59 protein-coding genes and 1 other annotated feature (1 of these 60 only partly in view) are annotated in these 55,866 nt (G+C 57.4%); of the genes, 21 read left to right on the plus strand and 38 right to left on the minus strand.

The window, feature by feature from the left end; all coding sequences use genetic code 11:
• The 5 genes from AC0TNG_RS00715 to AC0TNG_RS00735 form a co-directional block, all read right to left on the minus strand.
• Positions 1–774, minus strand: a 774-nt coding sequence (locus AC0TNG_RS00715; RefSeq protein ID WP_473712627.1) for a ShlB/FhaC/HecB family hemolysin secretion/activation protein, incomplete at its 3' end; no start/stop codon positions are given.
• Positions 775–956: 182 nt separating this feature from the next.
• Entirely contained in the window at positions 957–1,910 is a 954-nt protein-coding gene (locus AC0TNG_RS00720) for a GlxA family transcriptional regulator (protein ID WP_473701919.1), read from the minus strand.
• Positions 1,911–1,936: 26 nt separating this feature from the next.
• Positions 1,937–2,716: an MBL fold metallo-hydrolase gene (locus tag AC0TNG_RS00725; protein WP_157188410.1), complete on the minus strand. Its 780-nt coding sequence runs from the start codon at positions 2,714–2,716 to the stop codon at positions 1,937–1,939.
• A 122-nt stretch (positions 2,717–2,838) separates the two neighbouring features.
• On the minus strand, positions 2,839–3,639 hold the full coding sequence (nlpA, locus tag AC0TNG_RS00730) for a lipoprotein NlpA (RefSeq protein ID WP_267217689.1): 801 nt from the start codon (positions 3,637–3,639) through the stop codon (positions 2,839–2,841).
• Positions 3,640–3,786: 147 nt separating this feature from the next.
• The gene (locus tag AC0TNG_RS00735) at positions 3,787–4,206 is read right to left on the minus strand and encodes a GNAT family N-acetyltransferase (protein WP_473712612.1); all 420 of its coding nucleotides are present in this window, start codon (positions 4,204–4,206) and stop codon (positions 3,787–3,789) included.
• 141 nt (positions 4,207–4,347) lie between these two features.
• Here AC0TNG_RS00735 and AC0TNG_RS00740 point away from each other — a divergent pair, with 141 nt between their 5' ends.
• Complete coding sequence (locus tag AC0TNG_RS00740) at positions 4,348–4,644, plus strand: YicS family protein (RefSeq protein ID WP_023326396.1); 297 nt, start codon at positions 4,348–4,350, stop codon at positions 4,642–4,644.
• Positions 4,645–4,705: 61 nt separating this feature from the next.
• On the opposite strand, the gene AC0TNG_RS00745 is transcribed toward AC0TNG_RS00740, so the two are convergent.
• The gene (locus AC0TNG_RS00745; RefSeq protein ID WP_023293714.1) at positions 4,706–5,656 is read right to left on the minus strand and encodes a LacI family DNA-binding transcriptional regulator; all 951 of its coding nucleotides are present in this window, start codon (positions 5,654–5,656) and stop codon (positions 4,706–4,708) included.
• Positions 5,657–5,949: 293 nt separating this feature from the next.
• Here AC0TNG_RS00745 and AC0TNG_RS00750 point away from each other — a divergent pair, with 293 nt between their 5' ends.
• The 6 genes from AC0TNG_RS00750 to AC0TNG_RS00775 all read left to right on the plus strand — a co-directional run bounded on the left by AC0TNG_RS00750 (position 5,950) and on the right by AC0TNG_RS00775 (position 11,864).
• A complete protein-coding gene (locus tag AC0TNG_RS00750; RefSeq protein ID WP_021242703.1) occupies positions 5,950–6,264 on the plus strand; it encodes a PTS sugar transporter subunit IIB in 315 nt (104 codons plus the stop codon).
• Between the two features lie 11 nt (positions 6,265–6,275).
• Complete coding sequence (locus tag AC0TNG_RS00755; RefSeq protein ID WP_267217687.1) at positions 6,276–7,604, plus strand: PTS sugar transporter subunit IIC; 1,329 nt, start codon at positions 6,276–6,278, stop codon at positions 7,602–7,604.
• Positions 7,605–7,621: 17 nt separating this feature from the next.
• A complete protein-coding gene (locus AC0TNG_RS00760) occupies positions 7,622–8,998 on the plus strand; it encodes a glycoside hydrolase family 1 protein (RefSeq protein WP_267217686.1) in 1,377 nt (458 codons plus the stop codon).
• Between the two features lie 5 nt (positions 8,999–9,003).
• Positions 9,004–9,306, plus strand: coding sequence for a PTS lactose/cellobiose transporter subunit IIA (locus AC0TNG_RS00765; RefSeq protein WP_262815544.1), 303 nt, complete (start codon positions 9,004–9,006; stop codon positions 9,304–9,306).
• Positions 9,307–9,444: 138 nt separating this feature from the next.
• Positions 9,445–10,824: a carbohydrate porin gene (locus AC0TNG_RS00770; RefSeq protein ID WP_023326394.1), complete on the plus strand. Its 1,380-nt coding sequence runs from the start codon at positions 9,445–9,447 to the stop codon at positions 10,822–10,824.
• A 134-nt stretch (positions 10,825–10,958) separates the two neighbouring features.
• Positions 10,959–11,864, plus strand: a complete 906-nt coding sequence (locus AC0TNG_RS00775) for a DMT family transporter (protein WP_023333969.1) — start codon at positions 10,959–10,961, stop codon at positions 11,862–11,864.
• A 48-nt stretch (positions 11,865–11,912) separates the two neighbouring features.
• On the opposite strand, the gene nepI is transcribed toward AC0TNG_RS00775, so the two are convergent.
• Complete coding sequence (gene nepI, locus AC0TNG_RS00780; RefSeq protein ID WP_473712613.1) at positions 11,913–13,103, minus strand: purine ribonucleoside efflux pump NepI; 1,191 nt, start codon at positions 13,101–13,103, stop codon at positions 11,913–11,915.
• A 102-nt stretch (positions 13,104–13,205) separates the two neighbouring features.
• Positions 13,206–13,658 carry a DUF1198 domain-containing protein gene (locus tag AC0TNG_RS00785; RefSeq protein ID WP_024907368.1) on the minus strand — a complete coding sequence of 151 codons (453 nt, stop codon included), beginning with the start codon at positions 13,656–13,658 and terminating at the stop codon, positions 13,206–13,208.
• A 197-nt stretch (positions 13,659–13,855) separates the two neighbouring features.
• Here AC0TNG_RS00785 and AC0TNG_RS00790 point away from each other — a divergent pair, with 197 nt between their 5' ends.
• Positions 13,856–14,656 (plus strand): MBL fold metallo-hydrolase, encoded by an 801-nt coding sequence (locus AC0TNG_RS00790; RefSeq protein ID WP_463727245.1) that lies wholly within the window; start codon positions 13,856–13,858, stop codon positions 14,654–14,656.
• 63 nt (positions 14,657–14,719) lie between these two features.
• Here the strand turns inward: AC0TNG_RS00790 and uhpT are convergent, their stop codons facing one another.
• From uhpT to AC0TNG_RS00835, 9 genes are all read right to left on the minus strand, one after another.
• Entirely contained in the window at positions 14,720–16,111 is a 1,392-nt protein-coding gene (uhpT, locus tag AC0TNG_RS00795; RefSeq protein ID WP_023309834.1) for a hexose-6-phosphate:phosphate antiporter, read from the minus strand.
• A gap of 132 nt (positions 16,112–16,243) precedes the next feature.
• Positions 16,244–17,554 carry an MFS transporter family glucose-6-phosphate receptor UhpC gene (uhpC, locus tag AC0TNG_RS00800; protein ID WP_473712614.1) on the minus strand — a complete coding sequence of 437 codons (1,311 nt, stop codon included), beginning with the start codon at positions 17,552–17,554 and terminating at the stop codon, positions 16,244–16,246.
• The gene (gene uhpB, locus AC0TNG_RS00805; RefSeq protein WP_061716250.1) at positions 17,547–19,052 is read right to left on the minus strand and encodes a signal transduction histidine-protein kinase/phosphatase UhpB; all 1,506 of its coding nucleotides are present in this window, start codon (positions 19,050–19,052) and stop codon (positions 17,547–17,549) included. Before uhpB ends, uhpC begins: the two co-directional genes overlap by 8 nt.
• Positions 19,049–19,642, minus strand: a complete 594-nt coding sequence (gene uhpA / locus AC0TNG_RS00810; RefSeq protein WP_024907372.1) for a transcriptional regulator UhpA — start codon at positions 19,640–19,642, stop codon at positions 19,049–19,051. The genes uhpB and uhpA overlap by 4 nt, the downstream gene beginning before the upstream one ends.
• 82 nt (positions 19,643–19,724) lie before the next feature.
• On the minus strand, positions 19,725–20,012 hold the full coding sequence (gene ilvN, locus AC0TNG_RS00815) for an acetolactate synthase small subunit (RefSeq protein ID WP_008500144.1): 288 nt from the start codon (positions 20,010–20,012) through the stop codon (positions 19,725–19,727).
• 3 nt (positions 20,013–20,015) lie between these two features.
• Complete coding sequence (ilvB, locus tag AC0TNG_RS00820) at positions 20,016–21,704, minus strand: acetolactate synthase large subunit (RefSeq protein ID WP_370884583.1); 1,689 nt, start codon at positions 21,702–21,704, stop codon at positions 20,016–20,018.
• Between the two features lie 106 nt (positions 21,705–21,810).
• The gene (gene ivbL, locus AC0TNG_RS00825) at positions 21,811–21,909 is read right to left on the minus strand and encodes an ilvB operon leader peptide IvbL (RefSeq protein WP_057979964.1); all 99 of its coding nucleotides are present in this window, start codon (positions 21,907–21,909) and stop codon (positions 21,811–21,813) included.
• A gap of 147 nt (positions 21,910–22,056) precedes the next feature.
• The gene (locus tag AC0TNG_RS00830; protein WP_148769206.1) at positions 22,057–22,476 is read right to left on the minus strand and encodes a helix-turn-helix domain-containing protein; all 420 of its coding nucleotides are present in this window, start codon (positions 22,474–22,476) and stop codon (positions 22,057–22,059) included.
• Entirely contained in the window at positions 22,473–22,787 is a 315-nt protein-coding gene (locus AC0TNG_RS00835) for a type II toxin-antitoxin system HigB family toxin (protein ID WP_024907375.1), read from the minus strand. Before AC0TNG_RS00835 ends, AC0TNG_RS00830 begins: the two co-directional genes overlap by 4 nt.
• Positions 22,788–23,275: 488 nt before the next feature.
• Between AC0TNG_RS00835 and tisB the strand changes: the two genes are divergently transcribed.
• From tisB to emrD, 4 genes are all read left to right on the plus strand, one after another.
• Positions 23,276–23,365: a type I toxin-antitoxin system toxin TisB gene (tisB, locus tag AC0TNG_RS00840; RefSeq protein WP_023309830.1), complete on the plus strand. Its 90-nt coding sequence runs from the start codon at positions 23,276–23,278 to the stop codon at positions 23,363–23,365.
• Between the two features lie 64 nt (positions 23,366–23,429).
• Positions 23,430–23,876: a GNAT family N-acetyltransferase gene (locus AC0TNG_RS00845; protein ID WP_025910712.1), complete on the plus strand. Its 447-nt coding sequence runs from the start codon at positions 23,430–23,432 to the stop codon at positions 23,874–23,876.
• Positions 23,877–23,938: 62 nt separating this feature from the next.
• On the plus strand, positions 23,939–24,772 hold the full coding sequence (locus AC0TNG_RS00850; RefSeq protein ID WP_024907377.1) for an EamA family transporter: 834 nt from the start codon (positions 23,939–23,941) through the stop codon (positions 24,770–24,772).
• 175 nt (positions 24,773–24,947) lie between these two features.
• Entirely contained in the window at positions 24,948–26,132 is a 1,185-nt protein-coding gene (gene emrD / locus AC0TNG_RS00855; RefSeq protein WP_032648550.1) for a multidrug efflux MFS transporter EmrD, read from the plus strand.
• Here the strand turns inward: emrD and AC0TNG_RS00860 are convergent.
• Positions 26,035–27,123, minus strand: coding sequence for a cellulase family glycosylhydrolase (locus AC0TNG_RS00860; RefSeq protein ID WP_473712615.1), 1,089 nt, complete (start codon positions 27,121–27,123; stop codon positions 26,035–26,037). The two genes, emrD and AC0TNG_RS00860, sit on opposite strands and share 98 nt — an antisense overlap.
• Before the next feature lie 84 nt (positions 27,124–27,207).
• A complete protein-coding gene (gene dsdC / locus AC0TNG_RS00865) occupies positions 27,208–28,134 on the minus strand; it encodes a DNA-binding transcriptional regulator DsdC (RefSeq protein ID WP_473712616.1) in 927 nt (308 codons plus the stop codon).
• A gap of 204 nt (positions 28,135–28,338) precedes the next feature.
• Between dsdC and dsdX the strand changes: the two genes are divergently transcribed.
• Together dsdX and dsdA are read left to right on the plus strand one after the other, a co-directional pair.
• Positions 28,339–29,676: a D-serine transporter DsdX gene (gene dsdX / locus AC0TNG_RS00870; protein WP_473712617.1), complete on the plus strand. Its 1,338-nt coding sequence runs from the start codon at positions 28,339–28,341 to the stop codon at positions 29,674–29,676.
• A 17-nt stretch (positions 29,677–29,693) separates the two neighbouring features.
• Positions 29,694–30,980, plus strand: coding sequence for a D-serine ammonia-lyase (gene dsdA, locus AC0TNG_RS00875; protein WP_473712618.1), 1,287 nt, complete (start codon positions 29,694–29,696; stop codon positions 30,978–30,980).
• A gap of 35 nt (positions 30,981–31,015) precedes the next feature.
• Here dsdA and AC0TNG_RS00880 read toward each other — a convergent pair whose 3' ends face one another.
• From AC0TNG_RS00880 to AC0TNG_RS00895, 4 genes are all read right to left on the minus strand, one after another.
• Positions 31,016–31,363, minus strand: a complete 348-nt coding sequence (locus tag AC0TNG_RS00880; protein ID WP_024907383.1) for a DUF202 domain-containing protein — start codon at positions 31,361–31,363, stop codon at positions 31,016–31,018.
• Positions 31,353–31,700 (minus strand): YidH family protein, encoded by a 348-nt coding sequence (locus AC0TNG_RS00885; protein ID WP_024907384.1) that lies wholly within the window; start codon positions 31,698–31,700, stop codon positions 31,353–31,355. The genes AC0TNG_RS00880 and AC0TNG_RS00885 overlap by 11 nt, the downstream gene beginning before the upstream one ends.
• 92 nt (positions 31,701–31,792) lie before the next feature.
• The gene (locus AC0TNG_RS00890; protein WP_024907385.1) at positions 31,793–33,115 is read right to left on the minus strand and encodes a 6-phospho-alpha-glucosidase; all 1,323 of its coding nucleotides are present in this window, start codon (positions 33,113–33,115) and stop codon (positions 31,793–31,795) included.
• Positions 33,112–34,734 (minus strand): alpha-glucoside-specific PTS transporter subunit IIBC, encoded by a 1,623-nt coding sequence (locus tag AC0TNG_RS00895; protein WP_024907386.1) that lies wholly within the window; start codon positions 34,732–34,734, stop codon positions 33,112–33,114. Before AC0TNG_RS00895 ends, AC0TNG_RS00890 begins: the two co-directional genes overlap by 4 nt.
• A gap of 221 nt (positions 34,735–34,955) precedes the next feature.
• Between AC0TNG_RS00895 and AC0TNG_RS00900 the strand changes: the two genes are divergently transcribed.
• Positions 34,956–35,702: a GntR family transcriptional regulator gene (locus tag AC0TNG_RS00900; RefSeq protein ID WP_024907387.1), complete on the plus strand. Its 747-nt coding sequence runs from the start codon at positions 34,956–34,958 to the stop codon at positions 35,700–35,702.
• Here the strand turns inward: AC0TNG_RS00900 and AC0TNG_RS00905 are convergent.
• The 3 genes from AC0TNG_RS00905 to ibpA all read right to left on the minus strand — a co-directional run bounded on the left by AC0TNG_RS00905 (position 35,670) and on the right by ibpA (position 38,472).
• Positions 35,670–37,331, minus strand: coding sequence for a putative transporter (locus tag AC0TNG_RS00905; RefSeq protein WP_473712619.1), 1,662 nt, complete (start codon positions 37,329–37,331; stop codon positions 35,670–35,672). The two genes, AC0TNG_RS00900 and AC0TNG_RS00905, sit on opposite strands and share 33 nt — an antisense overlap.
• Before the next feature lie 165 nt (positions 37,332–37,496).
• The gene (gene ibpB, locus AC0TNG_RS00910) at positions 37,497–37,925 is read right to left on the minus strand and encodes a small heat shock chaperone IbpB (protein ID WP_024907389.1); all 429 of its coding nucleotides are present in this window, start codon (positions 37,923–37,925) and stop codon (positions 37,497–37,499) included.
• 136 nt (positions 37,926–38,061) lie between these two features.
• Positions 38,062–38,472, minus strand: coding sequence for a small heat shock chaperone IbpA (ibpA, locus tag AC0TNG_RS00915; protein WP_008500162.1), 411 nt, complete (start codon positions 38,470–38,472; stop codon positions 38,062–38,064).
• Positions 38,466–38,537, minus strand: a sequence feature (ROSE (Repression Of Heat Shock gene Expression) occurs in the 5'-region of heat shock genes and acts as an RNA thermometer to modulate expression.). (Overlaps the previous gene by 7 nt.)
• A gap of 249 nt (positions 38,538–38,786) precedes the next feature.
• Here ibpA and AC0TNG_RS00920 point away from each other — a divergent pair.
• Complete coding sequence (locus tag AC0TNG_RS00920) at positions 38,787–39,119, plus strand: YceK/YidQ family lipoprotein (protein WP_024907391.1); 333 nt, start codon at positions 38,787–38,789, stop codon at positions 39,117–39,119.
• Here AC0TNG_RS00920 and AC0TNG_RS00925 read toward each other — a convergent pair.
• From AC0TNG_RS00925 to AC0TNG_RS00960, 8 genes are all read right to left on the minus strand, one after another.
• A complete protein-coding gene (locus AC0TNG_RS00925; RefSeq protein WP_473712620.1) occupies positions 39,116–40,345 on the minus strand; it encodes a DUF3748 domain-containing protein in 1,230 nt (409 codons plus the stop codon). The two genes, AC0TNG_RS00920 and AC0TNG_RS00925, sit on opposite strands and share 4 nt — an antisense overlap.
• A 51-nt stretch (positions 40,346–40,396) precedes the next feature.
• On the minus strand, positions 40,397–41,734 hold the full coding sequence (locus tag AC0TNG_RS00930; RefSeq protein WP_080350511.1) for an MFS transporter: 1,338 nt from the start codon (positions 41,732–41,734) through the stop codon (positions 40,397–40,399).
• Positions 41,735–41,808: 74 nt separating this feature from the next.
• Positions 41,809–42,957: a galactonate dehydratase gene (dgoD, locus tag AC0TNG_RS00935; protein ID WP_473712621.1), complete on the minus strand. Its 1,149-nt coding sequence runs from the start codon at positions 42,955–42,957 to the stop codon at positions 41,809–41,811.
• On the minus strand, positions 42,954–43,571 hold the full coding sequence (locus tag AC0TNG_RS00940) for a 2-dehydro-3-deoxy-6-phosphogalactonate aldolase (RefSeq protein WP_032648565.1): 618 nt from the start codon (positions 43,569–43,571) through the stop codon (positions 42,954–42,956). Before AC0TNG_RS00940 ends, dgoD begins: the two co-directional genes overlap by 4 nt.
• Positions 43,555–44,433 (minus strand): 2-dehydro-3-deoxygalactonokinase, encoded by an 879-nt coding sequence (locus AC0TNG_RS00945; protein WP_417927967.1) that lies wholly within the window; start codon positions 44,431–44,433, stop codon positions 43,555–43,557. The genes AC0TNG_RS00940 and AC0TNG_RS00945 overlap by 17 nt, the downstream gene beginning before the upstream one ends.
• Entirely contained in the window at positions 44,430–45,119 is a 690-nt protein-coding gene (dgoR, locus tag AC0TNG_RS00950) for a D-galactonate utilization transcriptional regulator DgoR (protein WP_003861109.1), read from the minus strand. Before dgoR ends, AC0TNG_RS00945 begins: the two co-directional genes overlap by 4 nt.
• 225 nt (positions 45,120–45,344) lie before the next feature.
• Positions 45,345–46,157, minus strand: coding sequence for a sugar-phosphatase (gene yidA, locus AC0TNG_RS00955; RefSeq protein ID WP_047347427.1), 813 nt, complete (start codon positions 46,155–46,157; stop codon positions 45,345–45,347).
• A 114-nt stretch (positions 46,158–46,271) separates the two neighbouring features.
• The gene (locus AC0TNG_RS00960) at positions 46,272–47,297 is read right to left on the minus strand and encodes a zinc-dependent alcohol dehydrogenase family protein (RefSeq protein ID WP_473712622.1); all 1,026 of its coding nucleotides are present in this window, start codon (positions 47,295–47,297) and stop codon (positions 46,272–46,274) included.
• A gap of 110 nt (positions 47,298–47,407) precedes the next feature.
• Between AC0TNG_RS00960 and AC0TNG_RS00965 the strand changes: the two genes are divergently transcribed.
• The gene (locus AC0TNG_RS00965; protein WP_473712623.1) at positions 47,408–48,343 is read left to right on the plus strand and encodes a LysR family transcriptional regulator; all 936 of its coding nucleotides are present in this window, start codon (positions 47,408–47,410) and stop codon (positions 48,341–48,343) included.
• Positions 48,344–48,377: 34 nt separating this feature from the next.
• Here the strand turns inward: AC0TNG_RS00965 and gyrB are convergent, their stop codons facing one another.
• From gyrB to dnaA, 4 genes are read right to left on the minus strand one after another with little or no spacing between them, the layout of a single operon-like run.
• Entirely contained in the window at positions 48,378–50,789 is a 2,412-nt protein-coding gene (gyrB, locus tag AC0TNG_RS00970) for a DNA topoisomerase (ATP-hydrolyzing) subunit B (RefSeq protein ID WP_024907871.1), read from the minus strand.
• Positions 50,790–50,817: 28 nt separating this feature from the next.
• Positions 50,818–51,891: a DNA replication/repair protein RecF gene (gene recF / locus AC0TNG_RS00975; protein WP_024907872.1), complete on the minus strand. Its 1,074-nt coding sequence runs from the start codon at positions 51,889–51,891 to the stop codon at positions 50,818–50,820.
• A complete protein-coding gene (gene dnaN / locus AC0TNG_RS00980) occupies positions 51,891–52,991 on the minus strand; it encodes a DNA polymerase III subunit beta (protein ID WP_008500170.1) in 1,101 nt (366 codons plus the stop codon). Before dnaN ends, recF begins: the two co-directional genes overlap by 1 nt.
• A 4-nt stretch (positions 52,992–52,995) precedes the next feature.
• Positions 52,996–54,390, minus strand: a complete 1,395-nt coding sequence (dnaA, locus tag AC0TNG_RS00985; RefSeq protein WP_010426558.1) for a chromosomal replication initiator protein DnaA — start codon at positions 54,388–54,390, stop codon at positions 52,996–52,998.
• A 599-nt stretch (positions 54,391–54,989) separates the two neighbouring features.
• Here dnaA and rpmH point away from each other — a divergent pair.
• The 4 genes in view from rpmH to yidC are tightly spaced (at most 16 nt apart) and all read left to right on the plus strand, a layout consistent with a single transcriptional unit that may run on beyond the window.
• Positions 54,990–55,130 (plus strand): 50S ribosomal protein L34, encoded by a 141-nt coding sequence (gene rpmH / locus AC0TNG_RS00990; protein WP_000831330.1) that lies wholly within the window; start codon positions 54,990–54,992, stop codon positions 55,128–55,130.
• A 16-nt stretch (positions 55,131–55,146) separates the two neighbouring features.
• On the plus strand, positions 55,147–55,506 hold the full coding sequence (rnpA, locus tag AC0TNG_RS00995; RefSeq protein WP_032640303.1) for a ribonuclease P protein component: 360 nt from the start codon (positions 55,147–55,149) through the stop codon (positions 55,504–55,506).
• On the plus strand, positions 55,470–55,727 hold the full coding sequence (gene yidD, locus AC0TNG_RS01000; protein ID WP_001307474.1) for a membrane protein insertion efficiency factor YidD: 258 nt from the start codon (positions 55,470–55,472) through the stop codon (positions 55,725–55,727). The genes rnpA and yidD overlap by 37 nt, the downstream gene beginning before the upstream one ends.
• A gap of 2 nt (positions 55,728–55,729) precedes the next feature.
• Positions 55,730–55,866, plus strand: partial view of a membrane protein insertase YidC gene (gene yidC / locus AC0TNG_RS01005; protein WP_090420285.1) — the beginning only. 1,507 nt of this gene lie beyond the right edge of the window; only the first 137 of its 1,644 coding nucleotides appear in the window; it begins with the start codon at positions 55,730–55,732; its stop codon lies beyond the right edge, outside the window.

Raw genomic sequence — 55,866 nt, forward strand, 5'->3', positions numbered from 1 at the left:
CATATTATTGGCGGTGAGCACGCCACTCAGCTGATCTTCCCCGGTACTCTTCTGCCCGCTATTATCCAGGCTTACGGATGCACTTAAGGGAAATTCCGGTTTTGCCGTGAGATTAACGATGGAATATCCGGCCTGCGTCCCCGGAAGAATTTCAATCTGAACCGGGTCGGTACGCAAACGGTTAATTTGCTCCATGCCCTGTTCGATATCGCGTAAATTAAGAATGCCGCCCACCCGTCCCGGAAACGCCATTTTCAGCATGCGCGGCGTTTCGCCTTCCAGACGGATCGCTTCCAGCCTGCCTTCCAGCACAACTATATTCAGCTGGCCGCCGGAGAGATCCTGCTCGGTAAGAAAAGCGCGGCTGGTGATATATCCCCGGCTGATATACCAGTCAGAAATATGGGCGAGAAGCTCCGTTATTTTCGCCATATCCAGACAGCGGCCCTGCCACGGCGCGATAAGGGTCTGCCGGGTTTTCGGGGAGATTAAGGTCGCACCGGAAAGGGTAATGGTATGAATGGTGAAACAGGGCCCGGAGCCGGTAACAGGCAGCGGTCTGGCGGGCGCAGGGCGAGGAATACTGCGCTCCAGCTCTTCACGCTGTTGCTGGTTCTGTAATAAAAGCTGCTGCTGTTGCTGTTGAATGGAATCGCGATCGGCCGGCGACAGCGGCGCAGCATTGGCGCGCGCTAAAAAAAAGACAGCCAATAAGATAGCAGCAGCATAATTTACTAACGAAATTATTCTATTTTTTATTTTGGAGCTATTCATCCATGCCACAAAAACGTCCGCAATGATTATTTTTGTAATATAAGAGCATTCTTAAGGCGAGTATATCTAATTTGCATTAGGGCACCTAAAATTAATAGTTCTTTCAGAAAAGTGAAAAGGATATTAAGAGAAAATAAGAAATTGTTTAACTCACTCTTAAATCTTGAGTTAGCCGTAATACATTAGGTATGAAGACGAAACGTTTTTCGCCATTCTGCGGGGCTCACCCCAAAACGTGCTTTAAACTGTTGTCGCCAGGTGACGGCGGAATTAAATCCCACCAGCTCGGCCACGCGCTCAATCGGCATATTTCCGGCTTCAAGCAAAATCTGGCTGCGCCGCAGGCGTTCGGCGGTAAGCCAGTCGGCGACGCTCAATCCCGTGGCTTTAATAAAATGACGGGTCAGGGTGCGGCGGCTCATCGAAACCACCTCCGCCAGGGAGTCCAGGCTATGCGGTTCGGTGATATGCTGCTGCAGGTAGTCGATCAGGCAGTTAATGCGTCCGTCGCGGGTATCTTTGGGTACCGGCTGGGCGATGAACTGCGCCTGCCCGCCCTCGCGGTGGGGCGGAACAATCATCCGACGGGCAATCTGGTTAGCAACCACGCTGCCAAAGCGCTGGCGAATGATATACAGGCAGCAGTCCAGTGCAGCGGCAGTACCGGCAGAGGTGATGATATTGCCGTCATCCACGTAAAGGGCATTAATATCCAGCTGGACGTTCGGGAAGAGCGACTGAAACTGACGTTCGAACTCCCAGTGGGTGGCCGCACGTTTGCCGTCGAGGATCCCCGCCCAGGCCAGCACAAACGATCCCAGACACAGCCCGACGATTTCTGCACCGTGGTCTCTCGCCTGCACCAGGCTGTCGAGCAGCACCTGCGGCGGGCGTTCCAGAACGTGCTGCCAGTAGGGAACGACAACAATATCGGCCTGCCCAATGGCGGTAAAATCCTGCGTGGCGTTGAGAGCAAATCCGTCTTTTGAGGTAAGGAACCCCGGCGTTTCGGCGCAAATCGTTACGTTAAAGCGCTTTTCGCCGGAGACCGAGTCGCCAAACAGAATGCAGGGAACGGAGTAGTGAAACGGGCTGAACCCGTCTACCGCGACAATCGCGACGTTGATTAGCGACATCTGTCTCTCCTTTCCCTTTAACGCACTCAGAAAATAACGGTTTCGCCATCCTGGGGAATGCTCACTGCGTCACTCACCTGATTAGCTTCAACGTACTCACGCAGCGCGCTGCGGGTCAACAGGCAGTGGTTAATGGCCTCCATATGGCTCGCCACAATTTTAGCCTGCGGCAGCAGGAAATGAACGTTAAGCACGTCCTCCTGCCCCATAATAATGGGCCCAAAACCAATGACGTGGGCATAGCCGGCGTTCAGTACCACCACGTCCGGCTGGTGTTTTTGCAGATCGGCCGCTACCTCGTCACGCCAGACGGTATCCCCTGCAATATAGAGCGTCTTCTCATCAGGATGACGCAGCACCACGCCACAGGCCTCGCCCAGCCGTTCCGCCAGCTCCGGCACGGCATAAGCGCGATCGGTACCGTGCTGTCCGCCCTGGGTTTTTGTAATCTGAATATCGCCGAAGGTGGTCGCGTCGGTCATGACCGTCAGGTTGTTAAATCCCTGACTGCGCAGCAGCGCGGCGTCACGGTCGTTTTGCACGTAGATCGGTTTGTCTTTGGCGATCAGCTCCGCCGCGGCGCGATCCCAGTGATCGTCATGGGTGTGGGTGACGATCACTGCGTCGGCGTCCAGCAGCGTGTTGACGTCAACGGGGAGTTCAACCGTCGGGTTACGGCGTTCGGCATACGCCGTGCCGGGGAAGCCCGGATAAGCACCCTTTGGGGCCAGCATCGGGTCGATCAAAAGACGTTTTCCGGCATAGGAAATCAGCTGGGTGGCGTTGCGAATGTGGGTAATGTTCATGGGCTATCCTCCTGTTGGTGTGATAAGGAGGATAGCCAGCCGTCGCAATTGACGCTGTGGGCTAAAGGGCGATTACCGATGGAATCGGGCCAAGAGAAGCAACCCGTTTTCTGTCACATCGTTTACCAGCCCGGCACTGCCCCGCCGTTAAAGATCGTCTCAGCCGCTTTTGCCACTTCAGGTGACTGATACGACTGGATAAACGCCTTCACATTCTCCGCGTCCTTGTTGTCTTCGCGCGTCACCACGATGTTCACGTACGGCGAGTTTTTGTCTTCAATAAAGACGCTGTCATGCACCGGTGACAGCCCGGTTTGCTGGATATAGGTGGTGCTGATGATGGCGACATCCACTTTCGGGTCGTCCAGCACGCGCGGCAGCTGCGCCCCTTCCAGCTCCATGACTTTCAGCTGCTTAGGGTTGGCGGTAATATCCAGCGCGGTCGGCAGCAGCCCGGTATCCGGCTTCAGGGTAATGAGTTTCTCTTTTTGCAACAGCAACAGCGCGCGGCCAAGGTTGGTCGGGTCGTTTGGAATGGCAATGGTCGCGCCGTCCTTCAGGTCAGACACGGATTTGATTTTGCGGGAATAGCCGGCCATCGGGAAAACAAAGGTGTTCGCTACGGCCACCAGCTTATAGCCATGCGCCTTGTTATCTTCTTCAAGGAACGGGCGATGCTGGAAGACGTTGGCATCCAGTTCCCCCTGGTTGGTGGCATCGTTAGGCAACAGCGAGCCGCTGAAGCCCACCAGCTCCACGTCCAGGCCATATTTCTCTTTTGCCACCTTTTTGGCGACTTCCGCCACGTCCTGTTCGGCGCCGTTGATGACGCCGACTTTAATGTGTTTGGCATCGCTGCCACTTTGATCGCACCCTGCCAGCAGCAGGCCAGCCAGTACCAGAGCACCCAATCGACGTTTCACAAGACAGTTCCTTTTGCTGAATGTTGTAGTGACTATATCGACAACGAGGCGGGGAAATAAAAACCGAAAAAGAATCAATAAGAAGGATCGGTTATATGCGGGTATGGCCGGGTGGCGCTGCGCTTACCCGGCCTACGGATTCAGGGCTTAAAGGGCTTTCGCCAGATAATGCCGCTGCATGCCCGGATAAGGATAATCCTGCAAAGACATCTGCAGCTGATACCCCTGCTTTTCATAGAACGGACGCGCCTGGAAGCTGGCGGTATCGACCAGCGCGTGCTTGCAGCCTTTGCGCCTGGCTTCTTCTTCGGCCGTCCTGATGAGCTGGCTGCCCACGCCGGATCCGCGCACGGCATCGCTCACCCAGAGAAAGTCGATATTCAACCAGTCGCCTTTGCGCACCCCAATGAGCCCGCCGAGCATGGTGCCGTTTTCGTCCCGCACGTAAACGCCAACGTCGCCGCTAAAATTTGTCAGATCGAGAAACTGTCCGTTATACGCTCTCAGGCCAACCAGTAACTCTTCTTTTTCCTGCGCCGTAACCGCATGAGTAATGCTCAGGTGCATATTTTTTCTCCTTGTTATCTGTGCCGTTTCACTATCTCACACACGCATCGTGGAGAAAATTCATACTTTCGACTGGAGTCGCTACACTGAATGTAACGATATATTTCATGGGAAGCCTGTGACTTCTAAAGGGGGTTGTTGATGAAAGCTGCGCACCTGGTCTGCCTGCTGGTTTGTCTGCTCTTCGCCGCGTTTGTCCATGCTCAGGAAAAGGAGGATCCGGCGAAAGAGGCGCAAATAAAGCAGCAGGTCCTGAAAGATATTAAGAAAACCTGTACGCCACAGAAAAAGCAGAGCGATAAGGCCTGGCAGGCGATGATTTTGTCCTCCGAGGCCAATCAGTTGCTGATCAAAAATGCCGTTACCGCCGTGAAGCGTGACAACCTGGACGCCTACTGGGCGGCGATTGGTCAGGTGGATTGTATGGAAGATTACTGAGGGCTGGAAACGTGCTTCTCGCCGGGTGGCGGCTGCGCCTTTCCCGGCCTACACAACATGTTTAACGCTTACGCACGTCTGGAATGATCAAATCCCCGCGCAGCACATACGAACCCAGCATCTGCGTTTTCTCCGTCAGCCAGCTCACGATACGCGCCGCCATGGCATCCATAGAATATTCAATCGCCGGGATCACCGGAATACCCGGCAGGTGCAGCGATCCGGCCAGGCTAAAGACCATAATGTCGTCCGGCACGGATTTATTAAACGCCTGCAGCTGCGGGATCACCCGCTGGGCTTCCTGCTCGTCCGCCACCAGCAGCGCGTTGAAGTTCAGCGTGCTGGCGTTATTCAGCAGCTCCTGTAGCGCAACGGACGACGAGGTCGCGTCCATGAACACAAGGTTGCGATTAAAGGGCAGGAAATTTTTCTCCAGCGCGTGCTTGTAGCCGAGCAGCACCTGGTCAGCAAAACCGCTGCCGTGCGGATGGATCAGGGCAATCTGGCGTCGCCCCTGGCTGGTCAGGTAGTTACAGGCGGTTTCGGCGGCAAAGGCGTGATCGAACTGGATGCTGTTGGAATTATCAGACTCCATGCAGTCCACCAGAATGACGTTGTCCATGTCGACGTCCAGCGGGAAACGCGCGCCAATCACCAGGATGTCATCGCAAAGCCCGCAGGAGAGTTCCTCAAGAGCGTGCATCACTTCCGCTTTGCTGTGCGCGAAACGCAGCAGCAGGTGTTTTTGATGCTGGCTGAGCTGTTTTTCCAGCGCGTAGAGATAACCGGTGGTCTGGTTAATGTTTTCCTGGGCGCAAATCACCCCGATACAGCCCGTAGACTGGCTCAGCAGCGACTGGGCAATCACATTAGGCCGGTAGTTAAGCTCATCCACTGCCTTCAGAACGGCCTGACGGCTGGCTTCCTTTACGCCACGCGACCCACTCAACACTCGCGATACCGTGGCTTTAGACACCCCGGCAAGACGTGATACATCATTGATTGTCGACATCTCTTTCCCCTGGCAGGCTTACCTCGCGCCTGCAAATTCCATGACCGCTTCGGCTCACATTATAGCCAGAGCGGAGTATATCCGTTTCCGTTTTCCATGGAAACCGATTTTCCGTTTCCACTCCAAATGATGTCAAAACAGCCAAATTATGTGACCTGCATCCGGTTAATTAGCCTCATAAGTATTGGATCTTGATGGTTGTCACAGTTCTGTCTTTTATGAATGGAAACCGGTTTCCGTATCATGTCCAATCATCCTCGCAATAACTTTTTACATTTAGAGGATGGTTGTCGATGTTCAAGATTATGCTGTGCTGCTCTGCCGGGATGTCCACCAGCCTGTTGGTCAGCAAAATGGTCGATGTCGCGAAAGAACGTGGTTTGTCGGTGAAGATTGATGCGTACGGTGTTTCCGAATTTGATACGCAGTTTCCGCAATACCAGGTGGTACTTCTCGGACCGCAAGTGAAATACATGTTACAGACACTCTCAGACAAGGCGGCGACGCATGGCATTCCGGTGCAGCCCATCGACATGATGGACTACGGCATGCAGCGTGGCGATAAAGTACTGGACTTTGCTCTGTCGCTCATCGAAGCGGCACACTAAAAGGTGTTCACATGAGTTCGTTATATCAATCCATGGTTGCGGTGATTGAGCAGTCAATTACCCCGCTGGCCGCGAAGCTCGGTCAGCAAAAGTACGTGATTGCCATCCGCGACGGCTTTACCGCCGCGCTGCCGTTTATGATCATCGGCTCGTTTATGCTGGTGTTCATCTTCCCGCCGTTCTCGGCGGATACCACTAACAGCTTCGCCCGCGGCTGGCTGGATTTTTCCCAAACCTACCGCGAACAGCTGATGCTGCCGTTTAACCTCAGCATGGGCGTGATGACCTTCTTCATCTCGGTAGGGATTGGGGCGAGCCTGGGGCGTCAGTTTAACCTCGACCCGGTGATGTCCGGCCTGCTGGCCTTTATGGCCTTCCTGCTGGTCGCCGCGCCGTATGGCGACGGCAAAATCTCAACCCAGTACCTCTCCGGCCAGGGCATCTTCACCGCGCTGATCGCCGCCATTTACTCAACCCGCGTGTACGCCTGGCTGAAGCAGAACAACGTCACCATCCGCCTGCCAAAGGAAGTGCCCACCGGCGTGGCGCGTTCGTTTGAGATCCTGATCCCGGTGATGGTGGTGATCGGCACGCTGCACCCGCTGAACCTGTTCATTGAAGCGCAGACCGGGATGATTATCCCGCAGGCGATCATGCACCTGCTGGAGCCGCTGGTGTCCGCGTCTGACTCCCTGCCCGCCATTCTGCTCTCCGTGCTGCTGTGCCAGATCTTCTGGTTCGCGGGTATCCACGGCTCGCTGATTGTTACCGGCATCATGAACCCGTTCTGGATGGCGAACCTCTCGGCAAACCAGGCGGCACTGGCCGCAGGCGCGGCGCTGCCGCACGTTTATCTGCAAGGTTTCTGGGATCACTACCTGCTGATTGGCGGCGTCGGTTCCACCCTGCCGCTGGCCTTCCTGCTGCTGCGCAGCCGCGTTACCCACCTGCGCACCATCGGCAAAATGGGCGTGGTGCCAAGCTTCTTTAACATCAACGAGCCGATTCTGTTCGGCGCGCCGATCATCATGAACCCGATGCTGTTTATCCCGTTCGTGTTCGTTCCGCTGGTCAACGCCTGCCTGGCGTACGGCGCCACGAAGCTCGGCTGGCTGGCACAGGTGGTCTCGTTAACCCCGTGGACTACGCCCGCGCCGATTGGCGCCTCGTGGGCGGCGAACTGGGCGCTGAGCCCGGTGGTGATGTGCCTCGTCTGCATGGTGATGTCGGCGCTGATGTACCTGCCGTTCCTGCGCGCCTATGAGCGTACGCTGATTAAAAACGAAGAGCAGAAAGCCCAGGCTGCAGCCGTGGGTGCCGCTGAAGCCACAAGTAATTAAGTCAAAGAGGAAGGGTCATGAAATACGCATTTCCCGATAACTTCTGGTGGGGCAGCGCAAGCTCCGCTCTCCAGACGGAAGGGACACGAGAGGGTGAAACCACGTGGGACTACTGGTTTGCCCGCGAGCCGAACCGTTTTCACAACGGCGTGGGGCCGCAGCACACCTCCACGTTTTATCAGCACTGGAAAACGGACATTCAGCTGTTAAAACAGCTGAACCACAACAGCTTTCGTACCTCGATTAGCTGGGCGCGCCTGATCCCCGACGGTATCGGTGAAGTGAACCCGGACGCGGTCGATTTTTATAATCAGGTCATTGATGAGCTGAATGAACAGGGCATCACGCCGTTTATCACCCTGTTCCATTTCGACATGCCGATGGCGATGCAGGAAATTGGCGGCTGGGAAAACCGTGACGTAGTGGACGCGTACGCCCGCTATGCGCAGATTTGCTTCGAGCTGTTCGGCGACCGCGTGCTGCACTGGTTTACCTTCAACGAGCCGATCGTGCCGGTGGAAGGCGGTTTTCTGTACGACTTCCACTACCCCAACGTAGTGGATTTCCGCCGGGCGGCCACCGTGGCTTATCACACGGTGCTGGCCCATGCGAAGGCGGTTCAGGCCTACCGCGCCGGGCACTACGCGGGGGAGATCGGCATCGTGTTGAACCTGACGCCGTCGTATCCGCGTTCGCAGAACCCGGCAGACGTGAAGGCGGCGCACGTTGCGGATCTGATGTTTAACCGCAGCTTCCTCGATCCGGTCCTGCGCGGCGAATACCCGGCCGATCTGGTGGCGCTGCTGAAATCTTACGACCAGCTGCCCGCCTGCAAGCCGGAAGACGGTTTCCTGATTGCGGAAGGGAAAATCGACCTGCTCGGCATTAACTACTATCAGCCGCGTCGCGTGAAGTGTCGCGACAGCGCGGTGAACCCGCAGTCGCCGTTTATGCCGGAATGGTTCTTTGATAGCTACGAGATGCCGGGCCGCAAGATGAACCCCTACCGCGGCTGGGAAATCTACGCGCCGGGTATTTACGATATTCTGATTAACCTGCGCGACAATTACGGCAACCCCCGCTGCTTTATTTCTGAAAACGGCATGGGCGTCGAAAACGAGCAACGTTTTATTGAAAATGGCCAGATTAACGATCAATACCGCATTGATTTTATATCTGAGCATTTAACGTGGCTGCATAAAGGCATAAGCGAAGAGTGTAATTGTCTTGGCTACCATATGTGGACATTTATTGATAACTGGTCGTGGTGTAATGCCTATAAAAATCGCTACGGATTTATCCAGCTCGATTTGGAGACGCAGCAGCGCACCATTAAGAAAAGCGGGGAGTGGTTTGCCGCCACCGCCTTAAATAATAGCTTTGATAAAGAGTAATGATGATGATCGCACTAGAAGAAGCCGTAATGGAAATTATCGTCAACGCCGGGCAGTCCCGCAGCCTGTGCTTTGAAGCGCTGCACGCGGCGCGCCAGGGCAACATTGACGAAGCCAAAAGCCTGCTGCGCGAAGCCGACGGCTACGCGCAGCAGGCGCACAAGATGCAGACCAAACTGATTGAGCAGGACGCGGGCGAAGCCCGCCAGCCGATGACCTTAATTATGGTGCACGCGCAGGATCATTTAATGAACTCCTTATTAGCGCGTGAATTATCCGAAGAAATTATTCATTTATATCAGAGATAGTCTATGGCGAAATAAATTACTGTAATACCTCTGTACCTAAAACTAGAAATCCACTTGTTCTGATGATAGCGACATATTCTGTCAGATCGGAGCGGGATGGTTATTGTCTGAATAAAATTAAACTATATTGAGATAACCATGAATACGATTAAAAAACTTCCATTAACTATGGCGGTTATCGCCGCGCTTTGCCCAATTTCCGTGCTCGCCCAGGAATTCACGCAGGAGCAAATCGACGCCATTGTGGCGAAAGCGGTGGATAAAGCCCTGGCCGAACGTCAGGCCAAAATGGATGCCGCCGTCGCGAAAAAAGCGGACGTGGTGACCGAGCCGCAGAGCGCGGCGCAATCCCCGGACATGGCGATTCCGTTCGGGATTAAATTTACCGGCTACGCCCGCTATGGCGCGCACTTCCAGGCCGCCGATCAGAAATATGTGGCGGTCGATGGCTCCTACAACGGCGCGTCCGCAATTGGTCGTCTGGGTAACGAAGGCAACGGCGGCGAGTTCCAGCTCTCTAAAGCCTTCAAGGGCGAAAACGGCGCCATCTGGGACATCAACGTGATGATCGACCACTGGGGCGACGAAGTTAACCTGAAAAAGGCCTACGCGGGGGTGACCAATATTATGGCCTCCAACCCGAATGCCTATTTCTGGGCCGGTCGCGACTTCCACCAGCGTCCGCAGCAGGGCATCAACGATTACTTCTGGATGAACCACGACGGCCAGGGCGCCGGGGTGAAGAACTTCGATATCGGCGGCGTGCAGTTTGACGTCGCTGCCGTGGCGGCAGTGGAATCCTGTAGCCCGGAAGTGATGGAAGACGAAGCGAACCCGTCACGCATCACCTGTACCGGCGGGTCCGGCACGGGCGACAAAGGTAACTACGCGGCCACCTCTAAAATCCACGGTATGAAGCTCGGTCCGCTGGATCTGGAGCTGTACGCCAACTACGGCTTTGATTCAAAAGCGGTGGAGAGCGATGAGCGTCTGAACGCCTGGCAGGGCGGCGTGGTGCTGAGCCACACCAACGACAGCGGCGTGAACAAGGTGATTGCCCGCTACTCCGATAACTCGGACAACAGCGTGTTCAATAAAACCGAAGACCTGACCACGGTCTACGCCAGCTTCGAAGGGCTGTACAAATTCACCCAGGCCACGCAGGTGGAGTACATCCTCGCCTTCCACGACTACGACAACAGCCGTGATAAGACCGACAACCGTAAGAACTACAACGCCATCGTGCGTCCGATGCACTGGTGGAACGACGTTCACTCCACCTGGCTGGAAGCGGGCTGGCAGCACGTGGATTACGACAACGGCGGCGATAATAAGGGCTGGAAGCTGACCCTGTCGCAGAACATGTCTATCGCCATGGGGCCAGAGTTCCGTCCGATGCTGCGCTTCTACGTGACCGGCGGCAAGGTGGATAACGCACGCACCGCGCGCGTGAATAACACCAAAGACGAGACGCTCGACGACTTCAACGTCGGCGCGATGTGGGAGGCGTGGTTCTAGTAGAGCGCCGTTTGTTTCGCCCGGCGGCGCTGCGCTTGCACGGGCCTACAAGGTTTTGTAGGCCGGGTAAGCGTAGCGCCACCCGGCAAGATCCCATGTTATGCTACAAAAAAACCAACATAACAGGGGAGAACATGGGTTCCACACGTAAAGGGATGCTGAACGTCCTGATCGCCGCCGTTTTATGGGGCAGTTCCGGCGTTTGCGCGCAGTACATCATGGAGAAAAGCCACATTTCTTCGCCTTACCTGACCATGGTTCGCCTGCTGTTTACCGGCGTGATCCTGCTGACGCTCTCCTTCGTTCACGGCGACAAGATTTTCTCGGTCATCAAACATCGCAAAGACGCCCTCAGCCTGCTGATATTCTCACTTGTCGGCGCGCTCACCGTGCAGCTCACCTTCCTGCTGACGATTGAAAAATCCAACGCAGCGACCGCTACCGTGCTGCAGTTTCTGTCACCGACCATCATTGTGGCGTGGTTTGCCCTGGCGCGAAAAAAGCGTCCCGGCGTGTTTGTGCTGTCGGCCATCATGACGTCGCTAGTTGGCACCTTCCTGTTGGTGACCCACGGCGACCCAACCTCGCTCTCCATCTCGCCTGCCGCACTGTTCTTCGGCATCGCCTCGGCGTTTGCCGCCGCGTTTTACACCACCTATCCGTCAACGCTGATTGCCCGCTACGGCACATTGCCGATTGTCGGCTGGAGTATGTTAATTGCCGGGTTAATGCTGACGCCGTTCTACGCCGGGCGCGGGACAACCTTCGTAATTGACGGCAGCCTGCTGCTGGCGTTTTTCTACCTGGTGGTGATTGGCACGGCGCTGACGTTCAGTCTGTACCTGAAAGGCGCGCAGATGATCGGCGGGCCGAAGGCGAGCATTCTGAGCTGCGCCGAGCCGCTGAGCAGCGCGTTGCTGTCGGTGATTTTGCTGGGCGTGGCGTTCACCCTGCCGGACTGGCTGGGAACGCTGCTGATTGTGTCGTCGGTGGTGCTGATTTCGATGGATTCGCGTAGAAGGGTTAAGGCATCGGCGTAGCCTGATGCCCTCACCCCAACCCTCTCCCACGGGAGAGGGAGAAAAACACTACTTCGCTTTAACCTTCCCTGCCACCAGCAGCGCCGTCAGCAGCATCAGCGTACCGGAAATCACCAGCGGTGACGTCAGCCCCAGATGGTCGAGCGCCACGCCGCCAATGGCCGCACCGCAGGTGTTTGCCAGCTGGATCACCGCCACCTGAATCGACCCGGCTTTTTCCGCCTGATCGGCAAGCGAGCGGGTGATCCACGTCGACCAGCCCACCGGCACCAGCGCGAAGGCAAAGCCCCAGATAATCGCAATCGCCGACGCGACCCACTTATCGCTGCCCCACAGCACCAGCACCGTGGCGCTCACTGCCAGCACCAGCGGCGCACCCGCCAGCGCCGCCTTCAGGGAGCGCTTCAGGAACTGTGACGACAGCGACGTGCCGACAAAGCTGGCGATACCGAAGCTCAGGAGCACCAGCGTCAGGCCGTCGACGTCAAAGCCCGCCATGGTCATATACACCGGGCGTATATAGGTGAAGAAGGCAAACTGCCCGGCAAAGGACATAAAGATAGCGGTCATCCCTGCCAGCACGCCGGGGCGCTTCAGCAGGCTGAACATGTTCTGCTTATGATGCGCCGCTTCACCCGGCAGGGACGGCAGCGCCTTCCACACCCAGATAATGCAGAGCAGGCCCATCACCGCCGCCGCGTTGAAGACGTTACGCCAGCCGATGATCCCGCCCAGGAAACTGCCCAGCGGCGCGGCAATCACCAGCGCGATAGAAACCGCACCGAAGATAACGGAAAGCGCTTTTGGCACCGTGCGCGCGGGCACCAGTCGCATGGTGAGCGAGGCCGACATCGCCCAGAAGCCGCCTAATCCCAGCCCCAGACAGGCGCGCCCGAGCAGCAGCAGGGTGAAGCTTTCCGCGAAGGAGACCAGCAGGCAGGAGAGCGTCAGTAGCACGCTGAACAGGATGACCACTTTACGGCGGTCGATGGTGCCAATCACCTGGGTGATAAACAGGCTGGCGAACATCGCCACGAAGGCGGTGACGGTAACGGACTGACCCGCCACGCCCTCGGAAATGCCCAGATCCTGCGCCATCGGCGTCAGGAGGCTGACCGGCAGAAACTCAACGGTAATCAGGCAGGCGACGCAGAACGCCACGGCGAAGACGGCCGACCAGTTGGGGCGTGAAACCTCGTTGGTCTGCGGTCTGGTCGTGGGCTGGATATGTTCTGTCATGGCATCACCTGAAGATAAAAACGTGCGGAAAAGTCGCGCAGTTTATCATCAAAAGTGTGACGAATTTAACGTTTAGACAACTTTTGTCGTTTTTACAGGGGATCAGTGCAGGTAAAACACACCCTCTTCCGGCAGGAAGAGCTGGTTATAGCGCAGCTGGAAGGCGTTCAGCTCCTGCGGATCGGGTTCCATCTCGCGCATAAAGCCAAGCGCGAGACGAATTTGTGCATCGGTGATAGGCGCAGCCAGGCGGGCTTTACGCAGCAGGCGGTGCCACGTGTGCAGGTTCTCTTCACTACCGTCGACAATGCAGACCTGCCAGATGAGCAGCACCTGCGCCGCGTTTTGCAGATGCGCTTCGTCCGGGCGCTCAAGGTAGCGGATAAACTCATTGCCCGACGTTTTACCAAACTGATCGATCATCGACTCAACCGGCATCGGGGTGATGCCCAGACGCTCGCTTAAACGTTTGATGGCGCGGCGGGAATCTGAGGTCAGGACGCGAAATCCCACCACAAACACCACGGCAAGCGTTGCCAGCATTATCCAGACCATGCGTTCTCCTTAGACTAGCCGCTCATCATAGCGGGAAACGCACGGCGTCGACAGCGGGTAGAAGCATAATAGTGAATGGAAAAGCGCTGGAAAAAGGGCAGGAAAGACGTTTTAGTTTTTATGGGGACGATTATATATACACGGTGTATGGTCAATGCCTGGCGGTAACGAATCTTCACTTCAGGGAAAGAGCGAACATGTCCATAACAATCAGTGTCCTGCTGGAGAACAGACCTAATCCCGGCGCTAAAAATTTACTGCGAGCTAAAGCAGGACTCAGCCTGTTTATACAGGATGAAAATGATTCCATTCTGTTTGATACCGGTCCGGATGATAGCTTCATACATAACGCAGCTCTGATGGGAGTCGATTTGACCCGCCTGACCGCAGCTGTACTTTCTCACGGGCACTATGACCATTGCGGCGGCGTTCCGTGGTTACCGGATAATTGCCGGATCGTCTGCCATCCCCACGTGGCCTGCGAGCGCTACTCGGCAATACAGTTTTCAGGGTATACCGCCAGGTTAAAAAAGTTGTCGCTGAAAAATGATTATTCACGCTATCGCATGGAGTACAGCAGCACCCCGCTCCAGATTGGGAAGCGCTTTATATGGTCAGGGGAGATCCCTGTCGCCAAACCGCACGCATACGGTGTTATCGGTAGTAAAAATGCGAATGTGGATTATGTGAAAGATGAAGGGGTTCTAATTTATAAATCTGACCGTGGCCTGGTCATTTTTATCGGCTGTGGGCACCGAGGTCTGATCGATATTGTGCGTCACTGTCAGAGAATAACCGGCATCAACCATATTCATGCAATTTTCGGTGGTTTCCATCTTCGCTGTGCGTCACCGCGTAAGCTCTGGGCACTCAGGCAGTTTCTGCACGGCCTACAACCCGACAAAATAATGGGCTGCCATTGTACGGGTAAATGGGGCAATTTGTGGTTGCCGGACGCGGTTACCCCGGCAACAGGGGATATTTTTGTTCTGGGGTAGGTCTTAACTCAGCTAATAAAAAAGCCCGGCATCACACACCGGGCAAAGAAGTTACCTGCACACTCAGGCTGTTTTTAATTTCTGCGCACGATTCTCACGGCGAATTTTACGTTCTTCCAGCACGGCAACCATCGCCATCAGAACGATACAGCCAATCGCTGCTGCATCCAGCGCCGCGAAGGTGCCCGCCCAGCCGGTGAGGCCGAAAATCGGCGTGCCGTCAGCAATCATCCCCAGACCCAGCTTGGCGAAGCTGTCGCCGATCAGGTAGGCGAAGGTGCCCTTAATCCCATCGGCGGCGCCGATCGCTTTTTTCGGGACGAAGCCCACTGCTGCCACGCCAATCAGCAACTGCGGACCAAACACCAGGAAGCCGAGCGCGAACAGTGACGCCAGGTAAACGTACTGGTTGCTGGCGTGCTGGTAGACGCCGAGCGTGGCGATAATCAGTGCCAGCGCGACGCAGGCCACCAGCGCGCGACGGCCGTTGGCGAGGTCGGAGAGCCAGCCCCACAGCAGGGTACCAACCAGCGCGCCCACTTCGAACAGGGTGAAGCCCTGAATCGCCACCTCTTTAGAGAGCTTCAGCTCCTGGAAGGCGTACACGGTGGACCACTGGTCGATGCCGATACGCACGACGTAGAGGAAGATGTTCGAGAAGCACAGCAGCCAGATCACTTTGTTTTTCAGCACGTACTCAACAAAGATCTGCCATTTGGACATCTCGTTTTCTTCGGTCTCTTTGTCCTCTTCGCTGATCTCCTCGCCGAACAGCTCTTCGGCTTTGCCGAGGCCGTACGATTCCGGGGAGTCACTACCGTAGCGCAGGCCGATAAAGCCGACAATCAGGGCGATAATCGACGGGAAGATAAACATCCCGATCACGTGGCCGTCGAACAGGTAGTTAGCGCCAAACAGCGCCACGCCAGCCGCACCGGCACCGCCGAGGTTGTGGGAGATGTTCCACATGCCGAGGTACGAACCACGCTTGCGGCGCGGGGTCCATTTGGTGATGGTGGAGTAGCTGCACGACCCGCCGGTACTCTGGAAGAAACCGCTCAGGGCGTAGAAGGCAATCATCAGGAACAGGCTAACGGACCCTGCGCCCATGCTGGCGCTGAAGCCGAGCATACAGATGGCGGAGAGGATCAGCATAAACGGCAGGAACTGCTTGGTGTTTTTGCCGTCCGCGTAGTAGGAAACAACGGTTTTACCCACGCCGTAGGTGATGGAGAAGCCCAGGCCAATCATCCCCAGCTGCGTCATGCTCAGCCCGTAGGTGGAGATCATGTCGTTCTGCGCGATGTTAAAGTTTTTGCGGATCAGGTACATGGTCAGGTAGCCGATGAAGACCACCAGATAAGACTGCATGAACGGTTTGAACCACATTTTGCGCCGCACGTCGAGCGGCAGATCCAGGGTCGGCTTGCGCACCTGGTTTAAGAAGGCCAGCATGGTTGGTTTACTCCTGAGCTGATTTTTGCAGCATTGTAAAAACCAGCCGGGAGAGATGCCTGAGACAGCGTCCAGGTGAAACCGGGAAAATTTCTTAGTTTTGCGCCACTCGGCAGCAAAAGGTGAGGCGCGTCACGCTTCGCGCGGCGCCTGCGCGTTCAAAAACGGCAGCAGCAGCAGGGCGGAGATCCCCGCCGCGATGGCGATCACCGCGAAGAATCCGCTCCAGTGCCAGATGTCGATCACCCGCGCCAGCGGCCAGCCGGAGAGCGATGCGCCAAGGTAGGCAAACAACCCGACAAAGCCCGTCGCCGCACCTGCCGCCTCTTTGTGCGAGCACTCTGCCGCCGCCATGCCGATCAGCATCTGCGGGCCAAACACGAAGAAGCCGGTAGTGAAGAAGCACGCCGCCTGCATCACGTAGCTGGCGAACGGCATCAGCCACAGCGAGCCGACGGAGAGCAAAATCCCGGCGGCGAATATCAGGTTCATCGGGCCGCGGTTGCCGTTGAACAGCTTGTCCGAGCCCCAGCCCGCCACCAGCGCGCCGATAAACCCGCCCAGTTCGAACATCGTCACCGCCGAGTTGGCGGTCACCAGGTCCACGCCGAGCGTCTCGGACATGTACAGATTGCCCCAGTCGTTGATGGCCGCACGCACCACGTAAACCAGTACGTAGCAGAGCGACAGCAGCCAGATATACGGGTTTTTCAGCACATATTTGGTGAGGATCTCTTTGCGCGTCAGCCCCGCCCCCTCCTGCTGTTGCGCCATTTCCATCTCGTCGTGCCGCCAGTCGCCCACCGCGGGCAAGCCAATGGTTTGCGGCCTGTCGCGCAGGCGCCAGCAGAGGAACAGCCCGGCGAGAATGGCAAGCCCGCCGGCAATCATCATCCCCGCGCGCCAGCCGTAGTGCAGCGCTGCGGCACCGACCACCATCGGGATCAGCGCCCCGCCGACATTATGCGCGGTGTTCCAGATTGCCCACCAGCCGCCGCGCTCGTTGCGCGAATACCAGGCGGTGAGCAGGCGGGCGCAGACCGGCGCGCCCCAGCCCTGGAAAAAGGCGTTCAGTGCCCACAGCAGGGCGAAGGCCCACAGCGAAGTGGAGAAGCCAAACAGAATGTTGACCACGCCGGTGGCGATCAGCCCAACGCCCATAAAATAGCGCGCGTTAGAGCGGTCGCTGACGATGCCGGAGAAGAACTTCGACAGGCCGTAGGTGATGTAAAACAGCGTCGCCAGCAGGCCGATATCGGTGCGCGTCATCACGCCGCTGGCGAGGATCTCCGGCGCGGCGGCGTTGAAGCTTTTGCGGGTAAAGTAGAAGAGCGCGTAGCCGAGCCAGATAGCGATCAGAACATGGCGACGCCAGTAGCGGTAGCGGGCGTCGATTTCCGCTTTGTTACCTATCGGTGCGGCGTTCGCGGGGGTCTTAAACATGGTGGCTCCTTAGCGGCAGGCTGACGCTGACGCGCGTCCCGTGGGTGCAGGAGAGGTTCAGCGTGCCGCCGAGCGCCTTCACGCGCTCGCGCATGCCCGCCAGGCCAAAGCCCTGCTGGCCGGAGCCCGGCGGCAGGCCGCAGCCGTCGTCTTCAATTACCAGCATCAGACGTTCGTCCTGCTCCCAGCCCTGTATCGTGACCGCGCTGGCACTGGCGTGTTTGACGATATTGTTCAGCCCCTCCTGACAGACGCGGAACAGCGTCACGCGCTGGCCTTCGCTCAGGACAGATTCGTTAATTCGCCAGTCGAGATGGCTGACAATGCCGCGGCTTTCCAGCTCCATCTCGCGCATCAGGGAACGCACCGCCTGCTCCAGCGACAGGTCGTCGAGCTGGCGCGGACGCAGCCTGCCGAGGAGACGTCGCACCGAGTCATACACGCCCAGCGAAAGCTGCTCGATATGCGCTCCGCCCTGCTTCACGCCCGCGTTTTCCGCCGCCAGACGCTGGACAATGCCCGCCTGGGTGCGGATGGCGGTGATCGTCTGGCCGATATCATCGTGCAGCTCGCGGGCGACCTCCTGCCGCACGCTCTCTTCGGTCTCCAGCAGGCGTTCAGCCAGACGCCGGTTGCGCGCCAGCTCGGTTTGCAGGGACTGGTTCAGCTCGCGTAGGCGCTGAATGCCCGCGCCGAGCAGCAGCCCGGTCAGGCTCTGGGCCAGCAGCGAGAGCAGCAGATCCACAGGATGGTCGTGCCAGGTCTGGCTGGCAATCAGCGCGATGGCGTTCATTAGGGTGGCGATCAGCGCCCCCTGCCAGCCGTAGTGCCAGGCCAGGGCGATAATCGGCAGCGCAAGGCAAAACGGGGTAAAGCGTGAAAGCTCGGCAGGTAGACCCAGTTGAAGCCAGAGGCTCACCACGAACAGCAGCAGATACCAGATGAGGTGCCGGGCGCGCCAGTTCACCGGTTGGGAAACCAGCGCCGGGCCGAGCGGTTGCCAGACGGTACTGGTGAGGTAATGCCAGATAACGAGGCAGGTCGGCGCGAGGGTCAGGCCGCCGGTGAGGGTCAGCAGCAGCGCGTTGAGCATCTCCTTATCACCCGCCCACGGCAGGGACTGCAGCAGCGCGGCGGCAATCAGCGCCGCCCCCTGTCGCAGCAGCGTGCGCCAGTCGCGCTGGTGACGGTAGCGGGAAATGAGGGCAACAGGGAGCAGCGTGAGCAGGCTTCCGGTCATCAATAATGGCAGGTGCACCAGAGCGACTTCCTGCGCCAGCCAGACCAGCAGCAGCCACTCCGCGCCCAGCAAAACCGGCCAGTATCCGCGCGGGCACTGGAGCATGAGCCCCAGTCGCAGGCCGAAGGGAAACAGCAGCACCGCCAGCTCGGGGCGTTCCACCAGGTGCAGGCTGATGCTCCATAAGCAGAACCATGCGGCGGAGAAGATAAAAAAGCTGGCAACGACGGCGATCAGCCGCGAAAAGACGGGACTCATTGCCAGCTGTCGAACATGCGGCGCGCCAGCTCGACGTCGTTGCTGACGTTAAGTTTTTCCATCAGGTTGGCGCGGTGAACGTGTACGGTTTTCGGGGACAGTTCCAGCTCGGCGGCAATCTCTTTTACCGACATTCCCTGCGCGAGTTTTTCCGCAACCTGGCGCTCGCGTCTGGTGAGCGGATCCTGCCTTCCGGCCGCCAGCTTGATGGCGATATCCGGCGTTAAATAGCAGCCGCCGGTGGAGACGGTGCGCACCGCGGCGATCAGTTCGTCCGGGCTACAGCGTTTGGAGAGAAACCCGCGCGCGCCCGCGTTGAGCGCCTGCTCGACCAGCGCCGGGCTGTCGTGGACAGACAGCATAATCGTCGACATTCCTTTCGGCAGCTGGCTTAGCAGCTCCAGCCCGGAGAGATCCGGCATCGAGATGTCGCAGATACAGACCTGCACCCCGCGCCCCGGCAGGCCCGCCAGCGCCTCGCGACCGGAGCCAAACTCGGCCACGACCTGGAAATCTGGTTCGAGGTTGAGAAGCTGGGCAAAGCCAGAGCGGACGATAAGGTGGTCGTCGATAAGGGCGATGGTGGTCATGTGTCTTCCTGCGGTCTGAAAACGCCGGATGGCGCTGCGCTTATCCGGCCTACAAGAGCGAAAGACGCTTACCTTAAGCGATCTATTCGAAAAACACCGCAATTTTGTTAAACATGGTGGGATCGGACTGGTTACGCGCCACGTTGGTGACATCTTCCAGCTTGTCGATCTGCGCCATCATCTGCTCCAGACGCTGGTCATCGTTGACCAGTAGCCAGATGCGGCTGTGCTCGCTGCCCTGAATCGGCAGACAGAGAATGCCTTCCACGTTAAACGCACGGCGAGCAAAGAGCCCGCAGACGTGGGTCATGACGCCAGGGTGGTTGCGGACGGTGAGTTCCAGAATGACGTTATCATGTTGTTTCTGCATGGCTTATTCTCCCACCATCTCAGTATTTGCCGCACCCGGCGGCACCATCGGATACACTTTTTGTTCAGGGTCGATACGCACGTGGATCAGCGCCGGGCCAGGGCGAGAAATCGCCGCCTGCAGCGCCGCGTGGGCATCCTCTTCGGCGTTCAGATCGCAGGTGTGCAGGCCAAAACCGGCGGCAATCTGCATAAAGTTAATCATTCCCGGGTAGGTCGCCGCAAACACGCCCTGCTTGTAGAACAGGCTCTGCTGCTGATGCACCAGCCCCAGCGCCTCGTTATTCATCAGGATGATTTTCACGTCTAACTGGTTTTCGGCCGCGGTCGCCATCTCCTGAATGTTCATCATCAGGCTGCCGTCGCCGGAGAAGCAGATGACCTTGCGGTCCGGATTCGCCAGCGCCGCACCTACTGCTGCAGGCAGACCAAAGCCCATGGTGCCGAGGCCGCCGGAGGTCAGCCACTGGCGCGGACGGTTCAGCGGGTAGGCCTGAGCGGTCCACATCTGATGCTGGCCCACGTCGGTGGTGATAATCGCGCTGTCGTCCACGCAGGCGGCAACGGCGTTGATAAGACCATAGTGGCTCAGCGGATCGCCTTCGGTTGGGATGGAGCCCGGGAACTCGCGCTGCAGATCCGCCACCAGCTGGCGCCAGTCGGCGCGGTCGGCTGCGTCCGTCTGCGGGATCAACTCCGCCAGCACTTCCGCCACGTCCCCCTGAATCGCCACGTGCGGCTGCTTGATTTTACCCAGCTCGGCGCGGTCGATATCCACGTGAATGATTTTCGCGTTCGGGCAGAACTGCTCGGTTTTGCCAATCGCCCGGTCATCAAAACGCGCGCCCATCACAATCAGCAAATCCGCCTCTTGCAGGATGTAGTTGGTGCTGCGCGCGCCGTGCATGCCCAACATCCCCAGGGACAGCGGGTGCGCTTTTGGCAGCATGCCGAGCGCCATCAGGGTCATGGTGGTCGGCAGGTTGGCTTTTTCCGCAAACTCACGGATTTCATCCGCAGCGTTAATCGCCCCGCCGCCCAGATAGAGCACCGGACGTTTAGCGGCGTTGATCATGGCGGCAGCATCGCGCACGCTCTCCGCGCTGAATGCTGGCGCGGGGGCACGGTCGCCCGGCTCCGGCAGCACGTCGATCTCGATCTCTGCGGTCTGGACATCCTTAGGAATGTCTATCCACACCGGGCCCGGGCGGCCGGACTGCGCAATGCGGAACGCATCGCTGATAACCTGAGGAAGTTCGCTGATATCGCGAACTAAATAGTTATGTTTGGTGATGGGGATAGAGATGCCGTAGGTATCCACTTCCTGGAACGCATCGGTGCCGATCATCGAGGACGGCACCTGGCCGGTAATGCAGATCAGCGGAATGGAGTCGAGGCGCGCGTCGGCGATAGCGGTCACCAGGTTGGTTGCGCCCGGCCCGCTGCAGGCCATACAGACCGCCGGTTTACCCTGGGTACGCGCCATGCCCTGAGCGATAAAGCCTGCCCCCTGCTCGTGACGTGCCAGGACGTGGCGGATCTGCGTGCTTTGGCTTAACGCATCGTACAGCGGCAGCACCGTGCCGCCGGGGATGCCCGCAACCGTGGTGATGCCCTGTCGCTCCAGCAGATGAACGATCAGCTGCGCGCCAGTAAAACGCGTCTTGTTGGATGTTGTGCCCGAACTTGCCATGCTCCAGTCCTTTTCTTCTGGGCCGACTTTCCGGGGAGGCTCTTAAACGAAAAACCCCGCCCGGTTTGCGCCGGCGGGGTTTTGGATTCGTGTGTTGATCCAGTCCCTACGGCGCATTGCCGACGACCACCACCACACGCACGACGACCACTGCGGCTGGTTGCGCAGTTTTTAGTAGGGTCGAAGTGAAGATGGATGAAGTCATTGGGGACCTGTGTTTGGAATCATTGATTGAATTTATACAAACACAGGTTTTCGGGCGTGACAATGGAAATATTTTCATCTGCGCAAAAATGCGTCAGGGATCACGTTTCGTTTGTTGGGTGGTGACACTCAAAAAGTCGACTTTGACTCACTCAATAAACAGCGCAGGTGATACCCCAAATCTGGCCGCCAGCTTTTTAATATGGTTCAGCGTAAGCTGTCTCTGACCATTCAGAACCCGTGAAACCATCGATTTACTGCCAATTTCATCCTGAAAATCCGATATCGTCAGGTTGTACTGATCCATTAAGGTTCTTAAAACCGCAACACCGACGGGAACGGACTCCATCTCCTTGCGTAATGCGACTATCTCTGGCCGGTTGGCTTCGTAACGGCTAATCCTGGCGCACACAATATCCAGCAAGGGGCTATCGGGCTCGTTCATGAGCAGATACTCAACCAGCTCAAGCGCATCTTTATAATCTTTCTCGCTCGGCTGTTCACCCAGTAAAGGAACAGCCGCAACAAGGGCATGCGTAGCTTTCATTGCATCAGCGACGATCATCATTTCTTCCCCTTAGTGCGATGTTTCTCCGTAAAACGGTCATATTCCTTATGAGTAAAAACATGGCGCACATAAAACTTTTGGCTTTCAAAGAAGATGAGAGCCACTACTCTGAGATTGTTGTTTGCAATATCAATAACATAATGCTTATCCAGATACTTAAAGTTATCCAGCGTCGGAAACAGTTTTTTCAGCGCAGCAGGTGTCGGGCAATGGCTCTTTTCGATGGTGCGGCCTAAAAACAGGAGCTCTTCCTTGTGCTGCGGAAACTGAGTTACCGCATCATAAATTGCCTTCATAGAGATTAAATGCATACTGCATGCCTGCCGCGTCCGTTGCCATTATGGCAACAATACCATGCATTGCCAATGTGTCAACAAACATCGTTGCGCCATCTAACATCTGAAAACAAAAAACCCCGCCGGAGCGAGGTTTTTATCAGGGTTTTGCGGTTGGTCGCCGCAGAACACACTGTGTTACGTCAACGCAAAAAGTATACGCGATCGAAGACGAACGCGCAATTCCGGCACGGATTTTGACGTTTTTGAGTATGGATCGCCTTTCGATTTTTGTCCAAAAAATACTGTTCATACATACAGTATTTATCTATACTGAGGGTGTTCGCAGTGAGCGAGGGGGCCGCAGTTCTACCGGCGCAACGAAGTCCTGGCTGAAACGGGTGGTGCCGTCAGTGCCTTAACCCCTGAAGTGAGCACACTGTGTTACGTCAATCCAGGTGCTGGCAACAGGCGGCGGAAAGGTACGCCAGCATCGTGCTCCTTTTAACCAAAAGGAGACGCGTATGAGCGTAGTGGATATGGTGATACTTATCCTCAAACTCATTGTTGCTGTACTGCAACTGCTTGATGCTGTCCTGAAATTCCTTCGGTAATTCAGGTTCAAGTCGCACCTGAGAGGGGCGGGCAACCGCCCCTCTTTAATAACGAGGGAATGCTATGTCGCGTCTGTTAATTGAGCCTGTCACACCGGATGAGCCGGGGTATATCGCCCTGAAGGCGGAAAGTATTGCACTGAATTTTAACATGCTGCGCAGGCTCGAAGAGAGCTGGCAGCGGGGTGAGAACCGCTTTAACGCGCCGGGTGAAAAGCTGTTAGGTGCGTTTCTTAACGGCAAGCTGGTGGGCGTGTGCGGCCTCAACCGCGATCCGTTCAGCCAGCAGCCGCGCGCCGGACGTATTCGCCATCTCTACGTCAGCGAGAAGTGCCGCGGGCTGGGGATTGGCAAGCAGCTTTTAACCGTCGTGATGGCCGATGCCAGCATCTGGTTTGATTTCCTCAATACCCATGCGCCGGACGCTGCCTACGGGTTTTATCGCCGGGCAGGATTTACGCTGGTCTCGGACGAACCGCGGGTAACGCACCGCCTTTTTTGTGCGGTGTAACCGGCTGGCAGCTTCAGGACGTGAATGTTACAGTTGAGTGACAATTCATCACCCGATATGCCATGACCATCACCGTATTCTGCATTTTGCTGTTCGCCGCCCTGCTGCATGCCAGCTGGAATGCCATTGTCAAAGCCGGAACGGACAAGCTCTATTCCGCGATTAGCGTCAGCGGCTCCGCCACGGTTATCGCTCTGGTCTTACTGCCGTTTTCTCCACAGCCCTCTGCCGCAAGCTGGCCGTTTTTGATTGTTTCCTGCGCCTTGCAGGTGGTGTACACCGTGCTGGTGGCAAAGACCTATCAGGTCTCCGATATGAGCCAGACCTATCCGCTGATGCGCGGCACCGCACCGCTGCTGGTGGCGCTGATCAGCGTGCTGGCGCTTGGCGATCGTCTCTCCTGGCTCGCCTGGTCCGGCATTGGGGTAATTTGCCTGTCGATTCTGGCGATGGCGATGAACGGGCGCATGCAGTCGCGCAAGGGGATCTGGCTGGCGCTGCTGAATGCCTGTTTTATCGCCGGGTATACGCTGGTGGACGGCACCGGCGTGCGGCTGTCAGACACCGCGCTGGGCTATACGCTGTGGACCTTCTTTATGAACGGCTTCTGCCTGCTCGGCTGGGCCATGCTCGCGCGTCGGCGCGAGGCGTCCGGCTACCTGCGTCTGCACTGGAAAAAGGGGTTGCTCGGCGGCGTTGGCACGATGGGCTCATATGGTCTGGCGCTGTGGGCAATGACGCAGGCACCGCTGGCGGTGGTCGCGGCGCTGCGGGAAACCTCCATACTCTTTGGCGCGCTGATCGCTTTTCTGCTTTTAAAAGAGAAGGTTGCGGGCCTGCGCATCGCGGCGGCGCTGGGCATTGCCGGCGGCGCCATTCTGCTGCGCCTGGCGTAAAGCACTGGCAACATTAGTTGCCGTTCTTGTTTACAAATCCTGCCTTTGCCGGTTTTTTCATTCACCAAGACAATGCTTAAATTGTCATCTCTCTGTGGTAGATTCCTCGCGCATTTATGGGAATGCGCAGTCACTTATTCTTCATTTTTCTCTTTTGGCAAAAGTATTCAGCGACATGAAAAAGCAACGGAACGTTAACTTATTGTTGATGCTGGTGTTACTGGTGGCCGTCGGTCAGATGGCGCAAACCATCTACATTCCGGCGATTGCCGACATGGCAAAGGAATTAAACGTCCGCGAGGGCGCGGTACAGAGCGTAATGGCAGCCTATCTGCTGACCTATGGCGTTTCGCAGCTCTTCTACGGCCCGCTGTCCGACCGCGTCGGACGTCGCCCGGTGATCCTGGTGGGCATGAGCATTTTCATGGTGGCGACGGTAATTGCCATTACCACCCACAGCCTGACCGTATTGATTGCCGCCAGCGCCCTGCAGGGCGTCGGGACCGGCGTCGGCGGGGTGATGGCGCGTACCTTACCGCGCGATATGTATCAGGGTACCCAGCTGCGCCATGCCAACAGCCTGTTAAACATGGGTATTCTGGTCAGCCCGCTGCTGGCCCCGCTGATCGGCGGCCTGCTGGACACGATGTGGTCCTGGCGCGCCTGCTACGCCTTCCTGCTGGTGCTCTGCGTGATTGTCACCTTCAGCATGGCGCGCTGGATGCCGGAAACGCGCCCGCAGGATGCGCCGCGCACGAAGCTTATCACCAGCTATAAAACGCTGTTCGGCAACGGCGCGTTTACCTGCTATCTGCTGATGCTGATCGGCGGCCTGGCGGGCATTGCGGTGTTCGAAGCCTGTTCCGGCGTGCTGTTGGGCGCGGGGCTGGGCCTGAGCAGCATGGTGGTGAGCATTCTGTTTATTCTGCCGATCCCGGCGGCGTTCTTCGGCGCGTGGTTTGCCGGGCGACCAAACAAACGCTTCTCCACCCTGATGTGGCAGTCGGTGATCAGCTGTCTGCTGGCGGGTCTGATGATGTGGATCCCGGGGCTGTTTGACGTGATGTCGGTCTGGACGCTGCTCATCCCGGCAGCGCTGTTCTTCTTCGGCGCGGGGATGCTGTTCCCGCTCGCCACCAGCGGCGCGATGGAGCCGTTCCCGTTCCTCGCAGGTACGGCGGGCGCGCTGGTGGGCGGCTTGCAGAATATCGGCTCCGGCGCGCTGGCCTGGCTCTCGGCGATGATGCCGCAGACCGGGCAGGCTAGTTTGGGCCTGCTGATGACGCTGATGGGGCTGCTGATTTTACTGTGCTGGCTGCCGCTGGCGTCGCGTGTCCCGCATCACGAGCAGCCGGTTTAACCGCATGATGGCCCGGCTTCTCGCCGGGCTTTTCACAGACAGGGGCGATCATCGCCTGTAATAACGGCTCTGGCGCTGGCCGCCAGGCGCCCTCTTCTCCGTCGTAAAACTGGAAATCCGCGTTAAGCGCATACGGGATTTTCGCCTTTTGCAGCTCGCAGGCCATAAAGGTGGCGAAGGCCAGCTGCGAAGCGGTTGGCGTAAAGCGGCTTGATTCTCCCACGCCCCAGCCCCCGACCCAGCTAACGTGCCCGGTTTTTTGCTGCCAGTGCAGCGCGGCGTTGATGCGGTTATGGATAGCCGCTTTCTCCGCCGCCGTGCCGGACGTCCACGGGTATTTACCGCTATTTTTCAGCGGCCCCCACGGGAAAATATGCCACTCCGCCAGCAGGTAGTTCTGGCTGTGCGCAGGCAGCTTCAGACTGGATAAATCCTCCGGCGCGGCACGCAGGCGCGGCGCAATAAAGATCATGCGCTGCGGGTCCATGTCGTGGATCGCTTTAATGGTTTTTTCATACACGCGGTTTAGCGACGCGAGGTTGTGGTTAAGCTTGTCGGCTGGCTCATAAATGAGATCAAAACCCAGCAGCGGGTAGCTCTGACCGAAATAGTGCGCAACGGCAATCCACCAGTTGATCGTCTCTTTTTCGTTGTCGGCTTTTGGGTCGTTTTTATATTCATCAGCCTGATAAGCGATTATCGGGATCACGCCATACTGCTCGCAGGCTTCCACCAGCTTGCGCAGGTGAATCAGCCGCGCTTCCGTCGGCTCATCGGCCACGCGGATGCGCACGTGAGTAATGCCTTTTGCACGAAAATCGCGAACCACCAGCGGGTCGAATTCGCGTATGCCGCGCTCGGTGCGCGCCCAGTCCACATCCATCCCGACGCCAAGCTGCTGCGCATAATGGGCAGCCGTCAGCGACGGCTCAGCGGCAATCGCCCAGCCGGAAGAGATCAGTAATGCAGAGACAATAAAAGGCTTTAACACGGTTTACCCTGGATAAATCGAAAGCATTACCTGTATTTAGCACGCTTTTTCATATTTGGTGTAGAGCGAAAGCGTAATAATTCTTCAACCTGCCAGTTCTCTCAGCCAGCCGATAAAGGCGTCAATTTTCGGCCACTGACGGCCAGAAAGCGTCGAAATATAGTAGTGCTGATGGCATTTCAGGGTCTTTTCGCCAAACGGGGCGATCAGCTCGCCTCGTTCCAGCCGTTTCTGCACAAGCCGCTTTCTCCCCATCGCAACGCCGACGTGGTTGATGGCAGCAATAATCGCCAAATCAGAACGATCGAAACCAATACCAGACGATGGCGGCATGTTCACCGCAAAGTGCTGCGCCCAGCTCAGCCACTCATCCGTACCGGAATCATTGCTCCAGGCCTGACGGTCATGCAGCAGCGTGCAGTGGCTGAGGTTATCGGGGTTTTTCAACAGTTCATGCTCACGGGCATATTGTGGTGAACAGACGGGCAAAATTTCCTCGTCCATCAGGAAGTGATGAGAGAGATGGTTAGGCGGCGTATCGTCGAAATAAAGCGCCAGATCGATACCCGTTCGCTGCATATTGACGTAATCATTGCCGGTCAGGATGGTGAGCGAAATCGACGGGTAGCGACGGGTAAAATCACCCAGCATGGGCACCAGCCAGCACTGGGCGATCGACGGCCGGGAGTAGACTGTCAGCGTACCGGACAGCGCCTGATTTTTGATATCCAGGATCTCCTGATTCAGGGTGTCGAGGGACGATTTTAGCGTCCAGTAGACGCGCTTTCCCTCCTGCGTCAGCTCGACTTTACGGTGCGAGCGGACGAACAGCTGAATGCCCAGCTCCTCTTCCAGCAGGTTGATGCGGTGGCTCACCGCGCTGGGGCTAAGCGACAGTTCCTCCGCCGCCAGCGCGAAGGACTCATGCCGGGCGGCCACTTCAAAGGTGTACATTTTCGACAGCTGCCAGCCGTTTAACAGCCGGTTTCTGGCTTCACTTGCATCGGTCATCACAATTCTCACGCGTGGTTTCTGCGCTCAGCATACCGTTTAAGGGTGAATTAATGTGAACCTAATACGAATTAAGTGCGCTTTTTAGAGCGCAGTCACTCAGTTGATCCAATCTGGCTCACCTGAACGCCAATTTATATCGTTTGTCAGCCCACGCCGATTTTTCGTCCAATACCCTCAGATGACATAAGGGTGAGGTGAGATATGGGATCTCAGGTCTGGGTTGTGGCAACGCTGCTGGTCAGCATTGTGTTGATTGTTTTAACCATCGTAAAACTGAAGTTTCACCCGTTCCTCGCGCTGCTGCTGGCGAGCTTTTTCGTCGGCGCGATGATGGGGATGAGCCCGCTGGATATGGTGAACGCCATTGAGAGCGGGATTGGCGGCACGCTGGGCTTCCTGGCGGCAGTGATTGGTCTGGGTACCATTCTCGGCAAGATGATGGAGGTTTCCGGCGCGGCCGAGCGCATCGGGATCGCCCTGCAGCGCTGCCGCTGGCTGTCAGCAGACGTGATTATGGTGCTGGTGGGCCTGATCTGCGGCATCACGCTGTTCGTGGAAGTGGGCGTGGTCCTGCTCATCCCGCTGGCGTTTTCCATCGCCAAAAAGACCCACACATCGCTGCTCAAGCTGGCTATTCCGCTCTGTACCGCGCTGATGGCGGTGCACTGCGTGGTGCCGCCGCATCCTGCTGCCCTGTTTGTGACCAATAAATTAGGTGCGGACGTCGGGACGGTCATTGTCTACGGTTTGATGGTAGGCCTGATGGCCTCGCTGGTCGGTGGCCCGCTGTTCCTGAAACTGCTCGGCAATCGTCTGCCGTTTAAACCGGTTCCGGCGGAATTTTCAGACCTGAAGGTGCGGGAAGAGCACACCCTGCCATCGCTGGGCGCCACGCTGTTCACGGTGCTGCTGCCGATTGCCCTGATGCTAGTGAAGACCATCGCCGAGCTGAATATGGCAAAAGAAGGCACGCTGTATACGCTGCTGGAATTTATCGGCAACCCGATCACCGCCATGTTTATCGCCGTGTTTGTCGCTTATTACCTGCTGGGGATCCGCCAGCATATGAGCATGGGCGCGATGCTGACGCACACAGAGCACGGCTTCGGCTCTATCGCCAACATTTTGCTGATTATCGGCGCGGGCGGCGCGTTTAACGCCATCCTGAAAACCAGCGGGCTGGCGGACTCACTGGCGCATATTCTCTCGAACCTGCACATGCATCCTATCCTGCTTGCCTGGCTGGTGGCGCTGGTGCTGCATGCCGCCGTCGGCTCCGCCACGGTCGCGATGATGGGGGCGACGGCGATAGTCGCGCCGATGCTGCCGCTCTACCCGAACGTCAGCCCGGAGATCATCACCATTGCCATCGGTTCCGGCGCCATTGGCTGCACGATCGTGACCGATTCCCTCTTCTGGCTGGTGAAGCAGTACTGCGGCGCGACCCTGAATGAGACCTTCAAATACTATACGACGGCGACGTTTATCGCCTCGGTGCTTGCACTTGGCAGCACATTCCTGCTTTCCTTCATTATCTGAGCGCGAAGAGACGTATTATGGAAAACGCAACTATCACTACTTTAACCGCACAGTTTCCTCTGGTTGAGGATCTGATTGCCCTGAAAGAAACCACCTGGCTTAACCCGCGAACCACCACGCTGGCGGAAGGACTGCCCTATGTCGGGCTGACCAAAGCCGACGTGGACGACGCGCACGCTCGCCTGAAACGCTTCGCGCCGTATCTGGCGAAAGCCTTCCCGGAGACGGCCGCCACGGGCGGGATTATCGAATCCGAGCTGGTCGCGATCCCGGCAATGCAGGCGCGGCTGGAGAAAGAGTCTGGCAAATCCGTTCCCGGCACGCTGCTGCTAAAAAAAGACAGCCATCTGCCGATCTCCGGCTCGATCAAAGCGCGCGGCGGCATCTATGAGGTGCTGGCCCACGCGGAGAAACTGGCGCTGGAAGCCGGGTTGCTGAGCGTTGAAGACGACTACAGCATTCTGCTGGAGCCGCGCTATAAGGAATTCTTCAGCCAGTACAGCATTGCGGTAGGCTCAACCGGCAACCTCGGGATGTCCATCGGCATTATGAGCGCCCGCATCGGCTTTAAGGTGACGGTGCATATGTCCGCCGACGCCCGCGAGTGGAAGAAAGCCAAACTGCGCAGCCACGGCGTCATCGTCGTGGAATATGAGCAGGATTACGGCGTGGCGGTGGAGCAGGGACGCAAGGCGGCAGAAAGCGATCCGAACTGTTTCTTCATTGACGATGAAAACTCCCGCACCCTGTTCCTGGGCTACGCGGTGGCAGGCGAGCGACTGAAGGCGCAGTTTGCCGCACAGGGCCGCGTGGTGGATGCGGATCATCCGCTGTTCGTCTATCTGCCGTGCGGCGTCGGCGGCGGCCCCGGCGGCGTGGCGTTTGGCCTGAAGCTGGCCTTTGGCGATAACGTCCACTGCTTCTTCGCGGAGCCGACGCACTCCCCGTGCATGCTGCTGGGTGTTTACACCGGCCTGCACGATGAGATTGCGGTGCAGGATCTGGGCATTGATAACGTTACGGCGGCGGACGGTCTGGCGGTAGGGCGCGCGTCCGGCTTCGTGGGCCGCGCGATGGAGCGCCTGCTTGACGGGTTCTATACGCTTTCCGACCAGAGCATGTACGACATGCTCGGCTGGCTGGCGCATGAGGAAGGCATTCGCCTGGAACCGTCCGCGCTGGCGGGCATGGCCGGGCCGCTGCGCGTGCCTGCAGATGTCAGCGTTACCCACCTGGTATGGGCGACCGGCGGCGGCATGGTGCCGGAAGACGAAATGGCGAAGTATTTAGCAAAAGGCCGTTAACCGTAGGCCCGGTAAGGCGTAGCCGCCACCGGGCTTTAAAAGCTCACAATTTGCTGAATGTGAGTCACTGCGAAGAGTAAAGACAGAGACAGCACGGCCAGGGCGATCAGGAACTTATCCCTCACCGCCTTCGGCTGCACAAAATCGTTCTGCGCCACGTCCATCAGGTTTCGACTGCGGGTATAGCGCCATAAAATAATCGCCACCAGCGCCAGCACGACAAGCGAGATCCAGAACGGCACCCCGGTGCGGTGCCAGTTGTGCTTAATCGCGAGGGCAATCAGCGCACCATACCCCAGCAGCGTGCGCAGCCAGGCGAGTGACGTCCGCTCCGGCTGCAGGCCGGGGTCCGCTTCGCGTCGCGCTTTGCGGCTATCCGCCATAGAACACCAGCACCATCACTACGCCCGCCACCGCCAGCAGAATCGCGCTGATGATAAGCAGCCCACGCGTATAGGGCAGATCCTGCTTCAGACGCATCGCCTTCTCATTGCGCAGCCAGCGCAGGTAGCCGTAAATCGCCAGCACGCCCGCGAACAGGCACAGCAGCAGCGCCAGCACCTCGCGGATCAGCGGCGTGGCGAAATCGGGCGCGAGCTGATCGAGCCCCACCCCGGCGGCAAGAAATCCCAGCGCGGTGCGGATCCACGCTAAAAACGTGCGTTCATTAGCCAGCGAGAAGCGGTAGTCCGGCGCTTCGCCGAGGCGGGAAATTTTCATGAAGGTTCCTTGTCGAGCTACGGGCAGGCTTCAGCATAGCGTAAATCGACAAGGACAAGGAGACCGGCATCGGACGATGCCGGTCGGGACGATCAGTGCAGCTCTGGCCAGTATTCTTTGTTGGCCTCGATCAGGTCATCCAGAATCGCCTTCGCGACGGACGCGCTCGGCACGGTTTTCGACAGGGTAATCGCCTGCCAGAGTTTCTGGTACGAGCGCTGCTCCCAGGCATCCACCACCAGTTTTTCCACCGCCACCTGCTGGCTCATCAGCCCTTTCTGGAAGTGAGGAATATCGCCCACCGTGAGCGGCTCCGGCCCGTTATGGCCCACCAGGCACGAGATCTCCACCATCGCGTCGGCATCAAAGTTATGGATGGCCCCGTTGTTTGGCACAATCAGCAGCATCCGCTCCTGGGTGTTAAAGGCAATGGCGGTCGCCAGATCGACGATGTACGACGCGTGTTCGTCGATTTCCAATTCACCGGCAGAGGATTTTCCCGCCTCGATAATCGCCCGGCAGGAACTGAACACGTGCTTCTCACGGTGATCCATGACCTCATTGGCGCGGGTACGTTCCGGGTTGGAATGCGCGACCACGTAGTCCGGGAACAGGTAATACTTCAGGTAGGTGTTCGGCATGGTGTCCGGATCCAGCGCCTGCACGTCTTTTGCTTTAGCGAACGTATCGTTCCAGCTCGCTTCGGTATGAGCGTCGTCAGAAGGCGGGACATAGCCATTTTTCGCCACGTATTCACGCAGTTTCGGCATCAAATCGTTGCCGTTCAGATCTTCAATCGACGTCCACCAGCCGAAGTGGTTCAGGCCGTAGTAGCGCACGCGCATCTCTTTGCGGTCCTTCAGGCCGACAATCTGCGCCATGCGCCCTTCAATGCCGATCGGCATATCGCAGATGTTGAGGATTTTGGCGTTCGGACGCAGGCGGCGCGTGGCTTCCGCGACAATCGCCGCCGGGTTGGAGTAGTTCAGCATCCACGCGTTCGGAGAGTACTGCTCCATATAATCCACCAGCTCCAGCACGCCGCCGATAGAGCGCATGCCGTAGGAAATCCCACCCGGGCCGCAGGTTTCCTGACCCAGCACGCCGTGGCGCAGCGGGATTTTTTCATCTTTTTCGCGCATCGGGTATTTACCCACGCGGATATGCGCCATCACGAAATCGACATCGCTAAAGGCCGCTTTCGGGTCGGTGGTGTAGCTGAACTCAATCTCCGGAGCCTGTTCCTTAAGGATAATTTTGCACGCTTCGGCGATGGTCTCCTGACGCGCGCCGTCGTTGTCATAGAACTTCAGGGCGCGCAGCGGGAAACGGTCACGGTTGGCTAACAGCATCAGGACGATACCAGGCGTAAAGGTGCTGCCGCCGCCTGCAATGACAACTGAGAATTTTTTCATGATATAGCCTCTGTCAGGGTGGTTTGTTCATTCGTTAAGGGGGTTTTCATCAGCGATTCCAGCTGGTCGCGCACCTGAGGAACGTGCAGGCCGACAATCACCTGAATGCCGTTGCCGCGTCGCACCACGCCGTGGGCGCCGAGGGCTTTGAAGACGTCATCGCTTTGCGTTTTCGCCATATCGACCAGGGCGATGCGCAGGCGGGTGGCGCAGTTGTTGATGCTTTCGATGTTGGCCGCACCGCCCAGCGCCTGCAGGAATCCGGCGGCCTGCCCGACCTGCTGGCTGGCCGCAGCCGGAGCTGTGGTTTGCCCACGCGCCGCCTTATAGTCGGCCTTGCTGTAGAGCTTGATTTCGCTCTCCTCCCGGCCCGGCGTTTTCAGGTTCAGACGCGCAATCAGCGTTTTGAAGACCACGAAGTAAATTCCGGTGAAGCAGACGCCAATGCCGATCTGGGTGAAGACCGTCGCGGCGTGGTTATGGAACATCGGGATCCAGTTTTGCGGCAGAAATTGGTCCAGCAGGCCGCCCCCCATGTTCCCGACCACGCCGAAGGTGTACATCACCGTCGCCATGGTCGCCGCCAGCACGGCATGAACGGCAAACAGCAGCGGCGAGATAAACAGGAAGGTGAATTCGAGCGGTTCAGTAATGCCCACCAGCACGGCGGTGAGCGTTGCCGGGACCAGCAGCCCCGCGACCTTGACGCGGTTTTCCGGCGACGCGGTGTACCAGATCGCCAGCGCTATCCCGACCGAACCAAACACTTTTGAGTTACCGTGCAGGGCGAAGCCGCCTTCCGGGAAGAGAGTTTTCAGCGGCAGGGTGCTCTGGCTGAATTCCTGCAGGTGCTGCGCCCAGTAGACCTGAATCCCACCCTCAACCGCCGCCGGGCCGAAGATGAACGGACCGTAGACGAAGTGGTGCAATCCGGTTGGGATCAGAATGCGTTCCAGGAAGGTATACACCCACACGCCCAGCGCCCCGGCAGAGCGCAGGAACGCCTGCAGAGACTCAATGCCCATCTGCACTTTCGGCCAGCCCAGCAGCGTCAGCCAGGCGCAGGGGATCATGACGAAGAACGCGAGAATAACGACAAACGAGCTGCCCTGGAAAATCCCCAGAAACACCGGCAGCGGCTTGTCAAAATAGCGGTTGTGGATGGCGGTGACGATGCCTGAAATCACGATGGCACCGATGATGCTGGTATCGAGCGTTTTGATGCCGGCAATCATCGCCAGCCCGCTTCCCGCCGTCGGTTCGGCGGAGAAGTCGACGCCAAAGAAGTGGCCCCAGGTCATCCCCATCGCGTTGATGAAGTAGTTCCAGGTCAGGAAGCTAATCAGCACCGCCAGACAGGCGCGGCCCTGGGCCTGCTTCGCCAGGCCAATCGGCAGGCCGACAGCAAAAATCAGCGGCATATTGCGAAACACCGCCCAGCCGCCCTCTTCAATGATGTGAACAATCTGCGCGAAAAGATGATCGGGGGCCGTTAAGGCTTCGCCGACAAACAGCGGGTTGCGAAGCATGATGGCGATTCCCACCACGATCCCGGCGAACGGAAACAGCAACACCGGGGTAAACATGGCACCGCCAAAACGTTGTATTTGACTGAGCATTTTTAAATCCTCATGAAACAACCTGTAGGGGTAGAGGCCTTTATGGTTTTTTGCTGGCCTGAGGTGAGCATAAGAACTTACTGATGCGCGAACATGGCGTGCCGCTGCGATTCGTGATCGCATTCATGGTTTTATTTTGACCAAACAGGTCTACTTTTTGCGGTAAATATGGACATATCAGGACGCCATCCACGCCCTGATAAGGGCAGAGAGGTCTACTGGTGATCTACAAATCTATTGCCGACAGATTGCGGCTGCGGCTGAATTCGTCGGACTACAACATCGGCAGCCCGCTGCCCGGCGAAAAAGCGCTGGCGCAGGAGTTCGGCGTGGCGCGAATGACCATCCGCAAGGCGCTGGATCTGCTGGTGAGCTGGGGGCTGGTTGAGCGGCGGCACGGCAGCGGCACGTTTGTGTCGCGTAAAGACGTTCACCACGAAACCACCAACCTGACCGGGCTGGTGGAGGTGCTGCGCCAGCAGGGAAAAGAGGTGCAGAGCAAGGTGCTGCAGTTCGAAGTGATGCCCGCCCCACCCGCCATCGCCAGCCAGCTGCGGATTCAGGTGGATGAGCGGATCTACTTTTCCCGACGGGTGCGCTACGTGGACGGGAAGCCGCTGATGCTGGAGGACAGCTTTATGCCGGTGAAGCTGTTCCGCAATCTGTCGCTGGCGCATCTTGAGGGGTCTAAGTTTGATTACATCGAGAAGGAGTGCGGGATTACCATCAGCGGGAACTACGAGAGCCTGACGCCGGTGCTGGCAGATAAAACGCTGGCCGGTTATATGAACCTGCCGGAACAGACGCCGCTGCTGCGCATTACGTCCCTCTCCTACAGCGACAGCGGCGAGTTCCTCAATTATTCCGTGATGTTCCGAAATACCAGCGATTACCAGGTGGACTACCATCTGCGGCGCATCCACCCGGACGACCTGCTAGCCCATCCCCCAGAACAGCACCGCCAGTAGCTGCGGCGTAATGATGCGCAGGAACATCACCAGCGGGTAGACGGTGGCATAGGAGAGCGCGGCCGCGCCGCTGGTGGCGTGCAGGTTGTTGGCAAAGGCCAGCGCGGGCGGATCGGTCATGGAGCCCGCCAGCATGCCGCACAGCGTCAGGTAGTTCATTTTGGCGAACATCCGCGCCAGTATGCCCACCGTCAGCAACGGAATCGCCGTGATAAAGATGCCGTAGCCGACCCAGCTCATCCCTTCGCCTTTGACCAGAGTATCGACAAAATCCCCGCCGGACTTCAGCCCGACCACCGCCAGGAACAGGACGATGCCCAGCTCGCGCAGCGCCAGGTTGGCGCTCGGCGGCATAAACCAGTAGAGCTTACCGATGCAGCCGATACGCCCGAGGATCAGCGCCATAATCAGCGGCCCGCCCGCCAGGCCCAGCTTGAGCGCCACCGGGAAGCCCGGTACGTACAGCGGGATGGAGCCAAGGAGTACGCCAAGCCCGATACCGATAAACACCGGCAGCATCTGCACCTGCTGCAGTTTTTGCTGGGCGTTACCCACCATATCCGCCACGGCGTCGATGGACGACGGGCGCCCGACCAGGTTGAGGATATCCCCGAACTGCAGGCTGGCCTCGGGGCTGGCGACCAGCTCGACACCCGCACGGTTGAGGCGGGAGATCACCACGTCGTAGCGTTCTTTTACCTGAAGATCGCGTATTTTCTTACCAAGAACGTGCTCGTTAGTCACCACAACGCGTTCCACGCGCATATCGGTGCCGCGGGTTGAGAGCGAAGTATCCACTTCCTGACCAATCACCAGCCGCGCGTTGTTTAAATCGCCGGGCTGGCCGACCAGGTGCAGCAGATCGCCTTGCTGAATGATGGTGCCGGGCGCGGGCACCATCAGCATATCGTCGCGCTTAAGGCGGGAGCAGATAATATTGGCGCTGTTCAGGATCGGCACGTCCTGAATCGCCATATTGTTCAGGTTGGGGTTATCGACCCGAATATTGATGGTTTTGATCGGCATATGGCCGTTGGTGAGCGTGGTTTCGTGGTCTTTCGCCTCTTTATCAATGTTAATGCGAAACAGGACGCGGACCAGCCACATGGAGAGCAGAATGCCGCAAATGCCAAACGGATAGGCCATGGCGTAGCTCATCCCCATCTGATCGACGATGCCGGGTTCGATGCCCAAATCGCGCAGGATTTGCTGTCCGGCACCGAGCGCGGGCGTGTTGGTGACCGCTCCGGAGAAAATGCCCAGCACCACGGGCAGCGGGATAGAAAAAATCTTATGCAGAATGGCGGTGACAAGCCCGCCCATCACCACAATGCCGAGGGCAAACAGGTTGAGCCGTAATCCGGAGACCCGAAGTGAAGCGAAAAAGCCCGGCCCCACCTGAATCCCGATGGTATAGACGAAGAGGATCAGGCCGAACTCCTGAGTAAAGTGGAGCATCTCGGCGCTGAGGACCAGCCCGAGCTGGTCGGCAAAGTGGCCGACAAAAATGCCGCCAAACAGCACCCCGCCTATCCCAAACCCGACGCCGCGGATTTTGATATTCCCTATCCACAGGCCAACAACAGCGACCAGGGCCAACACGCTGACGGTTAACGCGATATCACTCATGATCCACTTCCTTGGCATAACCTTAGTTATGCTAAGGATTCTCTCAGAGCCGTGGGCGGTTGTATGGGCGATGGCGCACAAAAAAGCCCTGCCGGGGCAGGGCTTTATCTTTTCACCCTCTCCCTGTGGGAGAGGGCCGGGGTGAGGGCATCAACCCGCACACTGTTAACTGTTTAACGCCGGCCGGTCGCTAATGGCGATACGCTGCGGCGGAATGGTTTCCGGCACGTTGCGGGTCAGGTCAATATGCAGCAGCCCGTTGGTAAACGTGGCGCCGGACACCTCCATATGGTCTGCCAGGGTAAAGCTCAGGCTAAACGGCTGATTAACCAGCCCCTGATGCAACCATTTGGTCTCGGTCTCTTGTTTCTCCGGCGTACCTTTCACGGTCAGACGCGTGCCTTCGAGCTGGATATCCAGATCCTCCTGACGGAAGCCGGCCAGCGCCAGGGTAATACGATAGTGGTTATCGTCGCTTTTTTCGATGTTGTACGGCGGGAACGTCTGTTGCTCAGCGGTGTTTTGCAGGGCATTAGCCAGTTTGTCAAAACCAATCCACTGACGAAGTAAGGGGGATAAATCGTAGTTACGCATACTAAATCTCCTTCTGAGAAGCGAGTTCGGCACAGTTTAATTTTGTGCGCAGTTGCTCCTGCAAATCCTGATGGATTCGCATATGCTCCCGTTACGGCAAGCAATTCTGGGTGGGCCGCTAGCGCGACCCGCATAATTAGTTAATTTCGATACGACGCGGTTTTTTCTCTTCCGGAATCACACGTTCCAGTTCGATAAACAGCAGGCCGTTGACCAGGTTCGCGCCTTTCACGTGAATGTTCTCGGCTAACTGGAACTTGCGTTCAAAGTTGCGCTCGGCGATGCCCTGGTAAAGGTAAGTACGCTCTTTCTGCTCGGCCGTATGGGAACCTTTCACCACCAGCAGGTTGTCCTGCGCGGTGATCTCCAGTTCGTTTTCTGCAAAACCGGCGACGGCAATGGCGATGCGGTAGTGGTTTTCGTCAACCAGCTCAACATTGTATGGAGGGTAGCCGTTGCTCTGGCTTTGGTTATTTTCTAAATGGTTAAACAGGCGGTCAAAACCAATTGCAGAACGGTATAGCGGAGAAAGATCGAAGTTACGCATAAATAAAACTCCTGAAATCAGCGAGAAAATGTAGCCTTCCACCATGGACAGGCCTTTGCGCCCCCCGAACACCCATCAGGCGAGTTCGTTATCGGGTCGTATTCTTAAAATGGGTCTACAACCGGGCTTTTCAAGCGCGACGACTGCACTTTTTTTTGCACTTTCCTGCATCTCGCTTAGACTGGGACAACAGCACAAAGGGTTAAATTGCGATGGCTGCCACAGTGCGGGGTTATCGGGCTATCCATTTTGGTTAAGGCTCGTTATAACCCTGAGTTGCAGGTCTATGCAGTGCCATTAACGATGACTGAGTGATGATGAAAAATGTTCTGATAAAGCTGACGACGTTCAGCGGGGTTGTTTTACTTTGCGGGTGTTCGAGCGTGATGTCTCACACCGGCGGTAAAGAAGGAACATATCCGGGGACGCGCGCCAGCGCGGCGATGATCTCCGATGACGATACAAACTGGGGCACCAAATCCCTGGTTATCCTGGATATGCCGTTTACGGCCGTGGCGGATACGCTTCTGCTGCCGTGGGATATGTTTCGTAAGGACAACTCCGTGCGCTCACGGGTAGAAAAAAGCGAGCAGGAGAATCTGGCAACAAACGCCGTTATCCCGCCCGCAGAGATGCCTCCACGCTAGTTCTGCGCGGTTTCCGTTAACCAAAGTTGACGGAAACCCCCTGTCTCTTCCATCCACGCAATAAAGCGCCCGTCCGGGGAAAACACGACGGCATCAGCAGACGGCGGATTGCCGTGATCGGACGTCAAAAACGTCACCTCTCCGGTCTGCGCGTCGCAGCAGGCGATCCGGTTTTCGAGCACAAACCCCAGTCGGTCACCCGCCGGATGCCAGTTAAACGCAGACTGAATATCGCTCCCGTTACGCGTCAGCTGGCGCGGCTCGCCGCCCTCAGGCGAGATCAGCCACAGCTGCACAATGCCGTTATCGTCGCGCATCAGAAACGCGATCTGCGTCCCCTGCGGGTTGCTGCGAACCCAGTGGCGCGGCACGTTCACCAGGCCCGGATAGGCCCTCTGATGCGTAAAGGTCAGACGACGCTGCATTACCCCGGCAGGCGGGGCCGGCAGGGTCTCTGCCGTGCCCTGCAGCGGCGCATCGCCCGCACGCTTCCAGCCCTGCTCGTCTTCCGGCAGGTCGACGATAAACAGTTCCGGGACTTTTTCGCCCTGCGCAGAGAGGGTATCGCCGATAAACGCCAGCCTGGTGTTGCCTACCCAGCCCTCTTCATAGGCGCGGTTAATCTCGTCGCTGCCCGGCTGCGGGTTGGGCGTCGTGCGGCTGACCAGCACGCTCCAGAAGGTTCCCGGATACTCACGGGGATGGTTCCCCTGCGGGTTCACAGGGCCGTAAGGCGCAGCCACGCCGACGTTGCGTAAATCACGTTTAGGATCGCGCACGTGCAGGACATGGTCGTTATAGGTAAAGCTGACGAGCTGGCCGTTCGGGCTGAAGACATGGACGTGGCTGCCGCCGCGCAGCGCCCCAGGGGTGTACGGCGAAGTGATATCCATCGCGTCAAGATTGCTCACCTGACCGTTACAGGCAATGACTCCCTGACGATGATGAAAATCGTAGTGCCAGTCTGCATCCGGTTTTTTCGGACCGTGGATAAAGACGTATTTCTCCTGCGCGGGATGAACGGTCGCCACGCCAACGTGCGCGCCATCGGTGGCGCGATAAACTACCTCTACTTTGCCCGTATCGACGTTGACCCGCTCGATGGTTTCACCGGTGAACGATGCACCGGACGGGCGCACGTCATAGACCAGCCACTGGCTGTCCGGCGTCCAGGTATTGATGTTGGTCAGCTGGTGGTTGCGGGAAGCGAAGGTGATTTGTTTCATGAGGATACCCTGATGCACGGTGAGTGCATCAGGGTAAAACATCCGCAGGGATTAGCCTACTCGTTTCACATCACCCACCAGCAGGATGTAGGAGAGCGCACCGATCAGCGCCACGGCGGAGATGTACACCAGCGCCGGGCCGAAGCCGTAGTCCTGCGCCAGGTAGCCGATGACCAGCGGTACGGTGATCCCGCCCAGCCCGCCGACAAAGTTGAATACGCCACCGGTCAGGCCAATCAGCCGCATCGGCGCGAGAGACGACACCAGCGACCAGGTGATAGAGGCGAAACCGTTACCGAAGAACGCCACTGCCATCAGGGCCATAATCCACACCGGATCGTTGGTGTAGTTGGCGCCCATGATGCAGGTGGAGATCAGCAGCCCGCAGATAATCGGCGTTTTACGCGCCACGCCCAGCGAGTATCCTTTTTTCACCAGCTTATCGGCCAGCCACCCGGAGAGCAGTACGCCGAAAAAAGCCGCGAGGAACGGCACGGTAGTCATAAAGCCCGCCTTCAGCGCCGTGATGCCCTTTTCCTGGGTCAGATAGTTCGGGAACCAGGTCAGGAAGAACCACAGCGTGGAGGTCACCGCGAACTGGCCCAGATAAACGCCCACCAGCTTACGGTGAAAGACCAGCTTCCAGTCCGCTTTGGTCAGCGGCTGGCGCGCCTCTTTTTTCACCGGCGCATCACCGTCCACCAGGCCACCGCCGTCGCGGATGTAGTCCAGCTCGGCTTTGGTGATGCTTTTGGTCAGCCGCGGCGGCTGGTAGACCTTGAACCAGATCAGCGACCAGATAATGCCAATCCCCCCTGTGACGATGAACACCCAGTGCCAGCTCAGCAGCTCCTGGATCCAGATCAGCAGCGGCGTCAGGAACGCCAGGCCAACGAACTGCCCGGAGGTGTAAAAGCCGACGGCAGACGCACGCTCATGTTCCGGGAACCAGCTGGTCACCATGCGGTTGTTGGTGGGAAACGCGGGCGCTTCGAAAACCCCGGTGATGGCGCGCAGGCCAATCAGCGACATCAGCCCGGTCGCGAAGCCCTGGAAAAGGGTCGCCACGGACCAGCCGAAAATGGCGATAAAGTAGGTCAAACGTGAACCCACGCGGTCAAGGAACCAGCCGCCCGGGATCTGGCAGAGCGTATACAGCCAGGCAAACGCCGAGAAGACGTAACCCATTTCCGCTTTGGTGATGCCAAACTCTTCCTGAATATGGGCCGATGCCACGGCAAGGTTGGCGCGGTCGACATAGCAAATGACCACGGTAATAAAGATCATAATCAGCGTCAGGTAGCGGCGACGCCCGGTTTTTGTAGCGGTAACTGGAATATCCATCGCAATCTGTCTCCAGATTTTGGGCATAGCGAAGCCGCTCACCATGCCCTGTAATTTACAGAGGGTTATATTTTTGTAGGTACGTTATTTTGGCCGATGGCGCTGCGCTTACCGGCGATTTACCACTCGGCTACGGAACCGTCTTCATGACGCCACAGCGGGTTACGCCAGTCCGGCGCGTTTTTACTCAGCTCAATGACTTTGGCTTCATCAATCTCAACGCCAAGGCCCGGCTTCGTTAACGGTTTAAAGAAACCGCCTTCCATGCTGAAGTCTTCTTTATTTTTCACAAAATCGAGCAGTTCCGCGCCCTTGTTATAGTGAATCCCCATGCTCTGCTCCTGGAACACCGCGTTGCGGGAGACAAAGTCGACGTGCAGACAGGCCGCCAGCGCGATCGGTCCAAGCGGACAGTGCGGCGCCAGCGCCACATCGTAGGCTTCGGCCATCCCGGCAATTTTGTAGCATTCGGTGATGCCGCCCGCGTGAGAGAGGTCCGGCTGCAGGATGGCAATGCCGCCCGCTTCCAGCACGCGTTTAAACTCGAAGCGCGAGAACATGCGTTCACCCGCCGCGATGGGAATGTGCGTCTGTTCAGCCAGTTTCGGATAGTACTCGGCCTGTTCGGCCAGTACCGGCTCTTCGATAAACAGCGGACGATACGGCTCCAGCTCTTTGATCAGCACTTTGGCCATCGGCGCGCTAACGCGGCCATGGAAGTCCAGGCCAAATTCGATCTCGTTGCCGAAGGCTTCACGGATTTGCGCGACAGTATTCACCGCGCGATCCACCGCGCGCGAGTTGTCGATAATGCCCATCTCTTCGCAGCCGTTGAGCTTGAAGGTATCAAAGCCAATGTTGCGCAGCTGCGTGATGCCGTCGATCACTTCCGCAGGACGGTCACCGCCGACCCAGCTGTAGGCTTTAATTTTGTCGCGCACCAGGCCGCCCATCAGCTGCCAGACCGGCGCGTTCAGCACTTTGCCTTTGATATCCCACAGCGCCTGGTCGATACCGGCGATGGCGCTCATCAGAATCGGTCCCCCGCGGTAGAAGCCCGCGCGGTACATCACCTGCCACAGGTCGTTGATGCGAGCCGGATCCTGGTCAATCAGGTATTCCCCCAGCTCGTGCACCGCTGCTTCTACGGTGCGCGCACGTCCTTCAATTACCGGTTCGCCCCAGCCCACGACCCCTTCATCGGTTTCGATTTTCAGGAACATCCAGCGCGGGGGTAAACGGTACGTGGTGAGTTTGGTTATTTTCATTTCACTGCCTCTCGATACGCTTTCACAAATGCTGCCGCCTGCTGTGCGGTACGTTCCACGGACTGACCGGCGCGATACAGATCGCTGCCCAGCCCCGCGCCCACACAGCCCGCGCTCATCCACTGGCCCAGGTTTTCTGGCGTTACGCCGCCCACGGCAAAGACCGGCACGCTGGCGGGTAATACCGCTTTCAGCGCTTTGATGTAGTCCGGTCCAAAAGCCGATGACGGGAAAATTTTGAGCGACTGTGCGCCCGCGTCCAGAGCAGTAAAGGCTTCCGTGGCGGTGGCGCATCCAGGGCAGACGGTCATGCCGTAACCCACCGCGCGGCGGATCACCTCAGGCTGAATGTTGGGCGTGACGATAAGCTTACAGCCCATCTTTGCCAGCCGATCTACCTGCTCAGGCCGTAACACGGTGCCTGCGCCAATCAGCGCCCTATCGCCGAAGGCCTCCACCACGGCCGGAATGCTTTTTTCCCACTCCGGAGAGTTAAGCGGGATTTCCACAGCGTCGAACCCGGCGTCGATAACCGCGCCGACGTGGGCTAACGCCTCGTCGGGCGTGATGCCGCGCAAAATCGCGATAAGGGGAAGATCAGTTTGCCACTGCATGAGCGATGCTCCTTATTCCTGCCTGAAATGCCGTGTCGCCGGATACCGTTGAAACGTTACGTCCAACGGCGCGAAACGCCTGCTCATAGCGCGACGTTAGCGATGTGCCAGCGACAAGGGTGATGGCCTGCTCGTGCGCGACGAAATCACGCATGCTGGCGACCTCTGCGCCAATTAGCAGGCCGGAGAGAAATTCGCTGACCTGCTCGCGCGGGAGATTTCCCAGCACGTGCGAGGCGCGAACCTCAAAAAGCTGCGGCAAAACATCAGGAGAAGCGATCCCACGTTCAAGCCCGGCAGCAAACGCCTCTGACGAGGCTTCCTGCTCCGGCAAACCGGCTCCCACCAGTGAATGATTGAGCAGCAAATGGTGCAGCTCGCCGGTCATCACGGTGCGAAAATCGTGGATTTGCTCAGCGTCGGCCTGGACCCACTTGCAGTGCGTTCCGGGCATGACGTAGACAGAAGAAGGAGAAAGCGTGCGCGCGCCAAGCAGCTGCGTCTCTTCGCCGCGCATCACGTTGTGGTTATCCCCGCGAGAGATGCACAAACCGGGAATTATCCAGATATTGTCGCCAACGGACGTTAACTGATCGCCAATCGCGGAGAAATGGGCAGGAACCGGTAGATAAGGCGCTATCTTCCAGCCAACGTTGCTGCCGACCATTCCCGCCATGACCACCGGCGTGGCGCTGTCGCGCCAGTTTTGTGTGACCTCTGCTAACACCGCCTCGGGGGATTTACCGTTCAGGCGCGTCACGCCTGCTTCTGATTGCCTGCTCTCCAGGCACTGTTCGCCCTGGTACAGCCAGGCGCGCAGATTGGTCGATCCCCAGTCAATTGCGATGTAGCGAGATGTCATGTGATTTCCTTCAGCCTTCGTGTCGAGCTGGCAATCATGGTAAGCGCCGCCTGCTCTGCCGCATCGCCGTCCTGATGCCGTATCGCATCGAACAGCGCTTTATGTTCCTGGAGCGTTTTCGGCATGTTGGCCTCATCGCCCATCCAGGTACGTTCAAATACTGCTCGCTGTAGCGAGCTGATCGCCACGCTAAGCTGCTGTAATACCGGGTTATGCACCGACTGCAGCACCGCTTCGTGGTAGCGGATATCCGCCTCGTTAAACGCCTCCCGGTTCTGGTTATTGGCGATCATGTCGTTTAAAGCCGACTCAATCTGCGCCAAATCGCCAGAGGTTGCGCGCTCCGCCGCCCAGCGGGCGATGGCCGGTTCAACCAGGTTTCGGACTTCGCTCATCGCACCGATAAGCCTTGGGTCGTAATCGTTTTCCAGCACCCACTGCAGTACGTCGGTATCGAGGTAGTTCCACTGATTGCGCGGGGCAACAAACGCGCCGCGATAGCGCTTCATTTCAATCAGCCGCTTCGCCATCAGCGAGCGGAAGACTTCCCGGATGATGTTGCGCGAGGTTTCAAACTCCTCACACAGTTCGGCCTCTGCAGGCAGCGGCGAACCGGGAACGTATTTGCCACCCACAATCTGGGTGCCCAGCGTAATGACGATGCGATCGGTTTTATTGAGAGTCATGGAGAGTCCTTGTGCTCTGTATGTCCATTACTACTTTACCGCGACCGCTGAATTTCACCTCACTTTTGCAGTACAAACGTGAGGGCGTTCGACTTTGCCGTGGTGACAATGTAGTACAATCAATCAATGTTGTACTACAATCAAGATCACAAAAAGAACAATTCGATAAATTCAGCGCAAAAAAAGCCCCGGTTGATAACCGAGGCCGATGATTAGAAATAAGCGTTACTGCAGCACAAACTTCTCGATCGCGTAGGCAACGCCGTCTTCCAGGTTGGATTTGGTCACGAAGTTGGCCACTTCTTTCACCGACGGAATGGCGTTATCCATCGCCACGCCCATGCCCGCGAATTCAATCATCGCGATGTCGTTTTCCTGGTCGCCCAGCGCCATAATCTCTTCCGGCTTAATGCCCAGCGCATCGGCCAGTGATTTCACGCCGGTGCCTTTGTTGACGCGTTTATCGAGAATTTCGAGGAAGTACGGCGCACTTTTCAGCACGGTGTATTTCTCTTTCACCTCGGCCGGAATGCGTGCAATCGCTTTATCCAGGATCTCCGGCTCGTCGATCATCATCACTTTCAGGAACTGGGTGGCAGGGTCCATTTTCTCCGCTTCACAGAACACCAGCGGAATGGTCGCAACGTAGGATTCATGCACCGTGTAGTAGCTGATATCACGGTTGGCGGTGTAAAGCGTATTGCGATCGAGGGCGTGGAAGTGGGAGCCCACTTCACGGGACAGTTTTTCCAGGAACAGATAGTCATCGTAGCTCAACGCGGTTTGCGCAACCGTACTGCCATCTGCGGCTTTCTGCACCAGCGCGCCGTTATAGGTGATGCAGTAGTCGCCAGGCTGATTCATGTGCAGCTCTTTCAGGTAGCTGTGCACGCCCGCATACGGACGCCCCGTGGTCAGGACCACATTCACGCCCTTTGCGCGTGCCGCAGCGATCGCGTTCTTAACGGCTGGAGAGATAGTGTGGTCTGGCAGCAACAGCGTGCCGTCCATATCGATTGCAATAAGTTTGATAGCCATGAGTTCCCCGGGATAAATGAGTGCTACCTCATGCTAACGCGATTAAGCACACAAAAATAGAGCTACATTGCGCAACAAAAGCCCCCTTTTACGCTTATCCCGGGGAACAAAGACCTACTCGCGGGTGAGAACAATTTTACCGAACGCGCCGCGATCGAGATGTTCAAACGCCTGTTCAAGCTCGTTAAAACGGTAGCGATGCTCAATCACGGGTTTCAGTCCGGTGACATCAACAGCGCGGACGAAATCTTCCAGCGCCCGGCGGTGTCCCACGCCGATCCCCTGAATGACGGGGGATTTCAGCAACAGCTCGCCAGCAGAGAGGGTAATCTCCGTCCCGGCCAGCACGCCAATAACGGAGATACGTCCGTGAACGGCAACGGCGCGCAGGGAGTGCTTCAGGTTCTCTCCCCCCACGGTTTCAATAATATGGTCGATGCCGCGATCCTGCGTGAGCGCCAGCGTATTTTCAGCCCAGTCGCCTTTCAGGCGGTTGATGCCCTGGCTGGCCCCCAGTTTTTTGGCCAGCGCCAGCTTTTCATCGCTCCCGGACGTGACAAATACCTCTGCGCCGTGCGCTTTTGCAATTTGCAGGGCGAAAATCGCCACCCCGCCCGTGCCCTGCACCAGCACCGATTGCCCGGCGCGCAGCTGTCCGCGTTCCATCAGCGCAAACCAGGCGGTAAGCCCTGCGCAGGGTAAGGTACTGGCCTCGGCGTCATCCAGGGTCTCCGGGGAGGCCACCAGCGCGTCTTCCTTCACAATCACATACTCGGCCAGCATCCCCTGGAAGTATCCACCGGACGTTTTATAGGGCAAATTGCGCGCGTCCGCCTGCGGTTTACCGTCGATCCATTCCGGGAAGAAGGTTGAGATAACGCGAGCGCCGGGCTGGAAGCGCGTGACGCCTTCACCCACGCAGTCTACGACGCCTGCCATGTCAGACGCCGGGGTAAACGGGAAGGAAAGCGGGATTGGCATTGTGCCTTCAACAACCATTTTATCGCGATAGTTGAGCGCAACGGCATTCACCCGCACGCGCACTTCACCCGGGCCTGGCTGTGGAGCGGGTGCCTGAGTCAGCTTAAGGTTCTCGCGCCCGAGGGCGTCCATGGACCAGCGTTGCATTGTCTCTGTCATTTTATTTCTCCTGCCATCAGATGAGCTTTAGTCCTGACAGTCTACCGTTGACTAAAGGTCACCAGTGGCGATAAGTTTTCTCTTTATTGACGCCATAATCGATACAATCCATGACCGATACGCTGAAGGATATTCCTGTTTTTGTGGCTGCCGTTGAGGCGGGAAGTTTCGCTCAGGCCGCAATTCGCCTGCATTTGTCACGCTCGGCGGTAGGGAAAAGCATCGCTCGCCTTGAAGAGCGGCTGGGGGTACGTCTTTTTCACCGCACCACCCGTAGCCAGAGGCTGACCGATAACGGCGCTCTTTTTTATGAACGCTGCCTGCGCGCGCTGGAGGAGATTCGGGGCGCGGAATCGCTGCTTGAAACAGGGAAACAGCAGGTCAGTGGCCGCCTGCGCGTTGCCATGCCGGTGCTGTTTGGTCGCCAGTGCGTCGCCCCGCTGCTGATAGCGCTGGCGCAGGAACACCCCGGGCTTGAACTGGAAATGTCATTCAGCGACCGGGTGGTGGATCTCGTCGAGGAAGGGTTTGATATGGCGGTGCGTAACGGCACGCTTCAGGACAGCAGCGTGCTGGTCGCCAGAAGGCTGGGAGAACACCGCATGGTGCTATGCGCCGCGCCGGATTATCTGCAGAAGAAAGGCCAACCGCAAAGCGTGGCTGATTTACCCCAGCATACGGCGATTAACTATCTGCGCGCAGGCAGAGTGCTGTCCTGGCAACTGATGGATAACGAAGGAACGTCGCACACCTTTACTCCCCGGTCATCACTTAATATGGATGATTTGCAGGCGATCTGCGACGCTGCGCTGGCCGGACACGGCATTGCATGGCTGCCCTGCTGGATGGTCGTTAAAGATATTCACAAGGGTAAACTCGTCCCGCTCCTGAAGCAGGCACCGGATGTGCATTTCGACGTTCATGCGGTGTGGCAGCAGACGCCGCACCTGCCGCTGAGGGTAAGAATGGCGATAGATACGCTGGCGAGCCGTTTACCGTCCGCAATGTCGCTGGATATGCCTGCGCCCATAAAAAAGCCGCGCTAAAAGCGCGGCCAGTTATCGTGCGGTATCACGTCGATTAAATATCGATATTTGCCGCTTTCAGGGCGTTCTCTTCGATGAAGGCACGACGAGGTTCAACCGCATCACCCATCAGGGTCGTGAACAGCTGGTCTGCAGCAATCGCGTCTTTAACGGTAACGCGCAGCATGCGGCGGCTTTCCGGATCCATGGTGGTTTCCCACAGCTGCTCCGGGTTCATTTCGCCCAGACCTTTATAGCGCTGGATCGCGAGGCCACGACGGGACTCTTTCACCAGCCAGTCCAGCGCCTGCTCGAAGCTGGCTACCGGCTGACGACGTTCGCCACGTTCGATGAACGCATCGTCTTCGATCAGGTCGCGCAGCGTCTCGCCGAGCGTGCAGATACGACGGTATTCCGGACCGGTGACAAACTCGTGCTCCAGCGGGTAGTCGGTATCAACGCCGTGGGTGCGCACGCGAATAATAGGCTCGAACTGCTTATCGGCGTTCTGCTGAACATCGCATTTCCACTGGCTGCCGTGCTGCTCTTTCTCGTTCAGATCGGTCACCAGAGCGTTCACCCAGCGGGTCACGGTCTGCTCGTCGCTCAGATCGGCTTCGGTCAGAGTTGGCTGATAAACCAGCTCCTTCAGCAGCGTTTTCGGATAACGGCGTTCCATACGCGTGATCATTTTCTGCGTGGCGTTGAACTCGGACACCAGACGCTCCAGCGGCTCACCAGCCAGTGCAGGGGCGTGCGAGTTCGCGTGCAGGGTCGCGCCATCAAGCGCGATCGCGATTTGGTACTGATCCATCGCTTCGTCATCTTTGATGTACTGTTCCTGCTTGCCTTTCTTCACTTTGTACAGCGGCGGCTGGGCAATGTAGACGTGGCCACGTTCAACGATTTCAGGCATCTGACGATAGAAGAAGGTCAACAGCAGCGTACGAATGTGCGAGCCGTCGACGTCCGCATCGGTCATGATGATGATGCTGTGGTAGCGCAGTTTGTCCGGGTTGTACTCGTCACGGCCAATGCCGCAGCCCAGCGCGGTGATGAGCGTCGCCACTTCCTGAGAAGAGAGCATCTTGTCGAAACGGGCTTTCTCAACGTTGAGGATTTTACCCTTCAGCGGCAGGATAGCCTGGTTCTTACGGTTACGGCCCTGCTTTGCAGAACCGCCCGCGGAGTCCCCTTCCACGAGGTACAGTTCGGACAGCGCCGGGTCGCGTTCCTGGCAGTCAGCCAGCTTGCCCGGCAGGCCGGCTAAGTCCAGCGCGCCTTTACGACGGGTCATTTCACGGGCTTTACGCGCCGCTTCACGGGCACGCGCCGCATCGATAATTTTGCCCACCACGATTTTCGCGTCGGACGGGTTTTCCAGCAGGTATTCGCTCAGCAGTTCGTTCATCTGCTGCTCAACCGCCGATTTCACCTCAGAAGAGACCAGCTTGTCTTTGGTCTGTGAGGAGAACTTCGGATCCGGCACCTTCACGGAGACAACGGCAATCAGGCCTTCACGGGCATCGTCACCGGTGGCGCTGACTTTCGCTTTCTTGCTGTAGCCTTCTTTGTCCATGTAGGCGTTCAGGGTACGGGTCATCGCCGCACGGAAGCCCGCAAGGTGTGTACCACCGTCACGCTGTGGAATGTTGTTGGTGAAGCAGTAGATGTTTTCCTGGAAACCGTCGTTCCACTGCAGCGCCACTTCCACGCCGATACCGTCTTTTTCGGTGGAGAAGTAGAAGATATTCGGGTGAATTGGCGTTTTGTTCTTGTTCAGATACTCAACGAACGCCTTGATACCGCCTTCGTAGTGGAAGTGGTCTTCTTTGTTGTCACGCTTGTCGCGCAGGCGAATCGAGACGCCGGAGTTCAGGAACGACAGTTCACGCAGGCGTTTCGCCAGGATGTCGTACTCGAACTCGGTGACGTTGGTGAAGGTTTCGAGGCTCGGCCAGAAACGCACCATGGTACCAGTTTTGTCGGTGTCGCCCGTGACGGCCAGCGGTGCCTGCGGCACGCCGTGCGTATAAAGCTGACGGTGGATTTTGCCTTCGCGCTGGATAACCAGCTCCAGCTTCTGCGACAGGGCGTTTACTACCGAAACGCCTACGCCGTGCAGGCCGCCGGAAACTTTATAGGAGTTATCGTCGAACTTACCGCCTGCGTGCAGCACGGTCATGATCACTTCCGCCGCAGAGACGCCCTCTTCCGGGTGAATACCGGTTGGGATGCCACGACCGTCATCGGTGACGGAGACGGAGTTATCCGCATGGATGGTGACCACGATGTCTTTACAGTGACCCGCGAGCGCTTCGTCGATAGCGTTATCTACCACCTCGAATACCATGTGGTGCAGACCGGTGCCGTCATCCGTGTCGCCGATATACATACCCGGGCGCTTACGCACCGCATCCAGCCCTTTCAGGACTTTGATACTGGAGGAGTCATAAGAATTCGACATCAACGTTTCTCGCTCATTTCAACTTGGGTTAATCCGTTATTTTACCCTTTTCCACGGTAAACATCTTCGAATTTTCGTCCGACATGTCTATAACGTGTTCAGCGCTAATGGCGCTGACGAAAACCTGCGACTGCGTGGCTTTTAAGCGGCTGGCAAGCAGCCCGCGCCGCGCGTCGTCAAGTTCCGAGGCAAAATCATCTATCAGGTACAGGCAGCGCCGCCCGCTCTCGCGGGTGAGAAACTCCCCCTGCGCCAGGCGCAGCGCACACATCAGGAGCTTGAGCTGCCCGCGCGACAGCGTGTCTTCCACCGGCGCGCCGTCGGCACGAATGCGGAAATCCGCCTTGTGCGGGCCGTGCGCGGTGTAGGTCAACATGCGGTCGCGCTCGAAGTTTCTCTCTAACACCTCGGCATAATCCGTCTCTTTCTCCCAGCCGCGCTGGAAGGAGAAGGTGAGAGAGAATTCGGGTAAAAACTGTTTGCAGGTGTCGGCCATGTCTTCGGCGATACCTGCGCTGTATTCGGCACGCCAGCGGCTGATCTGTTCCGCAAGAGGAATTAACTCCATGTCCCACGGACGCAGCTGAGCGTAGCGCGTCACCTGGCGCAGCGCGGCGTTACGCTGCTTGAGCAGACGCTTCAGGTTGCTCCAGGCGTTAAAAAATCCGGCTTCGTTGTGAAAGCATCCCCAGTCGAGGAACGCTCTTCTGTATTTGGGGCCGCCGTTGAGTAAAGTAAACCCCTCCGGCGTTATCAGCTGCATTGGCATCAGCAGCGCCAGCTCCGCCACCTTGTGGCCGTCGGTACCGTCGATGCGCACCTTGCTGTCCCCCTGCTTGTCTTTGGTCAGGCCGATGGCGGTCTCCCGCTCCTCGCCCTGCAAACGCCCATGCAGAACAAAAGATTCCTGTTCGTGGCGGATGACGCGACCAATCTGCAAACTGCGAAACGCCCGGCCGTGGCCGAGCGTATAGATGGCCTCAAGCACGCTGGTTTTGCCGCTGCCGTTAGCGCCAACCAGGAAGTTAAAGCCAGGGGATAAAGCGAGATCCGCGCTTTCGATGTTGCGAAAGTCGCGGATCAACAGACGGGTGAGCGACATTACAGTCTCATTGGCATGACAACATAGGCAGCCGACTGTGATGCGGCATCTTCAATCTGTACGCTCGAAACGGAGTCGGTCAGCAGGATGCGCACGTTCTCGCATTTCAGCGCGTTCAGCACATCCAGCACGTAGCTGACGTTGAAGCCGATTTCCATCTCAGCCCCGGCGTAGGTGACGTCCAGAATCTCTTCTGCCTCTTCCTGCTCCGGGTTGTTAGCGGTGATTTTGATCTGGTTTTCACTCACGTACAGGCGCACGCCGCGGAATTTCTCGTTTGAGAGGATCGCGGCACGGGCAAAGGCCTGCTTGAGGCTGTCGCAGCCTGCTTCCAGCGTTTTGTCCGGGTTCTTCGGCAATACGCGGCGATAATCCGGGAAACGACCGTCAACCAGCTTCGATGTGAAGACAAAATCGCCCACGTGGGCGCGGATGTTATTGCTGCCGATCTGCACGCGCAGCGGCGTGTCGCCACCGTCGAGCATACGCATCAGCTCAATCACCCCTTTACGCGGCACGATCACCGAATGGTTTGGCAGTGAATCGCCAATTGGCATAGAACAGACCGCCAGACGGTGGCCGTCGGTGGCCACGGTACGCAACTCTTCACCTTCGGTTTCGAACAGCATGCCGTTTAAGTAGTAACGAACGTCCTGATGCGCCATGGAGAACTGCGTGGCTTCAATCAGACGCTTCATCGTCGCCTGTGGCAGGGTGAATTCAACTTCGCTCTGCCAGTCGTCCAGGTTCGGGAAGTCCGCAGCAGGCAGCGTGGAGAGCGAGAAACGGCTGCGGCCAGAGCGCACCAGCATACGGTCGCCTTCCAGCTGCACGGCGATTTCAGCGCCTTCCGGCAGCCCGCGGCAGATATCAAAGAATTTACGTGCCGGAACCGTGGTCGCGCCCGCGTCGTGCGGCTGCGTCAGCGTAACGCGCGCGATCATTTCCATTTCCAGATCTGTACCGGTCAGCGACAGCGTACCGTCCGCGACCTGAAGCAGCAGGTTTCCGAGAATAGGCAGCGTTGGGCGGCCACCTAATGGGCCACTCACCTGTTGCAGCGGTTTTAATAAATGTTCACGTTCAACGGTAAATTTCATAGCGTCACGATGATAATGTTCTGATTAGATTGGAAAAATCTTCTTTTATGTCGTGGCTTTCTTCGCGTAACTGCTCAATCTTGCGACAAGCGTGCAGCACGGTCGTATGGTCACGGCCACCAAACGCGTCCCCGATTTCCGGCAGACTGTGGTTGGTTAACTCCTTTGCCAGCGCCATCGCCATCTGACGCGGACGCGCCACCGAGCGGGAACGACGTTTAGACAGTAAATCTGCCACTTTGATCTTGTAGTACTCAGCCACTGTCTTTTGAATATTGTCGATAGTGACCAGTTTTTCCTGCAATGCCAGCAAATCGCGCAGCGCTTCACGCACAAAATCGATGGTGATCGCACGACCGGTGAAGTTGGCATTGGCGATAACGCGGTTCAGTGCCCCCTCCAGCTCACGCACGTTGGAGCGCAGACGCTTGGCAATGAAGAACGCCACTTCGCCCGGCAGGCGAATGTCGTTTTCATCGGCTTTCTTCATCAGGATCGCGACGCGGGTTTCCAGCTCCGGTGGCTCGATCGCCACGGTCAGGCCCCAGCCGAAGCGGGATTTCAGACGATCTTCAACGCCGTTGATCTCTTTTGGATAGCGATCCGAGGTCAAAATGATCTGCTGATTACCTTCCAGCAGGGCATTGAAGGTGTGGAAAAATTCTTCCTGCGATCGTTCTTTATTGGCAAAGAACTGAATGTCATCGATCAGCAGCGCGTCAACGGAACGATAGTAGCGTTTAAACTCTTCGATCGCATTGTTTTGCAGGGCTTTTACCATGTCCTGAACGAAGCGCTCGGAGTGCATATACACCACTTTGGCATTGGGCTTACGCGCCATAATGCCGTTGCCCACCGCATGCAGCAGGTGCGTTTTACCCAGACCCGTGCCGCCATACAGGAACAGCGGGTTGTAGGCTCCACCGGGGTTATCAGCAACCTGGCGAGCCGCCGCGCGCGCCAGCTGGTTCGACTTACCTTCAACGAAGTTATCGAACGTGTGTTTCACGTTAACGTTAGAGCGGTAGGTTGGCTCAGCCGGTGCGGGAACATTATCCCAGCCCTGACGAGCGGGGGCGACGCGAGGGGCCGGAGCAGGAGCGGCCTGAGCAGGCGCTGCGACGTTCACGGTTTCACGAACGGTTTGGGTGACCGGCTTTGTACCCACTTCAAAGCGCAGCTGTGGGGCATCTGACCCGCAGAAATCGTTCAGCAGTCCATTGATGTTATTAAGGTACTTGTCCCTTACCCAATCGAGCACAAAACGGTTTGGCGCATACAAAGCCAGCGTGTTATCGCTCAGTTCCGCCTGCAACGGGCGGATCCACATACTGAATTCTGTGGCTGGTAACTCATCCTGCAATCGGGCAAGACACTGCTGCCAAAGCGAAAGTGACACGGCGGACTCCACTCGAACAATAAAAGAAAACTATTGAATATTCATGATTGTTGGCGCACATCGACATGACCCTGTGTAAAGGGGGACGTGCGAATTGCTATCTGCAATTTATCCTGACCAGGATCCTGGGATCCCGATCGGGACCGCGGATCATAGCCTAAACTGAGCCAGAGATCTTCTGTTTCTCACAGATTCTTCCCGATTTATCCACAGGAAGATCCGAAACCGGGTAAGTGTAAACGATCCTGACGGGAGTGCCCCACGATTTAGTCCGCATATTGGAAAAATTAATGAGCACAGACAATTTTTTGCTTAAATGATCTAACGAAGATCCGGGACGATCCTTGCGCTTTATCGTTGAGCCCGTATAATCCTCGACCCGGCGCGTGATGCTCATCTTCCTGCGTCGTCCGTTGCTCATTTTCCACGCGAAAACGTGCGGAAATACGCGGGAAATAAGGAAAGAGAATTGACTCCGGAGTGTACAATTATTACAATCCGGCCTCTTTAATCACCCACGCTGAGGCGTTAGTCGTTCGAAACTCGTTCGGGTATACGCAAAAGTCAGTGAATTTATTCAAGTTTAGGTAGAAATCGCCATGAAACGCACTTTTCAACCGTCTGTACTGAAGCGCAACCGTTCTCACGGCTTCCGTGCTCGTATGGCTACTAAAAATGGTCGTCAGGTTCTGGCACGTCGTCGTGCTAAAGGCCGCGCTCGTCTGACCGTTTCCAAGTAATAAAGCTAACCCCTGAGTGGTTAAGCTAGCATTTCCCAGGGAGTTACGTTTGTTAACTCCCGCTCATTTCACTTTCGTCTTCCAGCAGCCACTACGGGCTGGCACGCCGCAAATCACCATCCTCGGCCGCCAAAATTCGCTGGGGCATCCCCGCATCGGTCTCACAGTCGCCAAGAAAAATGTTAAGCGTGCGCATGAACGCAATCGGATTAAACGTCTGACGCGTGAAAGCTTCCGTTTACGTCAGCACGAACTGCCTTCAATGGATTTCGTGGTGGTGGCGAAGAAAGGGGTTGCCGACCTCGATAACCGTGCTCTCTCGGAAGCGTTGGAAAAATTATGGCGCCGCCACTGTCGCCTGGCTCACGGGTCCTGATAGCCCTCATTCGGGTCTATCAACGCCTGATTAGTCCGCTACTCGGGCCGCACTGCCGTTTCACACCAACATGCTCAAGCTACGGAATTGAGGCATTGCGCAGGTTTGGAGTGATAAAAGGCAGTTGGTTGACGGTGAAACGCGTATTAAAATGCCACCCTTTACACCCAGGTGGAGACGACCCCGTCCCCCCAGGACCCTTTGATACCAGAGAACACTAACGATGGATTCGCAACGCAATCTTCTTATCATCGCTTTGTTGTTCGTGTCTTTCATGATCTGGCAGGCATGGGAGCAGGATAAAAATCCTCAACCCCAGCAGCAGACCACGCAGACTACGACCACCGCAGCGGGTAGCGC

This window comes from Enterobacter sp. PL_is514 (assembly GCF_055816715.1).

Coding starts and splice junctions, on each gene's coding strand:
- AC0TNG_RS00735 (WP_473712612.1), bottom strand. CDS start 4,206: ATGCACCTGAGCATTACTCATGCGGTTACGGCGCAGGAAAAAGAAGAG.
- AC0TNG_RS00920 (WP_024907391.1), top strand. CDS start 38,787: ATGATGAAAAATGTTCTGATAAAGCTGACGACGTTCAGCGGGGTTGTT.
- AC0TNG_RS00755 (WP_267217687.1), top strand. CDS start 6,276: ATGAGTTCGTTATATCAATCCATGGTTGCGGTGATTGAGCAGTCAATT.
- AC0TNG_RS00785 (WP_024907368.1), bottom strand. CDS start 13,658: ATGGTCTGGATAATGCTGGCAACGCTTGCCGTGGTGTTTGTGGTGGGA.
- dsdX (WP_473712617.1), top strand. CDS start 28,339: ATGGGATCTCAGGTCTGGGTTGTGGCAACGCTGCTGGTCAGCATTGTG.
- AC0TNG_RS00905 (WP_473712619.1), bottom strand. CDS start 37,331: ATGAGTGATATCGCGTTAACCGTCAGCGTGTTGGCCCTGGTCGCTGTT.
- AC0TNG_RS00930 (WP_080350511.1), bottom strand. CDS start 41,734: ATGGTGAGCGGCTTCGCTATGCCCAAAATCTGGAGACAGATTGCGATG.
- ilvB (WP_370884583.1), bottom strand. CDS start 21,704: ATGGCAAGTTCGGGCACAACATCCAACAAGACGCGTTTTACTGGCGCG.
- yidA (WP_047347427.1), bottom strand. CDS start 46,157: ATGGCTATCAAACTTATTGCAATCGATATGGACGGCACGCTGTTGCTG.
- dnaN (WP_008500170.1), bottom strand. CDS start 52,991: ATGAAATTTACCGTTGAACGTGAACATTTATTAAAACCGCTGCAACAG.
- rpmH (WP_000831330.1), top strand. CDS start 54,990: ATGAAACGCACTTTTCAACCGTCTGTACTGAAGCGCAACCGTTCTCAC.
- AC0TNG_RS00890 (WP_024907385.1), bottom strand. CDS start 33,115: ATGAAAAAATTCTCAGTTGTCATTGCAGGCGGCGGCAGCACCTTTACG.
- AC0TNG_RS00850 (WP_024907377.1), top strand. CDS start 23,939: ATGACCATCACCGTATTCTGCATTTTGCTGTTCGCCGCCCTGCTGCAT.
- AC0TNG_RS00790 (WP_463727245.1), top strand. CDS start 13,856: ATGTCCATAACAATCAGTGTCCTGCTGGAGAACAGACCTAATCCCGGC.
- dsdC (WP_473712616.1), bottom strand. CDS start 28,134: ATGACCGATGCAAGTGAAGCCAGAAACCGGCTGTTAAACGGCTGGCAG.
- ibpB (WP_024907389.1), bottom strand. CDS start 37,925: ATGCGTAACTACGATTTATCCCCCTTACTTCGTCAGTGGATTGGTTTT.
- AC0TNG_RS00895 (WP_024907386.1), bottom strand. CDS start 34,734: ATGCTCAGTCAAATACAACGTTTTGGCGGTGCCATGTTTACCCCGGTG.
- uhpB (WP_061716250.1), bottom strand. CDS start 19,052: ATGAGTCCCGTCTTTTCGCGGCTGATCGCCGTCGTTGCCAGCTTTTTT.
- nepI (WP_473712613.1), bottom strand. CDS start 13,103: ATGACAGAACATATCCAGCCCACGACCAGACCGCAGACCAACGAGGTT.
- AC0TNG_RS00960 (WP_473712622.1), bottom strand. CDS start 47,297: ATGACAGAGACAATGCAACGCTGGTCCATGGACGCCCTCGGGCGCGAG.
- AC0TNG_RS00750 (WP_021242703.1), top strand. CDS start 5,950: ATGTTCAAGATTATGCTGTGCTGCTCTGCCGGGATGTCCACCAGCCTG.
- AC0TNG_RS00765 (WP_262815544.1), top strand. CDS start 9,004: ATGATCGCACTAGAAGAAGCCGTAATGGAAATTATCGTCAACGCCGGG.
- dsdA (WP_473712618.1), top strand. CDS start 29,694: ATGGAAAACGCAACTATCACTACTTTAACCGCACAGTTTCCTCTGGTT.
- AC0TNG_RS00760 (WP_267217686.1), top strand. CDS start 7,622: ATGAAATACGCATTTCCCGATAACTTCTGGTGGGGCAGCGCAAGCTCC.
- AC0TNG_RS00725 (WP_157188410.1), bottom strand. CDS start 2,716: ATGAACATTACCCACATTCGCAACGCCACCCAGCTGATTTCCTATGCC.
- AC0TNG_RS00775 (WP_023333969.1), top strand. CDS start 10,959: ATGGGTTCCACACGTAAAGGGATGCTGAACGTCCTGATCGCCGCCGTT.
- ilvN (WP_008500144.1), bottom strand. CDS start 20,012: ATGCAGAAACAACATGATAACGTCATTCTGGAACTCACCGTCCGCAAC.
- AC0TNG_RS00940 (WP_032648565.1), bottom strand. CDS start 43,571: ATGCAGTGGCAAACTGATCTTCCCCTTATCGCGATTTTGCGCGGCATC.
- AC0TNG_RS00740 (WP_023326396.1), top strand. CDS start 4,348: ATGAAAGCTGCGCACCTGGTCTGCCTGCTGGTTTGTCTGCTCTTCGCC.
- AC0TNG_RS00830 (WP_148769206.1), bottom strand. CDS start 22,476: ATGATGATCGTCGCTGATGCAATGAAAGCTACGCATGCCCTTGTTGCG.
- yidD (WP_001307474.1), top strand. CDS start 55,470: ATGGCGCCGCCACTGTCGCCTGGCTCACGGGTCCTGATAGCCCTCATT.
- AC0TNG_RS00925 (WP_473712620.1), bottom strand. CDS start 40,345: ATGAAACAAATCACCTTCGCTTCCCGCAACCACCAGCTGACCAACATC.
- dgoD (WP_473712621.1), bottom strand. CDS start 42,957: ATGAAAATAACCAAACTCACCACGTACCGTTTACCCCCGCGCTGGATG.
- uhpC (WP_473712614.1), bottom strand. CDS start 17,554: ATGTTTAAGACCCCCGCGAACGCCGCACCGATAGGTAACAAAGCGGAA.
- AC0TNG_RS00885 (WP_024907384.1), bottom strand. CDS start 31,700: ATGAAAATTTCCCGCCTCGGCGAAGCGCCGGACTACCGCTTCTCGCTG.
- ibpA (WP_008500162.1), bottom strand. CDS start 38,472: ATGCGTAACTTCGATCTTTCTCCGCTATACCGTTCTGCAATTGGTTTT.
- AC0TNG_RS00770 (WP_023326394.1), top strand. CDS start 9,445: ATGAATACGATTAAAAAACTTCCATTAACTATGGCGGTTATCGCCGCG.
- AC0TNG_RS00965 (WP_473712623.1), top strand. CDS start 47,408: ATGACCGATACGCTGAAGGATATTCCTGTTTTTGTGGCTGCCGTTGAG.
- AC0TNG_RS00845 (WP_025910712.1), top strand. CDS start 23,430: ATGTCGCGTCTGTTAATTGAGCCTGTCACACCGGATGAGCCGGGGTAT.
- dgoR (WP_003861109.1), bottom strand. CDS start 45,119: ATGACTCTCAATAAAACCGATCGCATCGTCATTACGCTGGGCACCCAG.
- uhpA (WP_024907372.1), bottom strand. CDS start 19,642: ATGACCACCATCGCCCTTATCGACGACCACCTTATCGTCCGCTCTGGC.
- ivbL (WP_057979964.1), bottom strand. CDS start 21,909: ATGACTTCATCCATCTTCACTTCGACCCTACTAAAAACTGCGCAACCA.
- emrD (WP_032648550.1), top strand. CDS start 24,948: ATGAAAAAGCAACGGAACGTTAACTTATTGTTGATGCTGGTGTTACTG.
- gyrB (WP_024907871.1), bottom strand. CDS start 50,789: ATGTCGAATTCTTATGACTCCTCCAGTATCAAAGTCCTGAAAGGGCTG.
- recF (WP_024907872.1), bottom strand. CDS start 51,891: ATGTCGCTCACCCGTCTGTTGATCCGCGACTTTCGCAACATCGAAAGC.
- AC0TNG_RS00720 (WP_473701919.1), bottom strand. CDS start 1,910: ATGTCGCTAATCAACGTCGCGATTGTCGCGGTAGACGGGTTCAGCCCG.
- AC0TNG_RS00880 (WP_024907383.1), bottom strand. CDS start 31,363: ATGGCGGATAGCCGCAAAGCGCGACGCGAAGCGGACCCCGGCCTGCAG.
- AC0TNG_RS00945 (WP_417927967.1), bottom strand. CDS start 44,433: ATGACATCTCGCTACATCGCAATTGACTGGGGATCGACCAATCTGCGC.
- tisB (WP_023309830.1), top strand. CDS start 23,276: ATGAGCGTAGTGGATATGGTGATACTTATCCTCAAACTCATTGTTGCT.
- AC0TNG_RS00745 (WP_023293714.1), bottom strand. CDS start 5,656: ATGTCGACAATCAATGATGTATCACGTCTTGCCGGGGTGTCTAAAGCC.
- uhpT (WP_023309834.1), bottom strand. CDS start 16,111: ATGCTGGCCTTCTTAAACCAGGTGCGCAAGCCGACCCTGGATCTGCCG.
- AC0TNG_RS00835 (WP_024907375.1), bottom strand. CDS start 22,787: ATGCATTTAATCTCTATGAAGGCAATTTATGATGCGGTAACTCAGTTT.